Here is a 56,362-nt window from a genome sequence, read left to right as displayed (position 1 = left end):
GCCGTTTGCCTCGATGATGCGGATGGGCCGCAGACGAACCGCTGCACCGTTGCGACGCGCGATGGCCACGGCACGTTCCGCACCGAAATATGCCCAGGGCGATGAAATCCCGTAAAAAATCTGCAGTTCGGGTGCCGTTTCGGTCTCAGCCACGCAAAATGTCCTCATATGTATCGGCATCGGTCCATTCGTCGCCGAAAAGCTCCGGCGTCTCGAAGGTCATGAATCGGTCGAGATGCCAGGCGCGGTCCTCGACGAATAGCGAGCGGGCAAGACCCGTTGCCAGCCGCGCCGCGCCCTCGCTGATCGAGGGAATGCCGCTGGTGATCTTGCCGTGGGAGGGAACGGCCGGATAGGCAAAGCAGGAGATGCGCGAGATGGCCGCTGCCGTCTGCGGATCGAGCCCCGGCTTCGGCTGGAATTCGAAGGCCGGGCCGAGATAAGGCGTGGCGGCGATGCCGGCATGCTCCCATCCGGCCGGCGGCGTGTAGGCATCGCGCCAGAGCAGGATCTTGTCGTCCAGCGCAGAAAATTCCGGCCGCGCGGAAAAATCCACCGAGAAGCCGGTGGCGAAGATCACGAGGTCGGCGCCGTAGCGCCCCTTGGGTGTCACGACATCGACGGCACCGTCCCGCTCGACGAGATCCTCGACCGGGCTTGCCAGATGAAAATGCGCATTGGCATGCCGCGTGACCCTCAGCACGCTGTGCCGCGGCGGCGGGATCTGCGCGCGCTCGCCGGCAACCATATAGGTCCACTTGTCGGCGTCCGGCAGTCCCAGATAGCCATGCGTCATGCCCTGGCTGCCGATGCCTGTGAACTTGTCGATGCGCGGAATATCGGCGCGACGCACGAAGATATCGACGCGCGCTGCACCGGCCTCAAGTGCGGCTGCGGCATTGTCCATTGCCGAGGCCCCTGCCCCGACGACGGCCACGCGCTTGCCCTTCAGCAACGCCATGTCGATCAGATCCGCGCCATGGCAGACGAAGCGCGACGACACGCGGCTTGCGACCGCCGGCATGGTCGGCGCGCCGAGACCATCGAGACCGGTCGCAAGAACGACGCGGCGCGCGAGCACGGTCTCGACGCCGTCCGCGTTTTCAAGTTCAAGCGAAAGAAGACCATCCGGACGAATATCGAGGCGGGTCAGCGCCGTCTCGTTCACGACATCGAGCGCCAGCACGCGCCGATACCAGACGAGATAATCCATCCACATCGGCCGCGGGATGAGATCCATGGCCAGGTAGGCCTCCGCGCCGAATTGCGCCTCGAACCAGGCACGGAAGGTAAGCGAGGGAATGCCGAGCGCAGGCCCGACCGCTTCCTTGCGGGTCCGCAGCGTTTCCATGCGCGCATAGGTGATCCAGGGCCCCTCGCTGCCGGCGGGGCTGCGGTCATAGGCGCGTGCATTGAAAATGCCGATCTTGCGAAGCGCGGCCAGTGTCACAAGCCCGCAAAGGCCAGCGCCCACCACCGCGACATCGAGCACGTCGGCGCCCTCGGCCTCACTCGACGGCATCCAGGCCTTCGGCGGCTGGCCGAGCCACAGAAGATCTAGCTCCAGGCGCTTTTCGAGAGCCTCGAGCCCCACCGGACGTTGCAAATCAATCGCGCTCACTGTCGCCGTCTCATTATGTCATTAAAGCATTATCAAGAGGCTATAATTCATTTTTAAAAATGTAAATTGCGGAGTCTGCCGAAATTCGCGGCAAGCAAAAATAATATCCAGCCGTCAACGGTGCGGAATGTTTTCTCTATATCTGGTTTGAACAGGGGATTGTTCTGCCCCCACGCAGACCGGACCGCCCGCGTTGACGGGGACAATCGATGCGGGTCAGGCGTCAGCGATGATGTCTCGCGCCTTGCATGTCGCAGGCACGGTACATGTGGTCACGCCGGGTGCGCAAAGAACGAGCTGTTGTAAGCCCTTAACACACCTTGTCGATCATCTGCGCCAGTTGCTCCTGGGTATAGGGTTTGGCCAGGCGCGCCACGTCGATCTCGATGCCGGACGGCAGATCCGCGTAACCGGAGGCCATGAGGATGGAGAGAGACGGCAACTTTTCCCGCGCGGCTCTGGCGAGTTCCGCGCCTGTCATGCCGGGCATGGAATAGTCCGTGATCAGGAGGTCGAAGGGCGCGCTCGTCTCCAGAAGATCAAGCGCCTCCTTGCCGGAATGGGCTTCCACCACATCATGACCGAGATCGCTCAGCATGTCAGCCGAACTCATGGCGATCAACACATCGTCATCCACCAGCAGGATCCGCTTCGGGCCGGTTCTGTCGTGGGGCGAGGCCAAGGCGCCCGCTTGCTCCATTCGCTGGGGGGTCTCGGTGGAAACCGGGATCCACAGCTCGGCCGTCGTCCCCACGCCCGGCGTACTGTCGAGCTTCAACTGACCGTTCAATTGCAGTGCCAGACCGTGCACCATCGACAGGCCAAGGCCGGTGCCCTTGCCCAGTTCCTTGGTGGAAAAGAACGGTTCGATCGCCTTCTGCAGCGTATCGGCATCCATGCCCTGCCCCTCATCGATGACGGACAGCACCACATAGGCGCCGGGTGCCAGTATATCGGGCCCTGCCAGTTGATCCACCTGCCGCAACTGAATGCGCAACGCGCCGCCATCGGGCATCGCATCGCGCGCGTTGACGGCCAGATTGAGAAGCGCAAGCTCCACCTGGTTCGCATCTGCCAAGACCTGGGGAATGTGTTCGGGAACGCTCACGGAAATGGCGATGCGCGAGCCGACCGACCGTTGCAAGAGGTCTTCCATCTCCGTCACCAAGTTGACGAGATTGACCGGGCCGACCTGCAGGTCCTGGCGGCGCGCGAAGGCCAGCAGACGCTGCGTCAGGGAGGCGCCGCGCCGTGCGCCCTGCAAGGCACCGTCGATCAGACGGGTCGCCTTGACGTCACCGCTCACATGCTTGCGCAGCAGTTCGAGATTGCTGAGAACCGCCATCAGCAGATTGTTGAAATCATGCGCGACACCGCCGGTGAGCTGCCCGATCGCCTCCATCTTCTGGGCCTGGCGAAGCTGCTCCTCGGCCCTTTCGCGCTGGCTGACCTGCGCCAGCATCTCCTCATGCGCCTCGCGTAGCGCCCGGGTTCTCTCGGCAACCCTCTCCTCCAGCATTTCGTTGAGCTGCCGTTGCTGCTCCTCGGCCTGCAGGCGCTCGGTGATGTCGGCAGACACGCCGACGAGGCGGACAGGCCGGCCGGCACGGTCCCGCTGAAGCTGGGCGCGGATTTCGGCGCCGTGGATGGACCCGTCAGGCCAGACAGTGCGGTAGGCGATGGTGTAATCGGACCCTGCCTCCAGCGTCTCAGCCACCGCCTGGCACATCCGCTCGACGTCATCCGGATGGATGGCGGAGAGCAGATCCTCGTAGGTGAAGCCATCCTCCGGGTCGCGCCCGAAAATGCCCTTGAATGCAGCTGAAGCCATCAGCTCACCGCTTGCCAGATCCAGTTCCCAGGCGCCGAGGCGACCAGCCTCCAGCGCCGTCTGCAGGCGCCGTTCTCCCTCGTCGAGCGCCTCCATGCGCAGCCGCGCCTCATATTGCCGGCGCCGCCCGCGCAGGGCCGAGCGGATAACGCTGATGAAGGAGGTGGGGTGAAAGGGCCGTTCGATGAAGCTGACATTGCCGAGCACATCCGAAAGCCGCGCCGCCGCCGGATTGCGCTCCGGACCGCCACCGCGTGCTGTCAGGATGATGATGGGAAGATCGGACCAGCTTGGCTGCGTCTCGATCCACCTTGCGAGCGGACGCAGATCCGCCGAGCGCAGCGCCTCTTCCGTGATCACCACAAACGCCACATCGTCAGTCAGGCTCGCCACCAGCACGTCCATCGACGGAACCGGCCTGGAAACGACATCTGCTTCCTGCAGCAGGGAGGCAGCAATCTGCGCATCGCGGCCAAGCGGAGCATGGATCAGACCAAAAACGGCACGGTTAGGAATGGGAGCCGTCCTCCCGGAGCGTGGGCAAGAGAGGCTGGTCGCCGACAAATTCCGGAACGCCGCGCAAGACGCCCTGGAAGTCGGAGAGAGGATCGCCCAGCGTCAGACCGGTTTCGCCGATCTTGTATTCGCGGATCGTTTCCTCGTGCGGGCCTGTGCGCTTCTTGATCACCGAGATTGCCCGGCGCACGCGACCCTGCGCCTCGAAATAGCGCAGAAGGATGACGGTGTCGGCGAGATAGGTGACATCCACCGGCGATTTCATGTCGCCGACCAATCCATGCTGCGCCACCGTGATGAAGGTGTTGGCGCCCTGCCGGTTCAGGTATTGCAGCAACTCATGCATATGCAGCACCAGCGCATTTTCTTCGGGCATCGCCGCCTGATAGCCGTTGATGCTGTCAATGACGACCGTCTTTGCATCAAAGCTTGCGACGCGGTCGCGCACGCGCTGGGTAAATTCGCCCGGCGACAATTCCGCCGCGTCCAGCTGTTCGACATGGACGAGACCCTTGTCCCGCATACCTTCAAGGTCCAGCCCCATCGCCCGGGTCCTTGAGAACAGCAGCCCCAGTTCCTCGTCGAAGATGAAGATGGCGGCGCGCTCGCCACGCTCGACCGCGGCTTTGACAAATTGCAGCGAGAACAGGGTTTTGCCCGTGCCGGCCGGACCAAGCAGCAACGTGCTCGACCCGCGATCGACACCGCCGCCGAGAAGCTTGTCCAGCGCAGCAATGCCCGTCTGCAGAATTGTTCGCGCAAAGCCCGTCCGGTGTTCGACTGCGCGCAATCGCGGGAAGACCGCAAGGCCACCGGTGCGGATGACGACATCATGATAGCCGCCACGAAACGCCTGCCCGCGATATTTCAGCACCCGCAGCCGACGGCGCTCGGAGCCGTATTCCGGCGCCAGCTGTTCAAGATGGATGACGCCGTGGACGACGCTGTGCACGGTCTTGTCGGCTGCATCCGACGTCATGTCATCAAGCAGTAGGACCGTTGCATCCGAGCGCGAGAAGAAATGCTTCATGGCCAGAATCTGGCGGCGGTAGCGCAGCGACCCTTGCGCCAACAGGCGGATTTCCGACAGGCTGTCGATCACCACCCGATGCGGCCTCACTCGCTCGAAAGCCTGGAAGATCAGCTTGGTCGTTTCGCCAAGCTCGAGGTCGGCGGAGTAGAGAAGGCTCTGCTGCTGATCGGCATCCAGCAGGCTTTCGGGGGGAACAAGCTCGAAAATCTCGACGGCGCCGTCAATGTCCTTGCCGTGGGAACGGGCGCTGTCGCGCAGTTCCTCCTCCGTCTCCGACAGGGTGATGTAAAGGCACCGCTCGCCGTTTGCAGCACCTTCCAGAAGAAACTGGATGGCAACCGTCGTCTTGCCCGTTCCGGGAGCGCCTTCCAGCAGGAAGACGTGGCGGCGCGTGAGGCCACCCGCCAGAATGTCGTCCAGTCCCTCGACGCCGGTTTTGGCTTTCGTCGTTGAGATTTCCGTCATGCGCCCTCCTTGAAGATCCGGTTAGATAGGGCGGTCCTTCCTGTTTGGTAGACGACAAGATGCCATTTCGACACGTTTTGTTCCGCCCTGCGCAGGACACGCACGTGCCGCGTGCGGCTTTCAGGCAGCGAAAACGAGGAAAAGGAAACGACGCAGCCGCTTCCTGCAGAGCGACAAGTCGAAAGGCGACGCAGCCCTTCCCCACGCCCCTTTTCGGGGCATGGAGATGTTGAGGAGATGTCGGTGGTGACAAGACGCGGAGGCCGCGTTCAGCGAGCCGCCCACTGTGCGCCGCGACGAAAGATCGTGCGCATCTGCGGCACGTCGAATTCCTTGGCGACATGGCCAAGCGACGAATAGAACACGCGGCCCTTGCCGTAATTGCGCTTCCAGACGACCGGCATCACCACCCCGTCGATCCAGTAGGCATGATCACCGCGAAACGTCGTCGTCGCCAAAACCTCGTTGGAGGGATCGACATGCATGTAATACTGCTCGGACGTGTAGGGGAAATCGCCGATGCCTTCCATGACCGCATCGTCCGGCCGGGTAACGTTCACGGTGTAATCGATGATATTGCCCGGATGGGCGACCCACTGGCCGCCGATGATGAACTGATATTCGACACATTCGCGGAAGGCATCGCCGGCGCCGCCGTGATAGCCGGCAATGCCGACACCACCCTCGACAGCGGCGGCAAGGTTCTTTGCCTCCTCCTTCTCGATCTTCGACATGGTCATGATCGGCACGATCAGCGACAGGTCATGGATCGACGGATCGGCAAAGGCCTCGGTGGTGTTTTCCAGATAGACCTTGAAACCGTCCTCCTGGAGAATATCCCTTATGATATGGGCGCATTCCTGCGGTTCGTGGCCGCTCCAGCCACCCCATACGATCAAAGCTTCGCGCATCTTGGTCTCCTCCAAATCAGTGTCAGCGAGCAAGCTCGCCGTTCAGCAGTGATTGCTTGAGCGGCGCCGGCCGCTCCGGTCGTGTGGTGATAGTGACGGTCTCGCCCGTGTCCGAGGCGCGCCCGAAGGCTTCCATGACCTCCAGCACATGCAGCGCCAGATCGCCATTGGCACGGTGCGGGCGGCCGGACAGGATGGCATGCGCCATGTCGGCAACGCCAAGAGAGCGGAAATTGCCATCGGCATAGGGTTCGGTGGTGGCCTGCGGCTCGAAGGCGCCACCCTTCTTCAACAGCTCGATCTCGCCGCCGAACCGGTTGGGGTCCGGAACGATCAGCGTGCCTTCCGTACCGTAGACCTCGATCGGCACATGCTTGTGGCCTGCCACATCAAAGCTCATGCCGATCTGAACGATGGCGCCGCTTTCAAAGGCCATGACACCGCAGACATGCGTGGGAATATGGACCGGAATTTTCTGTCCGTTGCGCGGCTCGCTGGTGATGATGCGCTCGCTGCGCGGCGCAATCGCAAAGCCCGCCACCCGCGCGACCGGCCCCAGAAGGTTGACGAGATCGGTGATGTAATAGGGCCCCATGTCGAGCATCGGCCCGCCGCCGGCTTCGTAATAAAAGTCCGGGTTCGGATGCCAGCGCTCGTGACCGGGGCACATGAAGGTGGCCGTGCCGCCGACCGGCGTGCCGAGCACGCCCGTATCGATGATCGCCCTCGCCGTCTGGTGGGCGCCGCCGAGAAACGTATCGGGCGCCGCACCGATGCGAAGACCGCGGGCGGAGGCCGTCTCAGCCAGTTTCTGCCCTTCTGCGAAAGTAACACCGAGCGGCTTTTCGCTGTAGGTGTGCTTGCCATGCGCAAGGGCCTGAAGCCCCACCTCGACATGCGCCTTCGGCACCGTCAGGTTGACAATCAGCTGGATGGCAGGATCGGCCAACAGTTCATCGATGCCACGCGCGACAAGGTTGAACTCGGCGGCGCGCTGCTCGGCCAGTCCCCGGTTGAGATCGGCAATGCCCCGGATATCGAGGACCGGAAACGACGCCATGGCCGTGAGATAGGCCGAAGAGATATTGCCGCATCCGATGATGCCAATGCCGAGCTTTTCCATGGTTCTCCTCCCAATGCAGATGCTGGATCGACCGCGCCGTCAAAGGCTCAAGGCCGGGCCCGTGGTTCCCCAGGGCGATTCGTAAAGTTCGCGCAGGGCAACGACCGCTGCCCCTTGCGCCCAGGCCTCGTCGGGCGATTCATCGAACACCAGTTCGGCGACCTCCCGGATCGAGCGTGGAATGGCCTGCGCGTAAGACTGGCGCAGGCTGTCGGTGAACATCGCCCCGAGCGACAGCGTCTGGCCGACGATGATGACGCGCGGCGGTCCGAAGAGCGTGACGATATTGGCAATGGCAAGCCCGACGGCCTCTCCGGCCCGCAGCGCCGCCGCCGCCAGCGGATGATCCCTGGAGGCAATCAGCGCCTGCGCATGGGCCATGCCGCGCCCGAGCCGCACGGCTTCGGCAAAATGCCCGCTCGCCTGCTGCTCGCCAAGGATCGCTGTTTCCCCGGCAATGGCCGAGAGCCTCACCGTTTCGTCAAGCGTTGCACCAAGGACGAGGTCGCCGAGGTTATGGCTGAGACCGCCCGCGCCGCGAAACAGCTGGCCATTGTGCAGAAGCGCAAGTCCCAGCGTCTGCTCCAGCGACACGATGACGAAATCATCGAGGTCGCGCGCCTGGCCGAACCAGTGATGGGCAAGGGCGATCGCATGCGCATCGCTTTCCACGATGGTCGGACGGTTGAGCCGGCTGGTCATCTCCTCGGCAAAATTGACGTCGGTCTCGCGAAAGACCGGGCTGGAGCGGACCTTGCCGGTGCGGTGCTCAACGACGCCCGGAAGCCCCAGGCACACGGTGTCGATATCGCCGAGCGACAGGCCGGCATCGACGACGCAGCGACGCACGCCATCCTCGACGAGATCGCTGATCACGGCGATCGGAAGACGGTCCACCCGCACCGGGATGGTGAGCTTCGACAGCACCTCGCCGCAAAAATTCGTCAGCGCAAAGACGATGCGGTTGGTGGCGATCTTGGCGCCGACGACGCGGGCCGCATCCGGATTGAGTTCCAGCATCACGCGGGGGCGGCCGCGAGCCGCCGTATTGCGGATATCGCCCTCGTGTCTCGTGAGGATCAGCCCGTCATCGAGCAGCGAGGCCGTGATCGCAGACACCGTGGTGGTGGACAGCTGCGAGCGTTCGCTGATCTCGACCCGCGAGATCGGCCCTCGCCTGCGGATCTTGTCGAGCACCGTGAACCGGTTGATCGCGCGCATCAATTCTGGGTCTGCAGTCTTCATGGATCAGCGGATGCTCACGAAAGGAACCGAACCTGCAGAGGGATATTTTTGCAGGGATACGAACTAAATAGCGGCGAGGCAGTGCACGTTGTCAAGCCACGCCGCTCAAATTATCGGCGAATTCGATTGACAACGCGTCAGATGTCGTTTGAATTAATCCGCATAAGGGAAAAATTGAGGATGGTTATTTCCCTTGGGAGGAGACATCAATGACCGATCATCATCGGGCGCCTGTTGGCGCCTGGCTGAGCACGCTTGCCGCGGCCACAGCCCTTTCCGCAATTGTCTGCACACCGGCGATGTCGGCGCAGACCGTCGTCAAATGGATGCACGTGGAGACCGTCCCTGCCTATGTGCAGGCCTGGGAGGAGATTGCCCAGAAATACGAGGCGCAGCATCCGGATGTCGACATCCAGCTGCAGTTCCTCGAAAACGAAGCGTTCAAGGCCAAGTTGCCGACGCTGCTGCAATCGGACGCCGCCCCGGACTTCTTCTACAGCTGGGGTGGTGGCGTGCTGCGCCAGCAGGCCCAGACGGGCGCGCTGAAGGACCTGACCGAGGCGATGAATGCCAATGGCGGCGCCTGGGCGAAAACCTACAAGCCGGCCGCGGTGAACGGCTTCACCTTCGACGGCAAGATCCACGCGGTTCCCTATCGGATGGGCACCGTCAGCTTCTTCTACAACCGGGAGCTTTTTGCCAAGGCAGGCGTGAAGGCGGACAGCATCAAGACCTGGGACGATTTCCTCGGCGCCGTCAAGACGCTGAAGGCCGCCGGCATCACGCCGATTGCCGGCGGTGGCGGCGACAAGTGGCCGCTGCATTTCTACTGGAGCTATCTCGTCATGCGCAATGGCGGGCAGAAGGTGTTCGAGGCGGCGAAGAACAAGGAAGGCGAAGGCTTTCTGGACCCGGCCGTGATCAAGGCCGGCGAGCAGCTTGCCGCGCTTGGCAAACTGGAGCCGTTCCAGAACGGCTATCTCGGCGCCACCTGGCCGCAAACGCTGGGCGCCTTCGGCGATGGCCGCGCCGCCATGCTGCTCGGCTTTGAAAACACCGAGCCCAACCAGAGAAAGAATGCCGGCGACGGCAAGGGGCTCGCCTCCGACAATATCGGCCGTTTCGCCTTCCCGACCGTCGCGGGCGGCGCCGGCAAGGCAACCGATACGCTGGGCGGCCTCAACGGCTGGGGTGTCACCAAGCGTGCCTCCCCCGCCGCGATCGACTTCCTGCGCTTCCTCACCAGCCCGGAAACCGAGCGGGAGCTTGCTGCCAAGGGCATGATCATCCCGGCGGCCGTCAACGCTGAGGATGCGCTGAAGGATCGGCTCGTGCGCGAATCCGCCGATCAACTGGCGGCGTCCACCTGGCACCAGAACTTCTTCGACCAGGATCTCGGCCCTTCCGTCGGGCGCGTGGTCAACGATGTCTCCGTGGAAATCCTGTCTGGACAGATGACCGCGAAGGATGGTGCCCAGGCAATCCAGGACGCCATCGAGCTGGAGTGAGTGCACGGCCGGCAAGAGCGTTCAGGCGCTTTTGCCGGCCGCCCCGCCTCCCCATCGATCGACGAGGAAGAATGGGATGACCAATATGACCGCGAGCCTTGGCGAGGCGTCCGTTCCGGATGCCGCCGCACATGTGCGCTACAAGAGCCCGACCGCCCGCGGCAGGCTGCCGGCGCTCATCATTTTCCTGCCACCGGCGCTGCTTCTGTTTACGCTTTTCGTCATTCTGCCGATGGGGGAAGCAGCCTGGTACAGCCTCTATCGCTGGAACGGCTACGGCACACCGACGGAATTCGTCGGCACGCGCAATTTCCAGGTGCTGTTCAACAATGCGGCCTTTTCGCAGGCGCTGGTCAATAACGGCCTGATCATCCTTGTGTCGCTTCTTCTGCAGGTACCGCTCGCCATCTGGCTTGCGGTGATGCTCAGCCGAAAGATCGCCGGCGTCGTTGCCTTCCGGCTGGTGTTCTTCCTGCCCTATGTGCTGGCCGACGTTGCAGCCGGCCTCATCTGGCGCTTCGTCTATGACGGCGATTACGGCCTGTTTGCCGCCATTGCCGGCTTTTTCGGCGTCGCCACCCCTTATGTGCTCGCCGACAAGGATCTGGCCATCTACGCGGTCCTTGCGGTGGTCATCTGGAAATATTTCGGCTTCCACATGATGCTGTTCATCGCCGGCCTGCAGGCGCTCGACAAGAGCATCATGGAAGCGGCCGAGATCGACGGGGCGACGGGCTGGCAGAAGTTCCGCTTCATCACGCTGCCGCTGCTCGGCTCGACGGTCCGGCTCTCCGTCTTCTTTGCCATCATCGGCTCGCTGCAGCTGTTTGACCTCATCATGCCGCTCACCGGCGGCGGCCCGTCCAATTCGACGCAGACCATGGTCACCTTCCTCTACACCTACGGCGTCACCCGCATGCAGGTCGGTCTCGGCAGCGCCGTCGGTGTCGTCCTCTTCGTCATCTGCGTGACGATCGCCTTCGGCTACAAAAGGATCTTCATGCGCCATGACTGACACGACCTCCACCCGCCGCATGCCGATCGGCACCCGGATTTATCTTTACCTGTCGCTGTCGCTGGTGGCGGCCATCGTGCTGGTGCCGCTGGTGACGACGGCTCTTGGCGGTTTCAAGACGCTCGGCGACCTCAGGGTCAATCCGTTCGGCCTGCCCAGCGACTGGGTCTGGTCGAACTATGTCGATATCCTCTTCGGCGAGCGCTACTGGCGCCAGATGGTCAACTCGCTGATCATCGCCTGCACCACCGTGTTCCTGACGCTCGTCGTCTCGTCGATGGCGGCCTTCTGCTTTGCCCATATCCGGTTTTTCGGGGCAAACCAGCTGCTCAACTATTTTCTCATCGGCCTGATGTTTCCGGCAGCCACCGCCATCCTGCCGCTGTTCATCCGCATCCGCGATCTGGGCCTGCTCGACAGCTATTGGGGCGTGATCCTGCCGCAGGTGGCCTTCGGGCTCGGCATGAGCATCCTTCTCTTCCGCAACTATTTCCGCAACCTGCCGGAAGACCTGTTCCAGGCGGCCTTTGTCGACGGCTGCGGCTATATCCGCTTCTTCTGGTACATCTCGCTGCCGCTGTCGCGGCCGATCGTTGCGACCGTCGGCATCGTCACCTTTGTCAGCAGCTGGAACAGCTACATCCTGCCGCTGATCATGCTGAACACCGAGAGCAAATACCCCTGGCCGCTCGGCATCATGGTCTATCGCGGTGAATTCGGCACCGACTGGCAGCTTGTGCTGGCCTTCATCACGCTCACCATCCTGCCGACGATCATCGTCTTCTTCCTCGCGCAGAAACACATCATCGCAGGCCTGACGGCCGGCGCAGTCAAGTCTTGAGACAAAAGGATACGCATCATGGCATCGGTCGGTCTCCGTCACATCGCCAAGAGTTACGGCGCGCTGCAGGTCGTCCACGACGTGTCGCTTGCCGTCGAGGATGGTGAGTTCATCGCGCTGGTCGGCCCCTCCGGCTGCGGAAAGTCGACGCTTCTGCGCATGATCGCCGGGCTTGAGGACATCACTGGCGGCGAAGTCTTGATCGGCGGCACGGTCGTCAACGCCATGACGCCGCGCGAGCGCAATATCGCCATGGTGTTCCAGTCCTACGCGCTTTACCCGCATATGTCGGTCGCCGACAATATGGGCTTCAACCTGAAGCTTGCCGGCGTGACGAAGCCTGAGATTGCCCGGCGCGTGCAGGAAGCGGCCAGGATGCTTGCGCTCGAGGATCTGCTTCAGCGAAAGCCGAGCCAGCTGTCCGGCGGCCAGCGGCAGCGTGTCGCCATGGGGCGTGCCGTCGTGCGCGATCCGGCCGTGTTCCTCTTTGACGAACCGCTCTCCAACCTCGATGCCAAGCTGCGCGTGCAGATGCGCACCGAAATCAAGGCGCTTCACCAGAAGGTCGGCACGACCTCCATCTACGTCACGCACGACCAGATCGAGGCGATGACGCTTGCCGACCGCATCGTCGTTCTCAATGCCGGCCGCATCGAACAGGTCGGCACGCCGATGGAGCTTTACCGGACGCCCGCGAATCTCTTTGTCGCGGGCTTCATCGGCTCGCCCGCGATGAACCTGCTGGAGGGCACGATCGACGCGGACCAGGACCAGCCGGTGGTGCGGCTGAACGGTGGCTCGTCCATTCGCATCGCGCCGGAGCGGCGCGTGCGTCGCGGCCAGAGCGTCCGGATCGGGCTCAGACCGGAGCATCTGACGGCAACAGGTGACGAGAGCATCGGGGGCCAGACGCTGCTGGTCGAACCGACCGGTGCCCAGACGCATGTGCTGTTCGAGTTTGCCGGCCAGCAGATGACCGCGGTGGTCGATGGCGACCATCCGGCCCGCCATGGCACGCCGTTTCGCGCCGGCATCGACCGCAACCTCGTCTACGTGTTCGACGGCGAAAGCGGAAAGACCCTGTAGAACCCATCCCTATGGAAAACCCATCCGATGCCGGTCAAGGCCGGCATCGGATGCAAGACGTCAGTCCGTCTTGCCGGTCGGAGCGCCCGCCCGGCCCTTTTCGCCAAGCAGATCAACCTGATCGGAGAGGATCGCGGCCGCTTCGGTGCGCAGCACATCCTTTTCGTTCTTGCGGGCATTTTCGATCGCCACATCGGCCCTGAGGCTGCGCTCGTTCGACTGCAGCCCGTCATCCGACGTATCGCCGATATCTTCGCCCGCCTGGCGGGCTGCCTTCAGCCGCGCGGCCACGGCATCGACCTCCCGCTTGCGCTCGGCTTCGTTGAGCGAGACGGAGGGCTTTTCCCGTTGTGCCCTCATTTCGGCGGCAGTTTCGACGAAGCGCTGGAAATCGGCATTTCCTTTCACACGCGCATCGTGGCGCTCCTGCAACTGCGGCAGAACGGCCTTGATATCGGTCTTGGCCTTATAGGTGGCAGGCTTGATCTGCGCCCAGGGCAAGGCATTGTCAAAGCTCGATTCGCCGAGCGTCTTCGGATCGGACAGGCTCGGCAGGCTGATATCGGGCGTTACGCCGCGCAGCTGCGTGGTGCCGCCATCGACGCGGAAGAACTGCGCAATGGTCAGTTTCAGCTGACCGAAGATCGGCGTCGTATTGCGGGCAATCTGATCGAGGTCGATCACCGTCTGCACCGTGCCCTTGCCGAAACTCTGCTCGCCGACAATGACGCCACGTCCGTAATCCTGAATGGCGGCGGCAAAAATTTCAGACGCCGAGGCAGACCCGCGGTTGATCAGCACGGCGAGCGGCCCCGCCCAGGCCGGATGACGGCGGTCATCGTTTTCCACCTCGACCTTGCCCGTCGCATCGCGTTGCTGCACGACCGGCCCGCGCCCGACAAACAGGCCCGTCAGGTCGATCGCCTCCGTCAGCGAGCCGCCGCCATTGTTGCGCAGATCCATGAGAACGCCGTCGACATTCTCCTCCTTCAGCTCGCCAAGCAGCTTTTCGACGTCGCGGCTGGCGCTGCGATAATTCTTGTCACCCTTCCGGCGCGCGTCGAAATCCTCGTAGAACACCGGCAGCGTGATCACGCCGATCTTGCGGGTGACACCACCCTCCTGCACCGGGACGACCGTCTTCTGGGCCGCCTGCTTTTCGAGACTCACCTTTTCGCGCACAAGGCTGATGATCCGGTGGCTGCCGCTCTCGCCGGCATCGACCGGCAGGAGGTCGAGACGCACGATGGTGCCCTTGGTGCCGCGGATGAGCTGCACGACCTGATCGAGGCGCGTGCCGACGACTTCCGTGATGGGGCCTTCGGCACCCTGCCCGACGCCGACGATCCGGTCGCCGACGGCGAGTTTTCCCGACACCTGCGCCGGCCCGCCCGGAACCAGTTCGCGCACGGTGGTATAGCCGTCGCGGTCCTGCAGCACAGCCCCGATGCCGACGAGGGAGAGCTTCATCGAGATGTCGAAATCGGCGGAAGCGGAGGCGCCGAAATAATCCGTGTGGGGATCGACCGAGGTGGTGTAGGCCGCCATGAACGACTGGAAGACGTCTGCGCTATTATAAGTGTTCACGCGGTCAAGCAGGTTCTTGTAGCGCTTGTCGAGCGTCTCGCGGATCGCGTCATCCTTCTGGCCGGCAAGCTTCAGGCGCAGCCAGTCATTCTTAGCGCGCTTGCGCCAGAGGTCGTCGGCCTGCTCAGCCGTCTTCGGCCAGGGCGCCTTGTCGCGCGAGAGCGTCAGTTCTTCCTGCAGGCTGAAATCAAAACCCTTCTTCAACTGCCCCCGCGCAAAGCTGACGCGCTCAGCCATGCGCTCGAGATACACGTCGAAGATGGCGAACGGGATATCGAGCTTTTCGCTCTTGATGGCATCGTCAATGCGCGTGCGGTCGGCGGCGAAGGAATCGATGTCGGACTGCAGAAAGAAGCTGCGATCCGGATCCAGCGACTGCAGATAGCGATCGAGGATCTTGCCGGAGAGGGCGTCATCAAGCGGCACCGGCTTATAGGCATAGCGTGAGAGCAATTGCGCACTCAGATTGGCAGCCTTGCCCTGCCCTTCCAGCGGCACCAGATGCGGCGGCGCCGAATCGAGCGCATGCACCGGCACGGCCAAGATCAGGAAAAGGCCCAGTAAACTGTTTATGAGGCGCATGAGCACATTCCTTCCGCGTCCATCTTCGTCCTGATGGTGGTGAAACACCCGGAGCCATTTGGCAACCTGATAAATGCAAACTGCACCAAACGGTGAACATCCGTGTGCGTCAGGACGGGTACTCGCCCGGCGAGCAAGGGGCGCAGCCGACAGATCCGCCCGAGCCGCTGATTGCGTTGCACCTCTCCCGTTCCAGACGCGGGCGACACTCCGCCGGATGTGAACAGAGGGCCACGAAAATCCCAAGACAAAGCGCTCACTCTGTTTTACGGATGATTCAGGATTCTGATCAAGGAACATGTGCATGCCAGACACGCCCCTCGTCTTTCCGCTGCCCGCCCCGGTGCTCCTGCCGATCAAGGGATCGCAGGCTGCCTTTCCGGTACGCCGCGTTTACTGCGTCGGGCGAAACTATGCCGATCATGCCATTGAAATGGGCCACGACCCGTCGCGCGAGCCGCCCTTCTTCTTCCAGAAAAACCCGCAGAATCTGGTGACCGACGGCCGCTTCCCCTATCCGCCCTTGTCATCCAACGTGCATTTCGAGGTGGAACTGGTGATGGGGCTGAAGGCGGGCGGTCGCGATATCGCGCTTGATGCCGCCTTCGATTGCGTCTGGGGCTACGGCGTCGGCATCGATTTCACCCGCCGCGACCTGCAGGATCTCGCCAAGAAGGCCAGCCGGCCGTGGGAAGCGGCCAAAGCCTTCGAGGCCTCTGCCCCGGTATCCCCGCTTGTGGCAGCCGAGGCCATCGGCCACCCGCAGACGGGCGCGATCTGGCTCGACGTCAACGGCGCGCGCAAGCAGTCGGGCGATCTGGCGCAGATGATCTGGAAGCTGCCGGAAATCATCTGCGAGCTTTCGAAACTCTTTACGCTTGCCCCCGGCGATATCATCATGACGGGAACACCGGCAGGCGTCGGGCCGATCGTGGCCGGCGACCGTATCACCTGTGGCGTCGAAGGCGTGGCCGACCTCGCAATCGATGTGATCTGACAGGCAGCTTTGGCAGGGGAAAGCAGATGCCGCTTTATGCTCTAGGTGACCAGCAGCCGACGGTTCCCGACGGTGCCCGCTTCTGGGTAGCGCCGGGCGCCCATGTGATGGGCAAGGTCGCGATCGGTGAGGATGTCGGCATCTGGTTCGGCGCCGTGCTGCGCGGCGACAACGAGTGGATCACGCTCGGCACGGGCACCAATGTGCAGGAAAACACCGTCATTCACACCGACTGGGGCTTTCCCGCCACCATCGGCCAAGGCTGCACGATCGGCCACGGCGCCATCATCCATGGCTGCACGATCGGCGACAACAGTCTGATCGGCATGGGAGCCACCATTCTGAACGGCGCCCGGATCGGCAAAAATTGCCTTGTCGGCGCCAATGCGCTGGTGACCGAAGGCAAGGAGTTTGCGGACAACAGCCTGATCGTCGGGGCACCGGCCAAGGCCATCCGCACGCTGGACGACGAGGCGGTGGCAAAGCTCAAACTGTCGGCGCAGAATTATGCCGCCAACTGGAAACGGTTCGTCGCGGATCTTCGTCCTCTATGAGCATGTTTTTCTCCTCCGTCGACGAGGCCGATACCGAACTGCCGAACGACATCGACCTTGACCCGCTGATCGAAAAGAGCCTCGTTCAGCCGTGGTGGAAGCTGCGCTTCGAGGAACCCCTGGAGACGGTCTACCAGGCCCATATCGAACGAAACAAATGGCGCCAGACCACTATCGTCGGCGGTCTCTGCCTGCTGATCTTCAACAGCGGCGCCATCCTCGACTATGTCCTCAAGCCGGAAGACATCTGGATTTCGCTCTTTCTGCGCGTCGTTGTCGGCACGGTCCCCTGCGGGCTTCTGTTCTGGTGCACGCGCTATGTCCGCAACCACCGCAGGCGCGACGGCATGGTGGCCGCAGGCCTCCTCCTCATTGCGCTCGTCATCAATCTGCTGCTGGCGATCCGCGGCGGCGTGCCGATGCGGCAGGCGTTCAGCATGGGACTGCTGATCGTCGTGATCAACATCGTGATGCAGCTGCCGCTGATGTTCGCCTTTGTGTGCAACCTCGGCGTCTTTTTCCTCAACGTCGCGTTTGTCATGATCGTCTCCAGACCGAACAGCGGCGAACCGGCCATGGCGCTGGTGTTCATCGCGGTTGCGAGCGCCATCACGCTTCTGGCCTCGCTGCGGCTGGATACGGCGCTGAGACGGCTCTATCTGGTGCTGTTGCGCGAACGGGTGCGCCATGAGGCCGTGCGCCGGGAAAATCAGGCCCTGAACACCTATTCCTATACCGACACGCTGACCGGCATTGCCAACCGCCGCCGGCTGGACGAGGCGCTGCAAAACGCCTGGCAGACGGCGCGCGAAACGCAGAAGCCGCTGGCGCTGCTGATCATCGATATTGACCATTTCAAGCGCTATAACGACACCTATGGGCATCCGGCCGGCGATGCCTGCCTGGCATGGGTGGCGCGTGCGGTGGCAAGCACCACGCGGACAGGACTTGATCTTGCAGCCCGCATGGGTGGCGAGGAGTTTGCCGTTCTGCTGATCGATTGCGAGGCTGTGGGCGCCCGGCTGGTTGCCGAGCGGATCCATCAGGCTGTCTCCAGCTATGCCACGGCCTTATCCGCAAACCAGCTCCTGGAACCGGTCACCGTCAGCATCGGGATGAGTGTCAGCGTGCCGGTGGCCGGCGCATCCGTTGAGGATTTCATCCAGGCGGCGGACGATGCGCTCTACCGGGCCAAAGAGAACGGCCGCAACCAGACCTGCGGACAGGCTGAGGCCGCCTGAGGGAATCAGGCGGCGCAGGCGCTGCAGAGGCCGCGCAGCTCGATCGTGGTCTTTTCCGCCTTGAACCCCTTCTGCCGCGCCCAGCCCTCCAAGCGATCATCGATGGCGTGATCGTGAAATTCGCTCACCTGGCCGCAGCTTTCGCAGATGGCAAACGCCACCGTGCCATGGTGGCGGCAGCAGGACTGCTCCTTGTGGGAGCAGGCCACGAACGAGTTCAGGCTTTCCAGCCGGTGCACCAGTCCCAGTTCCAGAAGCTTGTCGAGCGCCCGGTACACCTGGAGCGGCGCGCGAAACCCGTTGTCGCGCAGCTTGTCGAGGATCGTATAGGCGCTCATCGGTGCATCGGCGCGGTTGAGGGCCTCGAAAACCAGGGACTGGTTTTTGGTCAGGTTCGGCGCGGTGTTCATCGGCGATCTCCCGTCATGGGCGTGGATGAGGCCAGGCCTTTGCCGGCAACGGGCAAAAGGCTGAGGATGAAAAGGACAAGGGCCGCCACCACGATCGAGGGACCGGAGGGCGTGTCGCCATAGAGGGAGCCGAAGAGGCCGCCGATCACCGCAATCGCGCCCAAGACGGATGACAGCACGGCCATGGCCTCGGGGCTTGCGGAATAGCGGCGCGCGGTGGCGGCCGGTATGATGAGGAGCGCGGTAATCAGCATGATGCCGACGATCTTCATGGCAATAGCAATGACGAGCGCCATCAGCAGCATGAACAGCAGGCGGGCCCGATCCGGATTCTGGCCCTCGGCCTCGGCCAGATCATGGCTGACGGTGGAGGCGATCAGCGGCTGCCACAAAAAGACGAGGCAGATGAGAACGAAGGCGCCACCCAGCCAGATCAAGAGGATATCGGCAGGCGTGACCGCCAGGATATCGCCGAACAGGAAGGCAATGAGATCGATGCGCACCGAGGTCATGAAGGCCACGAGCACAAGACCGATGGCGAGCGTCGAATGCGACAGGATGCCGAGAAGCGAATCCGCCGACAGCGCCTGCCGGCGCTGGAGAAGCAGCAGCAGCAGGGACACACCAACCGCCACGGCAAAGACGCTGAGCAGCAGGTTCACCTCGAAGAACAGCGACAGCGCCACGCCGAGCAGCGCCGAATGGGCCATGGTATCGCCAAAATAGGCCATGCGCCGCCACACGACCAGGCAACCGAGCGGACCGGTGGTCAGCGCAAGGCCGATGCCGGCCAGAAGCGCGCGCACGAAAAAATCGTCAAGCATGGCGATGCGCCTCCCCTGCCCGATGCGGATGAGCGTGGTGGTGATCGTGGTCATGCGCATGATCTTCATGCGCGTGGTCGTGACCATGGTCGTGGTCGTGGCCTTCCGCGTGATGATGACCGTCACCCGGATGGCAGTGATCCGTAATGCTACCATCGCCGTGCTGGACACGACCATCCGGCAGATGGGTATGATCGTGATTGTGGTTATAGACGGCAAGGCCGCGGCCGATATTGCCAAACAGCCGGCGGTAATCATCGCTCTGGCTGACAACCGCCGGCGTTCCCCGGCAGCAGACATGGCCATTGAGGCACACGACCGTATCGGTGCCGGCCATGACCATATGCAGATCATGCGAGATCATCAAAATGCCGCAGCCGGTTGTCTGGCGGATCGACCCGATCAGTTCGTAAAGCGCCGTCTCGCCGGCGAAATCGACGCCCTGCACCGGCTCATCGAGCACCAGCAGGTCCGGATCGCGGGCCATGGCGCGCGCCAGAAGCGCCCGCTGGAATTCGCCGCCGGAGAGATGCTGCACCTCCGCCTTCAACAGGTGGGGTATGCCGACGGCCTCCAGCGACGCCATGAGCTTACCGGCCTTCAGCCGGCCCGTGAGCTGCATCAGGCGTTCGACGGAAAGCGGCATCGTCCGGTCGATCGACAGTTTCTGCGGCACATACCCGACCGAAAGGCCGGCGGAGCGCACAACCGTGCCCTCATCGGGCTTCAGCACGCCGATCGCAAGCTTCGCCGTCGTCGATTTTCCCGCGCCGTTCGGCCCGATCAGGGTGACGATCTCGCCGCGTGCAATGGTGAGATCGACGCCGCGCACCAGCCATCGTCCCTGCCGGAGAATGCCGCCATTGGCAATCGAAACGAGCGTCCCCTCACGGGCTTGCGGTTGCATCAACATCAAATTTCCTGCCGTGGTGTTGCCCTCTGCTATTACACACGTTATAGCGTAACACAACCAATGTAATAACATTACAAAATACATTCAAGGAGCGCCCGCATGAAGTCCGTAACCGCAGCCCTGTTGGCGTCCGCCACTCTGTTTGCCGCGGCCGATGCCATGGCCGCACCTCAGGTGGTGGTGTCGATCAAGCCGATCCATTCGCTCGTCGCCGCCGTGATGGAGGGCGTGGGCGAGCCGAAACTGATCGTGGAAGGGGCAGCCTCGCCGCACACCTATACGATGAAGCCCTCCAACGCCCGCGCCATCCAGGATGCCGACCTCGTGTTCTGGATCGGACCCAACATGGAAGCTTTCCTCGACAAGCCACTGGACGCTCTGAGCAAATCGGCAACCGTCGTGGCGCTTGGAGATGCGCCGGGTCTCCAAAAGCTGCCGTTCCGCGAAGGCGGCGCCTTTGAAGCCCATGACGACGGCGATGAGCACGAGGCGCATGAAGCGGGCGATCATGGTGCAGAGCATGCCGAAGCGCATGACGATCACGCTGGCGAAGACGCCCATCAGCATGAGGCGCACGAAGCCCATGCCGAGCATGGCCACGCGCATTCCCACGAAGGCTTCGACACGCATATGTGGCTCGACCCGATGAATGCCAAGGCGATGGCAAAGGAGATCGAGGCAAAGCTCATTGCCGTCGACCCTGAAAACATTGCCGTCTACAACAAGAACACGCTGGCACTCCTGAAGAAGATCGATGCTCTGGATGCCGACCTGAAGGCGACCGTCGAGCCGGTGAAAGACAAGCCCTTCGTGGTGTTCCACGATGCATACCAGTATTTCGAGCACCGCTACGACATTCGCGTGGCGGGCTCAATCACGGTGAGCCCCGAAACGGCACCCGGCGCCGAACGCCTTTCCGACATTCACAAGAAGCTCGTCGAGCTTGGGGCGGCCTGCGTGTTTGCCGAACCCCAGTTCACGCCCAAGCTGATCAAGGTCGTGACCGAGGGCACCAAGGCGCGCGCTGGCGTTCTCGACCCCGAAGGGGCTTCGCTGAAGGAAGGGCCGGAGCTCTATTTCCAGCTGATGCACAACCTTGGCAACGCGCTCAACGAGTGCCTGTCTCGCGACAGCTGAGCCGCAAACGGCCGCGACTGAACAAAGGCGGGCTTTCCGCCTTTTTTCAGAACATAATATGTTACGTTATAACAATTGGAGCATTCAGATGGATCATCGTCCGACGGACAAACGACTGCCGGTGACCGTGCTCTCCGGCTTTCTGGGGGCGGGCAAAACAACGCTGCTCAATCATATCCTCACCAACCGCGATGGGCTTCGCGTGGCCGTCATCGTCAACGACATGAGCGAGGTCAATATCGATGCGGCGCTGGTGCGCGACGGTGGCGCCGGCCTCTCGCGCACGCAGGAACAGCTGGTGGAAATGACCAATGGCTGCATCTGTTGCACGCTGCGCGACGACCTGTTGAAGGAGGTTCGTCAGCTCGCCGAACAAAGACGCTTCGACTACCTGCTGATCGAATCGACCGGTATTGCAGAGCCGCTGCCGGTGGCGGCCACCTTCGAGTTTCGCGACGAGAGCGGCAAGAGCCTGTCGGATGTGGCGCGGCTCGATACGATGGTGACGGTGGTGGATGCCGCCAACCTGCTGAAGGATTATGGCTCTGCCGATTTCCTCTCAGACCGGGGTGAAATTGCAGGCGAAGGCGACACCCGCACGCTCGTCGATCTTCTGGTCGAGCAGATCGAGTTCGCCGATGTGGTCGTGCTGAACAAGGTGTCAGCGGCATCGCCCGAGGCGCTCTCGGCGGCCCGCGCGATCATTGCCGGTCTCAACCCCGATGCGCGCATTGTCGAGGCGGATTTCGGCGCGGTGTCATCCGGCTCCGTGCTGGGCACCGGCCTCTTCGATTTCGCCCGGGCAGAAACCCATCCGCTCTGGTTCAAGGAATTGCACGGCTTTAACGATCACGTTCCGGAGACGGAGGAATACGGCATTCGCTCCTTCGTCTACCGGGCGCGCCGGCCGTTCGATCCGGCCAAACTGCATGAGTTCATCAACCGGTCCTGGCCGGGTGTCATCCGCGCCAAGGGTTTTTTCTGGCTCGCCACCCGCCCCTATCACGTCGGGGAAATTTCCCAGGCAGGTGCGCTCATCCGCACGCAGAAACTCGGACTCTGGTGGGATGCCGTGCCGCGCAACCAGTGGCCGGACGATGCCGGCTTCAGGAGCGGCCTTGCCCGCTATCTCGATCCTATCTGGGGTGACCGGCGCCAGGAGATCGTCTTCATCGGTGCCGATCAAATGGACGAATGCTGGATCCGCAACCATCTCGACATATGCCTTCTGCCGGACAGCGAATTCAAGCCGGACCGCTGGCGCGATCTGCCGGACCCGTTTGCCAGCTGGAGCCGGGCGAGCTGACGCAGAGGCCTGATAAAACGTCACCTGCCGTTTGACACAGCGCGATGCAGTGACCACATGCGCCTCACCGCACGGCGCGCCTGGATGGCCCTAGCAATCCAGACGCGCCGGCTTTGCGTAGCAGGCAGCAGTTGTCATAGGCGTCATTCATGTTTCATCTTATTTTCGGTCTGCCCTGGCTGGTGGTCGTTCTGCGGTTCATCCAGCCCCTGCCCTGGCTTTTGTCGGTCAAGCTTGTCGTCGCTGCGGTTCTGCTCGTTGCTTCGCAATACCACTTCATCAGCCGGCTTTCCTCCGGATCGGTGTTTTCGCCGGAATTTCCGCGTCCGCTGATCATCGCCTTCAACATCATCTTCGGCGCGCTCGTTCTCCTCGCCGTCTTCCAGCTGGCACTCGATGCAATCTCGCTGGTACTTCTCGCCCTGAAGGGCCATTTCCCCGCCGTGCCGCCTGTTGCGCGCTATGTGATGGGGCTTGCAGCACTGGCGCTTTCAGCCTTCGGCGTGTCGCAGGCCGTACGGGTGCCGCCGGTGAAGACCATCGACATCGCGATTGCCGGCCTGCCCTCGGAATTTGACGGATACCGCCTTCTGCAGCTGACCGACCTGCATATCAGCCGCCTTTTCCCGGAACGATGGGCGAGAGACGTCGTCGCCCGCTCGAACGCCCTTGGCGCGGACCTGATCGTCGTCACCGGCGATTTCATCGACGGAAGTGTCGAGAGCCGAAGGCAGGACGTCGCACCGCTGGCAGGCCTTGCGGCCCGTGACGGCGTCTATGCCATTCCGGGCAATCACGAGTATTTCTTCGAGTATGAGCGCTGGATGCAGCATCTTACAGGCCTCGGCCTCTCCATGCTCTCCAACAACCATACCGTCATCCGGCGCGGCGAGGCAGCCCTGACTCTTGCCGGCGTCACCGACCTGTCGGCCGCGCGCAGTGCAGCGCCCCCGCACGATCTTGCCGCTGCCCTTCGCGGCGCGCCGCCGCAGGCGCCGGTCGTTCTGCTCGACCACCAGCCGATGCTGGCCGCCACCGCTGCCAAGGCGGGCGTCGCCCTGCAGCTTTCCGGCCACACGCATGGCGGCATGATGATTGGCCTCGACCGGGTGGTCGCCCGCGCCAACAATGGCTTCGTCTCGGGCCTTTACGAGGTCGATGGCATGCAGCTTTACGTCAACAATGGCACGGCGCTCTGGCCGGGCTTTGCGTTGAGGCTCGGCATTCCCTCGGAACTGACGGTCATCACCCTGCGCCGCAAGAACTGACGGGGCGCCAGGCGAAGCAAAGGCGAAAACACGAAAACCCGGCGCGAGGCCGGGTTTCCAGATCATGAGCCGCTTTATCGATTGGTTGGGGTTCAGCGACCCGCCACGACGCTCGCGATGATGCCGCTTGCCGCACCGATCAGCAGGAACTGGTTATCCACCCGCACCCACTGGTAACCGCGGGGCGGCGCCGACAGACGGTACTGGCGATAATCGCGGATGTTGGCGAGGCGTGCGCGTTCCGCCCGCGTCAGCTTGTGGCCCTTCGACCAGCGATGCTTCTGCACCACGACCTTCTTCTTCTCGATCACAACCGTGCGCTCGCTGGGGCGATGGCGGTCATGGCCATGGCCGCGATAATCCTGCGCCTGGGCAATCGGGGCGGCCAGAATGGTGGCGGCAGTCAGAAGGGAAATCAGGACTTTCATGGGGGTGTCTCCTCGTTTTCTGTATTAGACACCCTGAACCTAGCCCTGCGGGGATGAACGACAGATGAACCTCAACATTACAATTCCGCAATGATTAAAATGGCTTGGCTGAAGAATTTAAGGTTTCCATTGAGATATTCACCCGATTTATGGGACAAAAAACCCGGCACGAGGCCGGGTTCATGATACGTCGGTCAGGCCTTTGTCAGCGTGTCGGGCCTTCCCGTTCCGCCGATTTTGCCCAGAGATTGATATCGGCATCCTTGGCAAAGACTTCGATTTCCGCCAGTTCTTCGGCGGTGAAATCCGGGCGATCGAGCGCGACGACGCAATCCACCACCTGCTCCGCACGGCTCGCGCCGATCAGCGCCGAGGTGACGCGGCCACCGCGCAGAACCCAGGCGATAGCCATCTGCGCCAGTGTCTGGCCGCGCTTTTCGGCAATGGCATTGAGGCCGCGCAGATTGTTGACATTGCGCTCGTTGAGGAAGGCCGGACGCAGCGACTTGCCCTGTGCCGCACGGCTGTCCTCGGGAATGCCGCCGAGATATTTCGACGTCAGCATGCCCTGGGCGAGCGGCGAGAAGACGATCGAGCCCATGCCGACATCATCGAGCGTATCGAGGAGGCCATCCTCCTCCACCCAGCGATTGATGATCGAATAGCTCGGCTGGTGGATGATGCAGGGCGTGCCGAGATCCTTCAGGATCGCGGCCGCTTCCCGGGTGCGCTTGGAATTATAGGACGAGATGCCGACATAGAGCGCCCGGCCGGAGCGCACGATATGATCGAGCGCGCCGCAGGTTTCTTCAAGCGGCGTATCCGGATCGAAGCGGTGCGAATAGAAGATGTCGACATAGTCGAGGCCCATGCGCTTCAGGCTCTGGTCGCAGGAGGCGATCAGATACTTGCGGCTGCCCCATTCGCCATAAGGACCCGGCCACATGTTGTAGCCGGCCTTGGAGGAGATGATCATCTCGTCGCGGTAACCGGCAAAATCGGTCCTCAGGATTTCGCCGAAGGCGGTTTCGGCGCTGCCGGGTGGCGGGCCGTAATTATTGGCGAGATCGAAATGGGTGATGCCGAGATCGAAAGCCGTACGGCAGATGTCACGCTTGCGCTGGTGCTCGGTGTCTTCCCCGAAATTGTGCCAGAGGCCGAGCGAGATCGCCGGAAGCTTCAGCCCCGTGCGGCCGCAGCGGTTGTATTTCATCTTGGAATATCGGTCTTCAGAAGGCTGCCAGGCCATGTTCGGTCTCCTCCGGATTGATGGCAGGTCCGCCCAGCGCGAAAGGCGTGGACGGAAAAGCCGTGCGCAACGGTTTTGTTGCGCACGGCCGATGTGTCAGGATCAAAATCTCAGGCGTTGAGGCCGCTGCCCCAGGGCCCATGCGGCTTGTCGACGCCATCGACGCGCTCGAAACCATGGGCGCCGAAGAAATCGCGCTGCGCCTGGATGAGATTTGCCGTGCCGCGGCCGCGACGGTAGCTGTCGAAATACGACAGAGCCGACGACAGCGCCGGAACCGGCAGGCCCGACATGACGGCCGTCGAGACGACGCGACGCAGCGCGCTGTCGGTTTCCTTCACGAGCGCGGCAAAGGCGGGCGTCACGATGAGGTTTGCGATATCGGGATCCTTGGTGAAGGCAGAGGTGATCTCGTCCAGGAATTCCGAGCGGATGATGCAGCCCGCGCGCCAGATCTTGGCAATCGTCGGCATTGGCAGGTTCCAGCCATATTCCTTCGATGCGGCGGCCATCACGGCAAAACCTTGCGCATAAGCGCCGATCTTGGCGGCCAGCAGCGCGTTTTCCAGATCGTCGAGGAAGGCCATTCCGTCGATGCCCGGCATGGCAACCGTCTGCGGCAGGCCGAGGATCTGTTCGGCGGCCTCACGCTCTGCCTTCTGCGACGACAGGATACGGCCGGCAACGGCAGCTTCGATGCCGGTTGCGGCAACGCCGAGGTTCTGCGCCTCGATGACCGACCACTTGCCGGTGCCCTTCTGGCCGGCACGGTCGAGGATCACGTCGACCATCGGCTTGCCGGAAATCGGATCGGTGGCCGACAGCACCTTTTCGGTGATCTCGATCAGGTAGGAATTGAGGCGGCCCTTGTTCCAGCGGCCAAAGACCTGCGAAATCTCGTCTGCCGACAGTTTCAGGCCATCGCGCAGGATGCCGTAGATTTCGGCGATCATCTGCATGTCGGCATATTCGATGCCGTTATGGATGGTCTTCACGAAGTGACCGGCGCCGTCATTGCCGAGCCAGGCGACGCATGGCTCGCCATTGTACTTGGCGGAGATGGAGGTGAGGACGTTTTCGACGCGCTTCCAGCTGTCTTCCGTGCCGCCGACCATGATGGACGGACCATGGCGGGCACCTTCTTCGCCACCCGAAACGCCCATGCCGATAAAGGTCAGCGGGCTGTCCTTCAGATTGTCGAAGCGGCGCATCGTATCGCGGAAATTGGCATTGCCGGCATCGATCATGATGTCGCCGGCCGACAGATAAGGCTTCAGGAGCTCGATCTGCTGGTCCACCGGATCCCCGGCCTTGATCATGATGATGATCGGGCGCGGCGGGCGAATGGCGGCGACGAATTCCTCCATGGTTTCGCAGGGAATGATCTGACCCTGAAGACTGCCGGCTTCGGCATAGAATTTTCGCGTCGCCTCAACCGTGCGGTTGAAGACGGCAATTTTGTTGCCCTTTTCGGCGATATTCAAGGCGAGGTTGGACCCCATGACACCGAGACCGATTAGGCCGATTTCTGCCTGTTCCACGGACATATCTCCATTGCGATTGGGTGCCTGTTTTGGCACCACAGCTGATAAACGGCAAGGCCAAGGCTGCGCAAACCGATTAAATTCGTCGCGGCTCTTGGCATTCAGCCATTATTTTGAGCAGGGTTTTACAAGTCCGGCTTGAGAAGCGCCGGCCCCTGCACAGGACCTAACGCGCAAGACAGGACGGAGGATCCGGCACATGGAACCGATGCAAGCAAAAGCAGTCCATATCGGCATTCGGCGCGACTGGCGCGCGGTCTATGCCTTTGCCCAGCGCCCGGAAAACATCGGGCGCTGGGCGGCGGGCCTTGGCGCCGGCCTTACACGAGACGGCGCCGACTGGCTGGCCGATGGCGGCCCGCTCGGCACCGTGCGGATCAGCTTTGCGGGGGAAAATCCGTTTGGCGTCATCGATCACGTGGTCCACATGCCGTCGGGCCTCAAGGTCCACAATGCGTTTCGCATCGTGCCGAATGGCGATGGTGCAGAAGCGATATTCCTGCTGACCCGCCTGCCCGGCATGTCGTCGCTGCAGTTCGAGGAAGATGCGCGCCAGGTGGCAGCGGACCTGGCACGGCTGAAACAGATCCTCGAAGAGGAAAACCTTGCCGAAGACGCCTGAGGGTCAGGCCTTCAGCGTATGCTTGATATTCCAGCGGTCGTGATACCAGAGCCACTGCTCGGGATGTTCGCGCACCCAGCTTTCAACCTTGTCGTTGAGCAGCTGGCCAAGCGCCTGCACATCGACGGCGCCTTTGTCGTTGCGCGGCACGTCGATCTTCGGTTCGATTTCCAGCCGGTAGCGATTGTCAGGCAGGCGGATGCTGCGGGCGGGGTACACATCGCAATCGAACTGGCGCACGAGCTTGGCAAGGAGCGGATTGGTCTGCACCGGCTGGCCGAAAAATTGCGTGGACAGCCCCTTCTGGAACTTCTGGTCGACCAGAACGCCGATGGCCTTGCCCGCCTCCAACTGGCGCGCCAGCGCAAAGGAGGATCCGGCATGCGACGGCACGAGTTTTCCCATGCGCGCGGCACGGAACGAAAACACTTTTTCGGCAATGTAGGGATTGTTCGGCGGGCGGAACATCACCGTGACATTGAGCCCGAAGGCATTGCCGGCAACCGGCAGAAGCTCAAAATTGCCGGTATGGGCGGTAAAGACGATGAAAGGACGCGGGTTTTCGCGAAGCTCCAGAAAAATCGGTATGCCCGAGACCTCGATACGGCCGGGCGTCTCGCTCTCGGGATTGAAATCGAACAGGCGGTCGAGAAAGACATATTCGACCGCAAGCCGCCCCATATGCCCCCAGCTGGCAAGCGCGATCGCCTCACGCTCGCTCTCCGATTTTTCCGGATAGGCATTGGCAAGATTGGCGAGCATCAGCGTGTGACGCCCGGTGCGCGGTCCAATACACCGCACCAGCCAGTCGGCAAAGCGGATGGCAGGGTCGGCGGGCAGAAGCTTCAGCAGGTTGAGGAAGGAAAAGGCAAGTTGCGCCACCAGCCATTGCTGGAAATGGCGCGCCTTCAGCACAATCCTCGTCAGGAGCATTTTCAAAGGATCAATCCATCCTGAGGATGATCTTGCCAAAGATCTGACGGCTCTCCATGCGCTCCAGCGCCTTATCGATCTCGCCGAAGGTCACTTCCGTATCGATGACCGGATGCACGATGCCGCGCGCCATCTTCTGCATGGCGTTTGCCATGTTTTCCATGCGGCAGCCGAAGGAGCCAAGCAATTTCAACTGCTGCTGGAACAACATCATCAGGTTGACATCGGTCGACACACCCGAGGTGGAACCACAGGTGACGAGGCGGCCACCGCGCTTCAGGCTGAACATCGACGCGGCAAAGGTATCCTTGCCGACATGTTCGAAAACCACGTCGACGCCCTTCTTCTTCGTCAGCTTGCGCACGACGCCTTCGAACCGGTCATTGCGGTAGTTGATGACGTGATCGGCGCCGAGCGCCTTCGCCTTCTCGATCTTGTCGTCGGAGCCGACGGTGGTGATGACGGTGCAGCCGATCTTCTTGGCGAGCTGAATGGCGGCCGAACCGATGCCGGAACCGCCGGCATGGATCAGAATGGTTTCGCCGGGCTCGAGCTTCGCATTGTCGAACAGCATATGCTCGACGGTGCCGAAGGTCACCGGTGCGAGCGCTGCGGCCACCGCATCGACGCCGGGCGGGGCCGGAACGAGCTGGCGGGCGGGAATGTTGATCTTTTCCTGCGCAAAGCCATCGAGGTGGAAACCATGCACGCCGGCGACGTGTTCGCAGAGATTGTCGCGGCCTTCACGGCAGGGCTTGCACAGACCGCAGGTGCGCGCGCCATAGATCGATACCAGCTGACCGGGCAGCACGCTCGACACGCCGGGGCCGATCGCTTCCACGACGCCGGAGGCTTCCGCGCCGATGGTGAGCGGCATCTTGCGCTTGGCAAACGCCATGCCGCGCCAGCCCCAGACGTCGATATGGTTCAGCGCAACGGCCTTCACGCGCAGCGTCACCTCGCCCGGCGCCGGAGCGTCCGGTTCCGGAATGTCGGTCGCTTCAAGACGGCGGTCGTCGATCAGTTGCAAAGCGCGCATGCGTTCTTATCCTTCGCCCGGAGGCGTGCGTTGAGGTCTTCGTGGGCGCCGGAACCGGAGCCGGGTGCTGAACCGGTGTTTAGGCCGGCTCCACCGTCATGACAAGGCTGGCGTTCTGGCCACCGAAGCCGAACGAGTTGGACAGCACCGCCGTCACCTGCTGGTCGCGCTTCACATTCGGCACGACATCCAGAACGATGGTCGGATCCGGATTGGTGTAGTTGATCGTCGGCGGCAGCGTTCCGGTCAGCATGGTCTGGATCGAAAAGACCGCTTCGACCGCACCGGCCGCCGTCAGCGTGTGGCCGATCATCGACTTGTTGGAGGAAGACGGAATGCCATCCTTCAGCCGCTCGCCAAAGACGGACAGCATGGCGCCATATTCCATCTTGTCGTTTTCCGGCGTCGAGGTGCCGTGGGCGTTGATGTAGCCAATGCGGCTTTCATCGAGGCCTGCATCGTCAAGCGCTGCGCGAATGGTGGCAATCGCCGGGCCGCCGTCCGGAGACGAGCGCGTGCGGTGGAAATGATCGGCCTTTTCACCGCAGCCCTTGAGGATACCCAAAACTTTGGCGCCGCGGGCGACGGCTGATTCGAGCGATTCCAGCACCAGTGTCGCTGCCCCTTCGGCAATCACGAAACCGTCGCGATCCTTGCTGAAGGGTTTGGATGCCTTTTCCGGCGGATCGTTCTGGGTGGACAGCGCAGACAGAAGCGAGAAGCGGATGAGCGCTTCGGCAGACACCGAGCCATCGGTTGCAACCGTCAGCGCGCGGTCCGTCCGGCCCTGGCGAATGGCTTCGACGCCGAGCTGGATGGCAGTGGCACCGGAAGCACAGGCCGTCGACAGCGTGACGGGCAGGCCGCGTGTGCCAAACACGTCGGACAGCCGCTCGGAGATCGAGCCGAACTGCGCGGCTTCCAGAAACACCGGATCGGGCCGCTCGCGCATGGCAGCCAGGAACCGCTCATACGCATCGCCTTCCGTCTTGGCCGACGGCGCGCGGTCGGCAAGCTCGAAGCGGGCACTCCATTCCGGTTCGACCGGGGGAGCGGCAAGAAACAGCGGACCTGCGAAATCACCGGAGAGACCCGCCTGCGCCAGGGCCTCGCGCGTCGTTTCGCGGGCAAAGGCGAACGAGCGCTCGACGGAATTGGGGTGCGGAACCTCGATGAAATCCACCGTGCCGCAAATGCGGGTGGAAAGCCCGTCGGTCGGGAAGCGCGTGATCTTGTGGATGCCGGAGGTACCGGAGGTGAGCGCTGCCCAGTTATCGGTGAGCCCCTGCCCCAGCGACGTGATGACGCCCATGCCGGTCACGGCGACAATCGGCCGGCCGAGATGATCCTTGAAAGCTGTGCTTGTCATGATGAAAATCCTCAGCCGTTTGCCGACAGGACGGCAAGGCCTTCGCCGCGCATATAGCCGACCGTGGTGACGACGGCATGGCTTGCACCACCGCTCATCGGGCGCTCATGATCGGTATCGAAAGCCGGTACGTGGGCATGGTTATCAAGGGCAAGGGCCGCCAGCGCAAGGCCGAGCGGGAACTGCGCTTCCATGGCATGGCCGGTCACCCCGCCATAGCCGCGAATGGCGGCACCCGGAAATTCCGCTTCAAGCGCTGCCCGCTCACGCGCGGCAAGATCCACCACGCCACTTGAGCCGGAAAACACCACGAGATCACCGGGCGTCACATCCGAGGCAAGGTTCGATAGGCGGCCAAGCCGGGTCTCCAGCCCACGGTCCTCGCGGCTGCCGCGATCGCCTTCGATCGCATCGACCACCGCGTAAATGTGGGCGCCGCGCGTTTCCGCATGGGTGCGCGATTCCATGACGAGGAAGGCGCCGACGGAGCCCATCATCATGCCGCCACCGTTTTCGATGGCGCGCGACCAGAGCGGATGCCAGTCGCCGGTTGCATGGGCACGGATGCCCTCGACCAGAAGGATGATATCGGCACGTTCGGCGACAAAGGCGCCGCCGACGAGCGAATGGGTCGACTGGCCGGCCTTAATGCGGTGGTACGCGGTCTCAACGGCCGAAATGCCGGCGGCCTCTTCGCCCATGAAGGTGCGCGAGGAACCGGTGACCTTGTGGACGATGGAGATATTGCCGGCCATCAGGTTCGACAGCTGCGCGAGAAACAGCGTCGGGCGCAGCTCCGTCGTCAGCTTCTCGTTGAGCAGCTGTTCGCGGTCGTTGCGCTTCAACGCCTCGTCGACGATCAGCGAATCGACCTTGATGTCGCGCTCGCCGCCGCCGGCTGCCACGATCATGTCCATCGAGCCGCAGGCTTCTGCATTGTCCTTCAGCCCTGCGTCATCCAGCGCAAGACCGGCTGCGAACACGCCGAGGCGCTGCCAGTTTTCCATCTGGCGCTGGTCACCGCGCTTGGCGATCTGGGCGGACCAGTCGATTTCCGGCATCGGATGGACGGGATAGGGCTTGAAGCGTTCCGTTTCGATCGGCGGACGTGCTACGGTCGCACCGGTCAGAAGCGCCACATGCGGCTCCTTGCCGACGCCCTGACAGGTGACGATGCCGACACCGGTGATCACGACATCCTTGTCTGAACTGCTCATCTTGAGGTCGATCCTTTTTATGCCGGCCCTTATCGCTGGCCCAGCGCATCCATGAGGCCGACTTCGCCGGCGCGCTTGCGCACGATATCGGCCAGCGGCACCTCGTCGAACGGCATGGTGCGCAATTTCAGCTGCGCGTCGCAGACCTTCTTGCCCGCAGAGGTGATCTTCGCCTTGGTGACCGCGTAGCCGGATCCCTCATGCTCCAGAAACACCTCGATGTCGAGAACGGCATCGGGTTCAACGAAAGCGCGCATCTTGGCGCCATCGACGGACATCAGAAACGGCATGGCGGCAAAATTGCTCGACGCCAGCACCATGAACCCGCTTGCCTGCGCCATCGTCTCGATGAGGAGAACACCCGGCACCAGAGGCATGCCGGGAAAATGGCCTTCGAAGACAGGGCTTTGCGAGGGCACGACGGAGCGCGCCTTCAGCGTTTTTGCCTCAAGATCGACCGCTTCGACGCGATCGATCATCTGGAAATATTCAAGAAGCATCAGGCTTGGCCGGCAAGGCGTTTCAGCCCTTGGCCGCCTTCAACTCGTCGATCTTGGCGCAGAGGTTCTTCAGCACGAAGTATTCCTCGGTGGAAACCTTGCCTTCGTTGACTTCCTGTGTCCACTGCTCGAGCGGGATCTTGATGCCGAATTCCTTGTCGATCGCAAAGACGATGTCGAGGAAGTCGAGGCTGTCGATGCCAAGATCGTCGATCGTGTGGCTTTCCGGCGTAATGGTTTCGCGGTCGATCTCGCTGGTTTCTGCGATGATATCGGCGACTTTATCGAAGGTAGCGGTCACGCTCATGTCCTCTGAGTTCTGATTGTTAGGGTTCCACATAGGGAAAAGACGCTTCGATGCCAATGGGCTGCGACGCGCAAGTTCAAATTTTGCACCTGAACTGTTGCCGAAACAGCATCCGGCGCTATGGCGGCGTGGTCGATCGGGACCAAAGGCGGGCCGAAGCCCTTGCGTCAGGCGGCGCGAGCGTCGACCAGGGCTGCCCGGATAACCTCGAGCACGCCCTCAGGACGCACGCCGACGGTCACCTTCTGGCTTGGAAAACCATCCCAGGCACCCGGCGGAAAGCCGCGGCCATCCGGCTTCTGGATCGTCTGGCCATCGGCAATGCCGCCGCAGACGACGCGGATGGCACCGCTTCTGGTGTCGAACAGGTCCGGACGCACGAGGTAGACGCAGGCGCAGCTGTCATGCACCACCATGCCGTCGGCGACACGGGTCTTGTAGAAATCGATGTAGAGCTGGGAAATATCCGAGAGCAGCCGGATTTCAGGCGCGCCCGAGGCGACCATCTCGGCTAGGAACCCGCTCGTCATCACCGTCTGCAGCGTCACGTCGAGACCGACAACCACGACCGGCCAGGCGGCGGTGAACACGATATCGGCGGCTTCCGGATCGCCATGGATATTGGCCTCGGCGGCCGGCGAGACATTGCCGTTCACATTGAACGCGCCGCCCATGATGACGACCTGCTTGACGAGACCGGCAATCTCCGGATCCGCCTTCAGCGCCAGCGCAAGGTTCGTCATGCGGCCAACGGCAATCAGCGTGATCTCGCCCGGATGGGCACGCACGGTGTCGATGATGAACTGGAATGCCGGACGCGGATCTTTTTCGCGCGACAGAGCGTCCGGGACCGGCACGTCGCCGATGCCGTTATGGCCGTGGATGGCGGTCGGCCAGTAGGCGCCGCCGCGGGCCGGATCGAATGTCTGGCCTGCCCCTTTGGCAACCGGCGCCGGGATATCCCAGGCTTCGCCCAGATAAAGCGCATTGCGGGTGGTGATCTCGATCGGTGCATTGCCGAAGACGGTCGTCACACCCACAAGGTCGATCTCAGGGTGCTTGTGAAGGAAGAGAAGCGCCATCGCATCATCGATGCCCGGATCCGTATCGAAAATCACCTTGTGCATGCTGAACTGTCCTGCCGGTTTTGAAGTGCGGCACAATAGCGCCGAACGCCGCCGACGCAAGCCCGGCGGGCGGTCGCCCGCACCGGATCACAGAAAGGAGGGCAAAGGCCGCGCCATACGCTTGCGACAGATGCGCCGAAGTGCCAGAAGGCGGCGTCCGCCCCTGCCGATCCTGCCCCCCCCACGCCCGCCCTGCCCCCGAAAGTTCATCCGTGCACGACCTTGCCCCCCAGATCCTCGCGCTGCTCTTCCTGGCGGCGATCCTTGCCGGCTTCATCGATTCGATTGCAGGCGGCGGCGGCCTGATCACGGTGCCCTGCCTGCTGCTCGCTGGCGTGCCGCCGCTCGAGGCGATCGCCACCAACAAGGTGCAGGGACCGTTCGGCACGGCGTCCGCCACTCTTGCCTATGCAAGGCGCGACCATGTGAAGCTGAAGGAACAGCTGCCAATGGCGCTCATCGCGATGCTCGCCGGCGGCATGGGAGCGCTGATTGCATCCCACGTGCCGGGGCGCCTTCTGGGGGCCGCCATTCCGTTTCTTCTGGTTGCCATCGCGCTGTTCTTTGCCCTGAAACCCAATCTCTCCGACAAGGACAGCACGCGCCGCATCTCGCCCGCCGTCTTTGCCGTGACGGCAGTTCCTTTCGTCGCCCTTTATGACGGGATTTTCGGCCCGGGCGCCGGCTCGTTCTACATGCTGGGCTTCGTGCTGCTGGCAGGCTTTGGCATGCTGAAGGCGACCGCCCACACGAAGCTTCTCAACCTCGGCTCCAATCTCGGTTCACTCGCCGTCTTTGCGGTGAATGGCGCAATCCTCTGGAAGGTCGGGGTGATCATGGGCGTGGGGCAACTGATCGGCGCCCAGATCGGCTCGCGCCTTGCCATGCGCGGCGGCGCCCGTCTCATCAAGCCGCTGCTGGTCATCTCCTGCCTCGCCATGGCCACGAAACTCGTCGCCGATCCAGCGCATCCGATCCGCCTCTGGCTGGGTCTCTGAGGCTACCCCTTCATCTTCAGCGGCAAGCCGGCAGCGATGAAGAAGACCGTATCGGATACCGCCGCGAGCTGCTGGTGCAGACGCCCGGCATAATCCCGAAACTGCCGTGCCATCCGGTTTTCCGGCACGATGCCAAGGCCGACCTCGTTGGACACGAAGACGACGGGACCAGACAGCCGGTCGAGCGACGCGACCATCTGCCGTGCCTCCTCCTCCACCGGGCGCTCGGCCATCATCAGATTGGTAAGCCAGAGCGTCAGGCAATCGACAAGCACGATCCGATCCGGGGACGCAATCTGCGTAAGGGCAGCGGCAAGATCTATGGGTACGTCGTGGGTCACCCAGCCATCGCCACGATCGGCACGGTGCTGCGCGATGCGATGCCGCATCTCGTCGTCCCAGGCCTGCCCCGTCGCCACGTAATGTTTCTGGAGGCCGCTTTCCGTGGCGAGGCCTTCGGCAAATCGGGATTTTCCCGATCGGGCGCCGCCCAGCACGAAGGTGATCTTGCCGGAATGCTCAATTGCCATGCTCTGCGCCATGAAATGTCGGGTAAGAATGGGACGGACCAGGCTTGCCGCATCGCCCGCGTGAAGGAGTGGCAAATTCGTAGGAAAAGAGGTCGCCACCCCGGCTGATCACGTGCACAATCCGAAAGCCATCGGCTGGAAGCCTGCAGAGAGAGCGGCACCTGCACGCCCACAACCCTGCCCGCCATGATCCTGTTCTCCACCGGAGAACGCCGATTGGTCCGTCCAGCCCTGCTGCGACGTCCCGGACACAGCAAAACCTCAACGACACTGAGGCAGGACAGGCACACTGTCAACCGTCACCGGCGCGCATGTTCATGAGGAAGGTTAAGAGGGGGCCACCCATCACGTCGCCCGAAATGCTGAAAGGGCGCAAAAAGGAGAGCGATCTGGCTCCGGGACGCAACACCTATCCGGAGCCATGGGCTTGACGCCTCGACAGACTGAATAGCCGTCCATTCGTTACCGACCGGTTATTAAGCCGGCGATTTTTTCGATTTTCTGGCGCCGGCTTCGATATTTTTTTGACGGGCGAGAAAGGGCGCTAATCAGATAGCATGTGTCAAACTTCAGGCGTGACTTTTGGACGATTTTGAAAGCCTTGCCGGCTGCATGACAAGCGCCGCCGACAATAGCGGCAGCCTGCACCGCAAGTGGCGTCTTTTGATGCAGAATACCCGGTTTGCGAGCGCCCTCACCCCTTGCTAGCGGCGGCACGTCCTCCCGGGCAAGGTTGATTTTCAACACGAAACGCTTAGGCTCACATCCCTGTCACATGCACGGGTCAAAATCCGCAGCAAGCGGAAACCCGAAGCAACGGCGCCCGCATCAGCAGACATGACATAAGGTCCGCCACCGAAGCGGACCCGCTTTTTAAGTACCTGCAAGACAACAGATCGTTCGTTCCGCGACGCAAGCTCCATTTCGACAACCATCAAAGACTGGGAGGTCTTAGACGATGAAAACACTTCTCGCTTCCACCGCACTCGCGGCTGGTCTCTATGCCATGGCAGGCAACGCCCAGGCGGCCGGTTGCGGCGACGTCTCCATCGCCGAGATGAACTGGGCGTCCGCCGGCGTGGCAGCCCAGGTCGACAAGATCATCCTTGAAAAAGGCTATGGCTGCACCGTGACGCTGGTCACCGGCGATACGATGCCGACCTTCACCTCGATGAACGAAAAGGGCCAGCCGGACGTGGCGCCGGAACTCTGGGTCAATGCGGTGCGCACGCCGCTCGATGCCGCCGTGAGCGAAGGCCGGCTGATCATTGCCGCGGAGATTTTGGCCGATGGCGCGGTCGAAGGCTGGTGGATCCCGAAATTCCTCGCCGACGCTCATCCGGACATCAAGACCGTCCAGGACGCGCTGAAACATCCCGAACTGTTCCCGGCGCCGGAAGACGCCTCCAGGGGCGCCGTGTCCAACTGCCCGTCGGGCTGGAACTGCCAGGTCTCGACGGCCAATCTCTACCGGGCGCTCGGCGCCAAGGACAAGGGCTTCGACCTGGTGGATACGGGCTCGGCGGCCGGTCTTGACGGCTCCATCGCCGGCGCCTTTGCCAAGAAGACCGGCTGGCTCGGCTATTACTGGGCGCCGACCGCCATCCTCGGCAAATACGAAATGGCCAAGCTCTCCTTCGGCGTCCCGCATGACAAGGCGGACTGGGATGCCTGCACGGCCGTGCCGGATTGTCCCAACCCGAAGGTCAATTCCTACCCCACCTCGCAGGCCTATACCGTCATCACCAAGCAGTTCTCCGAAAAGGCAGGCGTCGCGCTGGATTACGTCAAGACGCGCAAATGGGGCAATGCCATGGTGAACTCCATCCTCGCCTGGCAGGACGCCAACCAGGGCACCAACGAGGACGCCGCAAAATACTTCCTGAAGAACAACCCGGATGTCTGGACGACCTGGGTGAGCCCCGAGGCCGCAACCAAGGTGAAGGCCGCCCTTTGAGGCAGCGCCCTGCGCATGATTGATCTTTTGTCCGCCGGCCTTCCCTTAAGGGAGGCCGGCTGCAATCGGCTGGCGGAGGGGGATCCGCATCACGCTCACGCTCAACTGCCAGCCCAAAAAGTCTTGAAATAACGAGGGGATGAAATGGCGACCTGCACCGTGCTGCCGGACATAGCCTGCAACTTTCCGGCCATCAGCGACCAGACGATCCGGATGGCCCGCAAGACGATCGACGACGGGTTCAAGGGCCTCGTGCGCCAATATGCCGAGGTGATCGATGCGGTGGTTCAGCCTCTACAATGGTTCCTGAACTATCTGGAACGGCTGTTTACCAGCTCTGCCTGGATTGTCGTGCTCGTCGTAATGCTGGCCATCGTTTACCTCGCCAGCCGCAGCAAGACGATCACGCTCGGAACTGCGCTTGGCATGGCCGCCATCGGGCTGGTCGGGCTCTGGCAGGATACGATGGTCACACTTGCCATCGTCACCGTCTCCACCCTGATCGCCATTCTGATCGGCCTGCCGATCGGTATCGTCATGGCACGCTCCAACCGCGTGCAGGCTGTGGTGAACCCGGTGCTCGACGTGATGCAGACCATGCCGAGCTTCGTCTATCTGATCCCTGTGGTGGTGATCTTCGGCATCGGCAAGGTGCCGGGACTGATTGCCGTCGTCATCTATGCCGTGCCGCCGATGATCCGGCTGACCAATCTTGGCATCCGACTGGTCGATCGCGACGTGCTGGAAGCGGCCGATGCTTTCGGCTCCTCGCCCGCGCAAAAGCTCTGGAACGTGCAGATCCCGCTTGCCCTTCCCACCATCATGGCCGGCATCAACCAGACCATCATGATGTCGCTCGCCATGGTCGTCGTCGCCTCCATGGTCGGCGTCGGCGGGCTCGGCAAGAATACGCTGCAGGCGATCAACAACCAGTTCTTCACCTTCGGTTTCCTCAACGGCTTTGCCTTGGTTGCGATTGCCATCATTTTCGATCGCGCCAGCCAGGCGTTCGGCAAGCGGCTGCAGAAACATTCCGAGGTGGTGCATGGCTAGTCACGGCATCGAGATCCGCGGTCTCTACAAGATTTTCGGCAGCAGGGGCGCAAGCTATATCGACGCCGTCAAGGCGGGGATCAGCAAGGCGGAGCTGAACGAGACCCATGGCCATGTGCTGGGGCTGAAGGACATCAACATCTCCATGCCGGGCGGTGCGATCACCGTCGTGATGGGCCTGTCCGGCTCCGGAAAATCCACCCTCATCCGCCACATCAACCGCCTGATCGAGCCGACGGCCGGCGAAGTGGTCTATGACGGCGCCGATATCTGCCGGATGAACCAGAGCCAGCTCCGCGAGTTCCGCCGCCACAAGACGGCGATGGTGTTTCAGAAATTTGCGCTCCTGCCGCATCGGACGGTTCTGGAAAACACTGTCTATGGGCTGGATATACAGGGTGTTGCGCGAGCAGACAGCCTGAAGACGGGGCGCCACTGGATCGATCGCGTCGGTCTTTCCGGCTTCGAGAACCATTATCCGAACCAGCTTTCCGGCGGCATGCAGCAAAGAGTGGGGCTTGCGCGGGCGCTTGCCACCGACGCCGACATCCTGTTGATGGACGAGGCCTATTCGGCGCTTGATCCGCTCATTCGCGTCGACATGCAGGCCGTGCTTCTCGATCTGCAGGCGGAGTTGAAGAAGACCGTCGTCTTCATTACCCACGACCTTGACGAGGCGCTCAGGCTTGGGGACCGCATTGCCATTCTGCGCGATGGACAGGTGGTGCAGCAGGGCAGCGGCCAAGAGATCGTGCTCAAGCCCGCCGACGCCTACATCGCGTCCTTCGTGCGAGAGGTCAATCGGGGCCGAATCATTCAGGCAAGGACGGTCATGACGCCTTTGGAGAGCATCGAAGGCCCCGCCCCGGGCTTTATGGTAGACGCGGCAATGACGCTTGAAACGGCCGCACGACAGATGACGCTTGCCAATGTCACGGCAGCCCTTGTCGTCGATAAGGCAGGCCAGCCGCTTGGCCGGCTGGATTTTGCGACATTGATCTCCGCAATGGTGACGCCCACGGCCTGCTAGCACAGGGGAGTGCTGCGCCAGCTTGCCACAAGGTTCCTGCGCTTTCGTGCCTGTCCAAAGACCATTAGACCGTCTGCATATGCGTCATCGGACGCTGTTCAGACCACCAACAGGACAGGCCGATGCCCGAGATTGCTTCCCTTGCCAACCGAGAAACCGTAGCCGACGCGCTTGCGGCTCTGCTGCCGGAAAACCAGTCCTTCCTGCAGCTGATGATGGAAAATCCGAAATCCGACGAGGCGCTTCTCGACGGCTTGCATCTCTATCTCAATCGCGCGGCAGGCTCGACGTTTCTGCATTCGCTGAAACTGCAGAAATGCGGCGAATGGATCGGCAAGACGGCACCGGCGCGCCTGCAGGTGCGCCTTTCGGAAGCCTCCAAGTCCAGCCAGCATCCGGCTTTTGCCGCCTTCAAGGACGGTCTGCAACGATCCGGCGGGCTGGCGCGCGCCTATCCGAAGGCGCCCGTGTAAGGTTCAAGGGGACATGTCGCAGACGAGGCCGGCAAGGCGAGCTTGCCGGTTGCCTCTCCGCGGCTCAGGCAAAGCATTCCTCGGCAAGCGCATGGACGCGCCGGAAGGCGGCCTCGGCACCGGCGATGGCACGCTGTTCGGCTTCGCCCGACAGGTCAATGCCATCGAGAGCAGCCGTAAACGTGCGCCAGTGAAGGCCGCGCCCGGTCGGTGAGCCGGCCAGATGGCGGGCTCCGAAATTTTCGTCCAGGCCGAGTTTGGCTGCATATTTCAGCAGGAAGGCCGCACCGAGGTTGGACCCCTCGATGACGTAGAGCCAGCCGAGCGCTTCGGCGAGATCGATGGACTGCCCGGCGGCAAAGATCGGCGGCTCCGACGCGTCCGGAACCGCAAGGCCGAGATCCGCCAGATCCTGGCCCACGAAAGCCAGGCGATTGCGTCCGGCCAGGTCCGGCAGAAGCGCATCCAGATCGGCATTGGAAAACAGCGCGTCGAGATCCCGATGGAAGCGGTATTGCAGGATGAGGAACCGCCCGTAGCTTTCCCGGTCGGCGAATGGATTCGCGCGCATGATCCTCTGGTCAAGACGCTCATGCGCCGAATGCGTTGCCGCCTTCAACCGCTTCGTGCGGCTTTCCTCGGCCAGGTGGGGTCTGTCCAGAACTTCTGCTGCGCTCATCTTGATCGCGATCCCTTCAATACGACGGCCCGGGCTTTTCGGGATAAAGACGCATGGTCGATCGTCCCGCCCTGTCGGCTGATATCAGCTTGTCCGGGGTGCGGCAACAAACATGACAAAATTTATCACCAATAAAATCCGACGCCCGAACCAGACGCAAAAAGGCCGGTCGAGCGGACCGGCCTTGTCGCAGAACCCGTACTTTGCCTTAGCGCGCGGCGCGCTCGACGCGATGGCCGGCATCCTGCGTGGCGTTGACGGTGTTTGCAGTATCCTGACCCATGCCACGGATCGTGTTGCCGCAGGACGAGAGGGACAGTGTCGCGGTGAAGACTGCGGCGAGTACGGTGAGGGTCTTGGCCGTCATTGGGAAATTCTCCGGGGGTGATGGACAGGATTGTGTCGGGAAAGTGTGTTTCCGCCTCTGGAACGTATGAGGCGGCAAAAAGTTCACGGCCCTCATCATCTCTTTTTCGGCCGGACCCGGCTTTCTCGCCGACAAGCCCAAAAATGTAGATGTCCAGACTTTGTCTTAACCTTTTTTTCTGCGCATGCGCGCATAAATTCCCACGGGGACGAGGCCGCAGGGAACAGGGTGGGGATGCAGCACAGACGCGAGGCAAAAGTAGTGGTGTTGACGTCCGGCGGGCTCAATCCACAGGTGATGATCAACGCGCTGGCCAAGTGCTTTCCAAAGCTACAGGTCCTTCAGGAGGACGCTGAGCCCAAGCGGGCGATTTACCGGCGACGCGCCAAGCGCCTCGGCAGGCTGACGGCCCTCGGCCAATTGGCGACCATGGCCCTGTCGCGGTTAGCCAAGCAGATGACGCTGACCCGGACGGAAGAGATTCTCGAGGAATACCGGCTCTGGGCCGGCGCCGATGCCTCGATCAGAACCACGCGCGTCTCCTCGCTCAACAGCCGTGAGGCGCAGGCGGAAATCCTGCGCCTGAAGCCGGACGTCGTCTTCCTCATCTCCTGCCGCGCCCTCTCCCGCGGCACGCTCGCCGCGATTTCCTGCCCCATCCTCAATTTCCATGCGGGCATCAACCCGATATACAGGGGACAGATGGGCGGATACTGGGCGCTGGCGGAGCGCGACGCAGCCAATTTCGGCGCCACGGTGCACCTCGTCGATGCGGGGCTCGATACGGGCGACACGCTGTACGAAGTGCGGCCATCGCCCTCGCGGCGCGATTCGATTGCCACCTATCCGCTGCTGCTGACCGCTGCCGGCACGCAGATTTCCATCCGCGCCATCGACGATGCACTGCTTGGCCAGTTGCAGCCTTACCGGCCGCCCGGCCGCTCCGTGCTGCGCTATCCTCCCCCCATCTGGACCTATCTCCTCAACGGCCTGACCCGCGGCATCTGGTAACTCAGAGACAGCCGCCAGCCCCGCCCCCGGTCCTTGCAGGCCCGCAGCCGGCCGGACATCGAAGCCCGCGCGTGCGCACAAAACTTGGGCAGGTTCGCACAGGATTTAATCGCTAATAAAGCGATACGTGGAATGCCGATCCGCGACACAGTCCCGCCTGGTCATGACGATCCCGCGGCGGGGGCAGAAAGGCAGCATGATGCAATATGATTGGACTGGCGTGGAGCATCGCCGGCGCATGGTCATGCGTTCCAGTTTCGCCATCGCGACCGTCCTGGTGGTGGCGACGCTGACGGTGCTGGGTGTGATATGAAGACTGGCCGGTGCTCGTGACACTCCGCCCGTTCGCCGGGCAGACAAGGAACGGGCCGTTCAACCAGAGGCGCCCCTGGGGTGCCGAGGCGTCCGAACGGCCCTCCCCGGCGCGTGCGCGAGGGTCATGGCGGGAGACTATAGGCCGAAGGTGTGAGGGAAATCGTCAGGCGGCCGCACGCTGCATCTCGCCATAGGCTTCCCGAATGCTTTCGGCGACCGCCTTGCCCGGCACCGACAGGTTCGGTGCCGTGACAAGCCGGATGTCGAAAGCGATCAGTTCCGGCAATCCCTCCTTCGGGCCCAGCACCACCATGTCTTCGCCGAGATAGGAGCGCGGGAACGGGGCGATGGCGAGATCGGACACCACCGCGGCCCGCTGCGCCATGGTATTGGCGCTCAGATAGGCAATCCTGTAGGGACGCTTCACCGCCTCCAGGCGCGTGACCGCCTCATGCCGCCAGATGCAGCCATCCTCCCAGATCGAAATGGGCAGCGGATCGCGCAGATGCGCCGTGCCGCATTTTGCGCCCGCCCAGACAAGATTTTCCCGAAACACCACTTCGCCCTCGGTCGGCGATGGCCGCATGGCGCAGTTGATAAGGGCAAGATCCAGCCGCTGCTCTTCCATCCGGCGGCGCAGATTGGAACTCATGTCCACGGTCACATCGACCATGATCCCCGGAAAAGTGGCGCCGAAATCTCTCAGAATCGTCGGCAAAAGCCGTTCTGCAATGTCGTCTGCAGCACCCAGCCGCACCACGCCCGACAGTTCCGGCATGACAAACCGCGACACCGCTTCATTGGACAGGGCAATCATGCGTCGCGCGTAGGACAGCAGCATTTCGCCATGCTGGGTGAGGCTCACGGAGCGTGCATCGCGCAGGAAAAGCGTGGTGCGCAATTGCTCCTCCAGTTTCTTGATCTGCATGGAGACGGCAGACGGCGTGCGCAGCACGGCTTCGGCAGCCGTCGAAAAATTCCCGGTTTCGGCAATGGCCACGAAGGTGCGCAGGACGTCGTTATCCAGAAGCGGCAGGCTGTGGCGGAAGGGTGCGTTCATCGGTCTATCTTTCAATTTAACTGAACATAAGCACCATATCATTTCGTTTGATTGATCGTCAATCCGGACGCATGGTCGCCACCAGACGAATGAATCACAAAATTCGATGCGTGGCATAAAATTCATTCGTTTGATTGATTGAAAATGCTGGCGCATTTCTACCGCCGCGACCAGGCGGTCGCCCCCTCAAGGAGAACGACAATGACCATGATTCTGGACCACCGCATCGAGAGCGGGCAAAGGCGGTGGCAACTGCCTTCCCTGCCGCTCTTGCACAAGGCTTTTGCAATGGCAGCGCTTTGGCGTGCCGCCTATCGCCGGCGCCAGACCGAACGGCTGCTCGAAGCGCTGCCGTTCGACGCGCGCAAGGATATCGGCTGGCCCGCGGGCGACGCGGCCGAGACGAGGCGTCGTTGAATGCTGAAATGCGACATGACCTGAACCCGCGTCCTTCAGGCCCAAGACGCGGGTTTCTTCACACCTCTCATGTTTGCACTTTAATTACGCCGCCTTAGCCTAAAACTTGCGCCAGTTGACCCCGGATCGGGCATGTGGCCGCAGATGTCGCAAAAACGAAACGACCGCGAGATCTGCTTTCGCCAAAACGGCGCTAATACAGCTATAGATGTCGCCAATGGGACATTGATGCACCATATTTTCACGCGAGGAATGAGCATCCGCCACGGAGCCCCCTCTGCGATGAACAAGCCTCAGGTCACGAAGCGCACGCTTGTCTTTTTTCTCGTCCCCCACTTCACCATGCTGCCGTTTGCCGCGGCGGTGGAAACCCTGCGCATTGCCAACCGCATGCTCGGTTACCCCGCCTATGAATGGCGCCTCGCCTCCACCGATGGCGAGAAAGTGTTTTCCTCAAGCGGCATCGCCATCGAGGTGACCAGTTCGCTGGCCGATGAACGCCGGCATCTGGGCGGCGAGCACCGGCCGAACATGGTGCTGATCTGTTCGGGCGTCTACGTGGAGGAATTCAACAACAAGTCGGTCAACGCCTTCCTGCGTGAGACCTACAATCGCGGCGTCGCCGTCGGCAGTCTCTGTACGGGCGCCCATGTGCTGGCGCAGGCGGGATTGCTCAACGGCAAGCGCTGCGCTATCCACTGGGAGAACCTGCCGGGCTTTGCCGAGGCCTTTCCGCAGGCCGAAGTCTATGCCGATCTTTATGAGGTGGACGGCAACCTCTACACCTGTGCCGGCGGCACCGCTTCGCTCGACATGATGCTGAACCTCATCGGCCAGGATTTTGGCGAAACGCTGGTGAACCGGGTCTGCGAGCAGCAGCTGACGGATCGGGTGCGCAACCCGCATGACCGCCAGCGCCTGCCGCTGCGGGCACGGCTGGGCGTGCAGAACGCCAAGGTGCTGCAGATCATCGAGCTTATGGAAAGCAGCCTGGCCGAACCCTTGTCGCTGATCGAGATTGCCGACGATGTCGGCCTGTCGCGCCGGCAGATCGAGCGGCTGTTCCGCCAGGAGATGGGCCGGTCGCCGGCCCGCTACTATCTGGAAATCCGCCTCGATCGTGCCCGCCATCTGCTGGTGCAATCCTCGATGCCGGTGGTGGAAGTGGCGGTCGCCTGCGGTTTTGTCTCCGCCTCGCATTTCTCCAAGTGTTATCGCGAGGTCTACAACCGCTCGCCGCAACAGGAACGGGCCGAACGCAAGCTGACGATGAACACCGTTCGGACCGGGGTGGTGGTCTAGCCATTGGAGGCTGGGCCACGGCCGCGCGTCACGGCGGGTCGTTCGCGTCCTCGGCCGACGCGCGCTCGAGCGTATCCAGAACCTCTTCCGGCGTGACATCCTTCTGCAGGTCCCGGATTTCGGCGCTTTGCTCGACGGGTACGCCGAGCTTTTCGGCGATCGCGGCAACGATGGAGAGGATCTGCGTCGCCTCGTGTTCCGCCAGCAGCGAAATCTGCAGGTTGAGATCCGCCCGCTTGTCGTCGGCCTTGGCCATCCGGTTCTGGCTGATCATGACGAAGGTGGAGATGAAGATGGCCTCCACCGATGCCACCATGGCCAGAATGACAAGAGACGGGTCAAAGGCGGGGATCAACGACAGAAGGCCGACATTGACGAGGATCCACATCCCGAACACGAAGGCATGGAGATAGACGAAGGTCATCGATCCGGCAAAACGGGTAAGGGCGCCCGCGGCCTTGTCCTGCCGCGAGGAGCGCGCCTCTTCCTGCGTGCGCCGCTCCAGAAGCGCGGCAATGTTCCGGTCAAGCCGGCTGGAAAGGGTCATGGGTTGCTGATGGGGCTGTGACATCCGGGTTCTCCGTCTCTGACGTCAAACATCTCCGGTGTGCGCAAGTTGCGCGCATTACGGCGCGGCCGCATGAAAAAGCAGGCGTGTTGCTGCAAGGTTCTGGCCGGTCGAGCACCCGTCAGCTGCGAGACTTGCGGCAAGAACCTGAAACGCCGCGTCCCTTTCGGGACGCGGCGCAGGCAGACCAGCCACGGCGGTGGAGATCAGGCCGGAACGGCAGCCTTGGCGGAGGCTTCACGCCGCTGATAAGCCTGCATGGACTTGATCTGCAAGAGCGTATCGAGGTTCTGGTTAACGCGGCAGTAAAACTCCTCGTCGATGAAGGGGCGCAGCATGAAATCATTGCCGCCGGCCTTCAGGAAGCGCGCCGACAGCAGCCGGTCGGTCGAGGAGGAAACGCCGATAACGCGCAGTTCGTGCGAGCCGCGCACGGAGCGGATGCGGCGCGTCAGTTCGAAGCCGTCGATATCGGGCATATTGTAGTCGGTGACGACAAGGCCGATATCGGCGTTCTTCTTCAGGAGATCGATGGCCTTTGCACCGCTTTCGGCAACGCTGACCCTGAAATTGTAGCGCTTGAGGCGGGTGGACAGGAGCGCCCGGGCCGTCGGGCTGTCATCGACGATCAGCACGTGATGGCGGTGGTTGGTGAGGAAGCGGCAGACCGATTCGACCAGCATTTCCACGGCAAAGACATTGTCCTTGAGGATATAGTCGACGATATCCTTGGCCAGCAGCTTTTCACGCGTCTGTTCCTGGAACGTGCCGGTAAAGACGATGGTCGGAATGTTGAGATCGAGCAGATATTCGAGCGCCTCGCCGTTTTCAGCCCCTGGCAGGTTGATGTTGGAGATCGCCAGCGTCACCGGCTCCTCCGACAGCTCGTTTGCCATCATCAGGTCTTCGTGGGTGCGGCAGATGTCCACGTCGACGCCAACGATTTCCTTGAGGCGCTGGCGGATCATGGAGGTGAAGACGTTCGAGTCTTCCGCCACGATGATGCGTGCATCCGGAAACTGTTCACCAGAGTATTGCATTCCGGAAATTCCGAGGTACGTCATGATCCGCCTTCTTTATATTCGAGATGCATTGAATATAAAAAGCCAGACTTGCCGAACCCTTAAACGCGGCGGGCACAAGTTACACAATCAAGCGAAAAAGGCGGCCCTTGCGAGCCGCCTTTGATTTATGGTCAATCAATTCTTGATCGTGCGGATCAAGCGGCGCGGATCGCCGCATTGTCCGGGTCGAACGGGCTCTCAGCCACCACGACCGCGTCAAACAGCTTGCCGAGGATCTTGATCTTCAGCTTCGTGCCCTCGCCCGCATGGTCCGGCCGCACCATGGCGAGCGCCACGGACTTGCCGATACGCCAGCCAAAACCGCCGCTCGTCGCACGGCCGACCAGTTCGCCTGCCTCGTTGTAGATCGCTTCGGAGCCGCGGGCATCGACATCCTCATTGCCGGAGACGATCAGCGTGACGAACGTATTGCGCAGTCCCTTGTCGCGCGCCGCCAGCATGGCATCGCGGCCGATGAACTGCTTTTCGGGACGGATGAACCGATCGAGGCCGGATTCGAAGGCGTTGTACTCGATGGAGAGTTCGCGACCCATATTGCGATAGGACTTTTCGACCGCCATGGAGACCATCGCCCGGATGCCAAAGGGCTTGATGCCGAACTCGGCGCCGGCTTCCATCAGCCTGTCGAAGAGATAGGCCTGCATCTCGATCGGGTGATGCAGTTCCCAACCCAGTTCGCCGATGAAGTTGACGCGTAGGGCATGCGCCGTTGCAACGCCAACCGAGATCTTCTTGCCTGTGAGCCAGGGGAAATCCTTGTTGTCGAGGCTGGTGCGGGTGAGCTTCTTCAGGAGCTCGCGCGATTTCGGCCCGGCCAGCACCAAAACCCCGTATTTCTGCGTGATCGGCTGCAGGATGACGGAGCCGTCCTTCGGCGCGAGGCGCTGCAGCAGGTCGTGGTCATGGGCTTCGAGGAAGCCGGCCGACACCATGTAGAAGCGATCCGGCGCCCATTCGTAGACGGTAAATTCCGCCTTCACGCCGCCGGCCGGCGTCGGCAGATGGCAAAGCGCGATGCGGCCGCGCTTCTTCGGGATGGCATTGGCCAGGATCGATTCGAGCCAGGCGCGGGCGCCGGGACCGGAAACTTCCATCTTGGCAAAGGCCGACATGTCGAGCACGCCGACATTCTCGTGGACGTTCTTCACCTCGTTGCCGACATGCTCGAAATAGTTCGAGCGGCGGAACGACCATTTTTCGACGATGCGGCCATCTTCCGTCGGTGGCGCATGGTTGTGGCTGGTGATGACATCGGCGCCGACGCCGAGCTGGTCGGCGGGCACTTCATAGCCTTCCGGCGCAAACCAGTTGGCGCGCTCCCAGCCGTAGACGGAGCCGAACACGGCGCCCAGCTTCTTCAGGCGGTCATAGACCGGCGTGACCTTCAGCGGGCGGGCGGCAGAGCGCTCCTCGTCCGGGTAATGCATGGTGAAGACGTTGGCATAGGCTTCCTCGTTCTTGGCAATGAGATAGCCTTCCGTCGCGTAGGGGCCGAAGCGGCGGGGATCGACGCCCATCATGTCGACGGTCGGTTCGCCATCGACGATCCATTCGGCAAGCTGCCAGCCGGCGCCGCCGGCGGCCGTGATGCCGAAGGAATGGCCCTCGTTCAGCCAGAAATTCTTCAAGCCCGGCGCCGGGCCGACAATCGGGTTGCCATCCGGCGTATAGGCGATGGCGCCGTTATAGACCTTCTTGATGCCCACCTCGCCGAAGGCCGGCACGCGGGCAATCGCGGTCTCGATATGCGGCATCAGGCGGTCCAGCTCTTCCTGGAACAGCTCGTACTCGCTTTCGGCCGAGGGACCATCGACATAACAGACCGGTGCGCCGACCTCGTAGGGCCCGAGGATGAGGCCGCCGGCTTCCTCGCGCATGTACCAGGCGCTGTCGGATTCGCGCAGCACCCCCATTTCCGGCAGGCCCTGGCGGCGGCGCTCAAGGATCGCCGGATGCGGCTCGGTGACGATATACTGATGCTCGACCGGGATGACCGGCACGTCGAGGCCGACCATTTCGCCGGTCTTGCGGGCAAAGTTGCCGGTGCAGGAAATGATGTGCTCGGCGGTCACCTCGCCCTTGTCGGTCGTCACCTTCCAGAGCCCGTCCGGCTGCTGCTCGATGGCGGTAACGGTGGTGTTGCGGTAAATGGTGGCACCGAAATCGCGCGCGCCCTTGGCCAGCGCCTGCGTCAGATCCGCCGGCTGGATATAGCCGTCATCGGGATGCTGGATGGCGCCGAGAATGCCATCGGTTTCGCAGAGCGGCCAGATCTCCTTGACCTCTTCCGGCGTCAGCATGTTGACCTTGACGCCGATCGTTTCGGCAATGCCGGCATAATACATGTACTCGTCCCAGCGGTCCTTGGTGCGGGCGAGACGGATGTTGGAGACTTTCGAGAAGCCGACATTCATGCCGGTTTCCGCCTGAAGCTCCTCGTAGAAGCGGACCGAATATTTGTGCAGCTGGCCCACCGAATAGGAGAGGTTGAACAGCGGCAGAAGGCCCGCCGCATGCCAGGTGGACCCCGACGTCAGTTCCTTGCGCTCAATGAGAATGGCATCGTTCCAGCCCTTCTTGGCCAGGTGATAGAGTGTCGAAACACCCACGACCCCGCCACCGATCACGACCGCCCGTGCATGTGTCTTCATCTGAGCAACCCCTCTCAACAAACAAGCGCCCGATGACGGCGCCCGCGCATGATTTTCTGCGCCGACTATGCAACCGCGGCCCGCCGGCCAAACGCCTGTTTACGACATGCGACAAGCTTGCCGCGACGGGCACCAATTTGACAGGTGCCAATTGCAGGGCAGCTCTGGTCGCGGTTCACGCCGGCTTGGGAGACGCATCCTCGCCCTCGTCATGCTTGTCTGTCTGCGACGCCTTTTCCGGGCTTCTGGAAGCCGAAGGCTCAAGCCGCGTCAGCACCGTTCCGCGGATATTCACGTCCTGATGCGGATACGGCATCTCGATGCCTTCGGCGCGGAACCGTTTCAGGATCTCGGCGCGCAGATTGTTGCGCACGGTCAGGCCATCATTCATGTCGGCGAGGTGAAAGCGCAGCTCGAAATCGAGCGAGGACGCGCCGAACCGCAAAAACTCCACATGCGGTTCGGGATTGCGCAGGATCTCCGGCACCGCAGCCGTCAGTTCCAGGAGAAGCGCGATCACGCGTTTCGGGTCGGCGTCATAGCTGACGCTCACCGGCACTTCCGAGCGCTGGATGCGGTTCCGGTGCGTCCAGTTGCCGACGGCGGCATTGATGAGATCGGAATTCGGCACGATGATCGACTGCTTGCGGAACGTCTCGATCTCGGTCGCGCGCACCGAAATGCGCTTGACGATGCCTTCGGTCGTCCCCGTCACCACATGGTCGCCCACCTTGAACGGACGTTCCACCAGAAGGATCAGGCCGGAGACGAAGTTCGACACGATGTTCTGCAGGCCAAAGCCGATGCCGACCGACAGAGCGGACGCGACCAGCGCAAGGCTCGACAGATCGATGCCGGCGGCGGAGACGCCGACCACCACCGCAAGGCCGATGCCGAGATAGCCGATACCGGTCTTGACCGAATTGCGCACGCCCGCATCGACCTGGCTGCGCGCCATGACATTGCGGTCGATCCAGCGCTGCGCCCAGTTGGTGCCGATATAGCCGAGGAGGAACAGCAAGATACCGCCGAGGATGCCGACAAGCGAGATGTTGATGCTGCCGATAGAGATCTGCGTGAACAGACGATAGGCCGCGCTCTGGATATCCTGGATCTGGAAGCCCCAGGTGAGGAGGATCATCGGCACGCCGAACAGAAGCGCCACCGCATAGATGCCAAGGCCGGCAGCAAGGCCGATCTGATCGAGCGCCACCTCCCCCAGATTGAACCGCTTGGCAAAATGCTGCCCGACCACCGTATTGGCAAAACTGCCCTGCTTGCCGACGGCCTTGCCGGAGAGAATACCGATATACATGGTGACAACCATGGCGCCGGTGAGCACGAACTGGGTCGAGGCAAAGCGCGCCAGACCGACATAGCCGGTGAGCACCGCAAAGATCAGACTGAGCCCCATGGTGCGCATCAAGAGCGGGATACCACGTGCCCAGGGACGCCCGGCCTCGTCCGGATCCTTGCTTTCGGCCAGATTGGGACGCAGGAAGGACATGCCGATGAGGATCAGCCCGACGAGCACCGAGGCAATCAGGCTCTTGACGATGGTGAGCACCACCGGCGAGTTGAGCGCCTCGCTGATGGCACTCAGCATGTAATCGAGGCCGTTGATGACGGCCATGCCCAGCACCAGCCAGTAGAGCCATCGCCCGCCGCGGTTCGACACATGGGCCAGCCGCCAGTTCGGATGCTGGGGCGCAAACAGCAGTCCGCTCAGACGCGCGACGAAGAACACCACCCAGACGAAGCCGAAGAAGGCGACAATGATGGGGGCGACATCCGGGCGCAGCACGTTGAAGCTGACGAGGAAGAAGAAGGTGGCGATCAGAAATGCCGTCAGCGACGCCGTCTGGACGATGAGAGACCAGAAGGCGAAAGAGAGCCGCGTGATATAGGGCGGATTTTCCACCGAAAGGTCACGATTGATCATCCGGCCGAACAGCCGGTAGCCGCCGGCGAGAAACAGCAAAGCTGCGCAGATCGACAGGAAGATGGCCGAGAGCAGCTGCAGTTTCTTGAACTTCCAGGCAAAGCCGATCCAGCCGCTCACCGCGGCGTTGAAGGCATGCACTTCAGCGGTAAAAGCCTGCCCCGCATCGACAAAGACGGCCGCCGACAGGTCGGTGTATTTGAGAAGCGTTTCGCTGAACAGCCGGCGGCGTTGCTCGGTTATCTTGCCCGACAGGGCCTTGGCCGCCCCGACCACCTGGGCCGCCTCGGCCGTTACCGCGTTCAACTCGTTGCGCTCCGCCAGCAGGCGGTTCCGCTCTTCCGTCACCACGGCGGCTTCCGGCGGCTGCCCGTCCTTCGGCGGTTCGCCCAGCTGGGCAAAGCGGCCCTTGATCTGCTCAAGCCGCTGGCGGGTCTTGGCGGTCGCCTGCTCGACGCGGGTGACCAGATCGTCGGCCTGCACCTTGAACTCGGCGAGGCGAAAATCTTCCACATCCTTGTCCGCTGCCTGGGCAGTCAGCGAATCCACTATCTTGCGGGACTCGACAAGCAAGGCTTGGGTATCGACGGCGGCAGTATCGGGGGCGGCATCCGCGGGCGCCTCAGACGGCTTCTGTTCCACCGGGGTTCCGCTGGCCGCCTTGGTCGTTGCGGCGGCAATCGCTGCGGCAGCATCCTGTGCCGACAGGGGGCCAGCGGCCATCGCGGCCGCCGCAAAGCAGATCACGCAGAGCAGCAGGCGCAAGGAAGGCAAGAACCGGTCTAAGGCGAATGTCGTCAAGGCAGGAACCCCATGCAGCGAATGTATCTGTCCATAAATTCACTTCGCGTCGAAGGGAAGCAGAATGGCCGGACTGTTGCGCTTCCACACGCGCGAGGGGGCGGAACTAAGGCAAGCGCGTCACGTGCAGACAGGCGTGGCCGGCTTTGCCCGGTTTCCCCTGCGCAAAAGCCAGCGGTGGAACAATCGCCTGCGACCGGCGTTGACGGGCCGACATCTATGAAAACGAGAGGGTAAGGTCATGGAAAACGCAGGTATCGGCTGGATCGCAGCCATCATCATCGGCGGCATTGCCGGCTGGCTGGCAGAACAGTTCATGAAGAGCAACATGGGCGTTCTGATGAACATCATCCTGGGCATCGTCGGCGCCATCGTCGCCAACGCACTCCTCAGCGTCTTCGGCATCGTGCTGGGTGGCTGGATCGGCTATCTGATCGCCGGCTTCATCGGCGCCTGCATCCTGATCGCCATCGCCCGAATGTTCCGACGTTAAATCGGCCTACCTTCGGTACTTTTCCGGAAACCGGGTGCGCAAGCATCCGGTTTCTTTTTGGATGCGCTCACAGACGGCAAGGCCGCGTCAGTAAAGCCGCAGAGCCGCCTCGTCCAGCCTCAGATGGAATGCCAGCGCCTCCACCACCAGATTATGATCGTCGCGCTGCGGCAGGCCGGACACTGTCACCGCTCCGATACAGCCCACGCCCCGCACGATGATCGGGAAGCCACCGCCATGGGCGGCGTAATCGGCGCTGTTAAGCCCGAATTTCTCTTCCATCGTGGTATTCTGCACCTTCAACTCCAGCCCAAAGCCGTAGCTTGCGCGCAGAAAGCGAAGCACGAGATTGCGCTTGCGGCGGATCCAGTGTTCGAAATCCGGTCTCGCCTGCGGCAAGGCGACAAAGAACGCCTGCATGCCATTGATGCAGATATCGATCGAGACCGCATGCCCGCGCTCCACCGCAAGCTGGCGCAGATGCACGCCGAGCGAAAACGCGTCCCCCAGATCGAAGCGATCGAAGTGCAGCAGCCGCTCCTGCTCTGCCACCTTTGCAATATCGTCCTCAATGGTCACTGGTGCCCTCCTCCATGCCGCGCAATCGTTGCTATGCGTCGACATCCTAGCGCAGACTGCGCATGAACGGCCAGTTCCTCGCCTGAAGTTTCAACCGCCCAGCCCACCGGATTGCCACTCCAGCACCGCCGGCCGCGGAAGCCGGTAGAGCACGATTTTTTTCGTGAAGACCAAAAGCCCGGCATTGCAGGCATTTCGCGACAAAAGTCGGCGCTTGATGGAAGGCCTGTTGAAAAGAAACGAAAGTTTTTTTGAAAGGGCGCTAGACAAGCTGAAACAACCCCTTTATACGCCCTCTCACACCAGCGGCGCCGCTGAAACGCAGGGCCGCACGGATGGGTGATTAGCTCAGTTGGTAGAGCAGCTGACTCTTAATCAGCGGGTCGTAGGTTCGAGCCCTACATCACCCACCATTCTTCTCTTTCCGGAAGAATGCAATACGCTGAAGCGCAGATGTGATGAATAAATCGACGCATCGCTTATTTTAACTTCCCTTTATGTTTTGCTCCTTTAAACAATCGCGACCATAGCGCTCGCTTGAGCATGGATCTCGTTGCAATACGCGATGCACGTCCTGACCGGCTAAATGATTCGAAGGATACGCAACGGCCGCTTCACGTCCGCGGCAAGGGTGCCTGTGGCTCATCACGAAAAATTCGCCGGACGCAGCAGATCCGCGTCCGGGGTCGAGTAGGGGCAAGGCCTGCGCCGCTTCGCAGATCAGGCGCGGGCGTCGAGGGCCCGCTCTTCTTCCTCGGCAAACAGATTTTGCAATTCCATCTGCACGGCATTCATGAACAGGCCCGCCTGATGCGAAACCTCTTCGCCGGAAGCACCCTGGCGCATCAGGCCCTTTGCAAGCTGCGCCATCTCGGCGCGCCAGAACCGGTTGGCCTCCTCGCCCTGAAGATCGAGCAGTGCCTGCGCACAACGCTTGATGTCTGCCCTACGTCGATCGGCGGGGAAATGTGCAAGCGCCATGGTGTCTCCTAATACGCACACAATCGAATCAAATCACTAGGGTGAACAATCGCTGGAAGTGGTTCCCAAATTCTAAACAGCAGGGTTCCAAGGTCGATCTATTCTCGTTCCGGCGCAAAAAGCTCAGCGCCTCTAGCACCAGGGGCGCGGCGCGCCGGCCACGCCCTGAACCAGGCCCTCGCGCACCAATTGCTGCCCGAGCGACTGGCCACTGCGCAGCACCACCCGAAGCTTGCGACCATGAGCGTCGCCATCGGCATTCGGCCAGTCGACGAGATCGAAGCTGCCCTGGTTGAGCAGATCGCGCAGGCGCACCTTGGCGGCAAATCCCTTCTGCCGCTCCAGATCGCATCGGGCATTTTCCGTCTTCGGCGCCACCACATCGGCGAGACGGATTTCCTGCTTGTGGAACCAGAAAACACCGCCGCTTGCCACGCAGTTGTCGAGACCGGACGTGCCGCAGAAGTAGAAGGTATTGCGATAGCCCTGCCCTACGAGCCCGTCATCTGCGGGTTTGGCGGCGGCCACTTTTTCCGGCGGCAGATTCGCCTGCCTCGCCAGCACCTCTTCCACGGTTGTGGCTTCCGGCCCCTGGCCAATGCCACGCGGCGGCACTGGCGCCTTCACTTGGGTACGTGTCGGCGATGCCTCCGGAGCAGCACGCGTGGCGGACGCCTGCCTGGATGCCGGTTGCGTACCGGTCCCGCCCGAAAAATTGCGCGCCATAAACCGGCTGACCGTGGCGAAATTGTCGTGAACGACGATCCCGCCCAGAACCACGACGAGCGCTGCGCTCCAGAACGACAGGCGCGCGCCTGTCTTCTTGCTTGTCCTGCGCCGGCCCCGTCGCCCACTGGATGCTGCTTTTGCCATATCTGTCCCATCCTGATGCGGCCATCATCATCATGGGTGGTTTCCAAAGAGTTTTCATGACGGCGTTAAGATGAAATTTACGGCACGGCCGCCTGCCGCACGCATCGTCGGGCAAGAGGCCGCGCCTGTCCATGGAACCGCAGCCGGTGCTGCATGGTTGGAGGGGCATGTGAACGAGCCCCATGGGAGGAAGACATGGCACGCACACACTGGCAGCAACCCGTCACCATCGGCCGCGACGTGATCGCCGGGCCGCATGAGGCGATCCGGTTCATGGATCGGCACTGGCCGCCGATCAAGGGCATGTGCTTTGCACGCGCCCATCTCTCCTGCCTTGCCGCCCTCGACGGCCGTGAGACGGCCGAGGATGCGCGGCTGCGCTTTGAAGCTGCCGTGAGCGAGGCAAAGCTGCACTGAAGAATGCCTCGCCGATGCATGCTGCACTCCGGTTGCGGCATGTATCGCTGTGGAACAAGCCCGCCATGCCTGCGTTAGGCCCTGCGAAACCTTACGTCAGGCGGCCCCATGTCATCGGTTCCATCCTCCCTCACCCAGCCTATCCCTGTCAAAAATGCGCCCCGCATCTATTATGTGCATCCCCTTGAACTGAAGGGGTTCGAGGCCTGGCAGGCACTCTTCGCCCACGCCCGCAGCCTCGGCTTCGACACGGTGCTGAGTGCGCCGCTGTTTCGCCGGGCAGAGGCTGCAAGCCTCTTCGTCTCCGCCGATTTTGAGCGCCTGGACCCGGATCTCGGGTTGGGCGATGATGTGGCGGAAGGCCTTGCACGTCTGGTGGAAAGCGCGCGCAGCGAAGGCCTTTCCCTGATGTTCGATCTGGTGATCGATCG

56 protein-coding genes and 1 tRNA gene (2 of these 57 only partly in view) are annotated in these 56,362 nt (G+C 62.2%); 24 read left to right on the top strand and 33 right to left on the bottom strand.

The genetic code is table 11. The features are described from left to right. The 7 genes from J2858_RS10825 to J2858_RS10795 form a co-directional block, all read right to left on the bottom strand. Positions 1–153: the 5' portion of a 2-hydroxychromene-2-carboxylate isomerase gene (locus J2858_RS10825; RefSeq protein ID WP_348635473.1), read on the bottom strand. It extends 489 nt beyond the left edge of the window; 153 of the gene's 642 nt are visible here — the first part of the coding sequence; the start codon lies at positions 151–153; the stop codon falls past the left edge of the window. Further along, the gene (locus J2858_RS10820; protein ID WP_348635472.1) at positions 146–1,621 is read right to left on the bottom strand and encodes an NAD(P)/FAD-dependent oxidoreductase; all 1,476 of its coding nucleotides are present in this window, start codon (positions 1,619–1,621) and stop codon (positions 146–148) included. Before J2858_RS10820 ends, J2858_RS10825 begins: the two co-directional genes overlap by 8 nt. A 310-nt stretch (positions 1,622–1,931) precedes the next feature. Beyond that, a complete protein-coding gene (locus J2858_RS10815; protein WP_210104826.1) occupies positions 1,932–3,857 on the bottom strand; it encodes a hybrid sensor histidine kinase/response regulator in 1,926 nt (641 codons plus the stop codon). A 103-nt stretch (positions 3,858–3,960) separates the two neighbouring features. Continuing rightward, on the bottom strand, positions 3,961–5,466 hold the full coding sequence (locus J2858_RS10810) for an ATPase domain-containing protein (protein ID WP_210104825.1): 1,506 nt from the start codon (positions 5,464–5,466) through the stop codon (positions 3,961–3,963). A 269-nt stretch (positions 5,467–5,735) separates the two neighbouring features. Further along, entirely contained in the window at positions 5,736–6,377 is a 642-nt protein-coding gene (locus J2858_RS10805) for a ThuA domain-containing protein (protein WP_210104824.1), read from the bottom strand. A 22-nt stretch (positions 6,378–6,399) separates the two neighbouring features. Continuing rightward, positions 6,400–7,500 carry a Gfo/Idh/MocA family protein gene (locus J2858_RS10800; protein WP_210104823.1) on the bottom strand — a complete coding sequence of 367 codons (1,101 nt, stop codon included), beginning with the start codon at positions 7,498–7,500 and terminating at the stop codon, positions 6,400–6,402. 39 nt (positions 7,501–7,539) lie between these two features. Continuing rightward, complete coding sequence (locus tag J2858_RS10795) at positions 7,540–8,745, bottom strand: ROK family transcriptional regulator (RefSeq protein WP_210104822.1); 1,206 nt, start codon at positions 8,743–8,745, stop codon at positions 7,540–7,542. Between the two features lie 209 nt (positions 8,746–8,954). On the opposite strand from J2858_RS10795, the gene J2858_RS10790 reads away from it, so the two are divergent. The 4 genes from J2858_RS10790 to J2858_RS10775 all read left to right on the top strand — a co-directional run bounded on the left by J2858_RS10790 (position 8,955) and on the right by J2858_RS10775 (position 13,195). Next, positions 8,955–10,253, top strand: a complete 1,299-nt coding sequence (locus J2858_RS10790; protein WP_210104821.1) for an extracellular solute-binding protein — start codon at positions 8,955–8,957, stop codon at positions 10,251–10,253. 85 nt (positions 10,254–10,338) lie between these two features. After that, complete coding sequence (locus J2858_RS10785; protein WP_377297996.1) at positions 10,339–11,268, top strand: carbohydrate ABC transporter permease; 930 nt, start codon at positions 10,339–10,341, stop codon at positions 11,266–11,268. Next, a complete protein-coding gene (locus tag J2858_RS10780; RefSeq protein ID WP_210104819.1) occupies positions 11,261–12,109 on the top strand; it encodes a carbohydrate ABC transporter permease in 849 nt (282 codons plus the stop codon). Before J2858_RS10785 ends, J2858_RS10780 begins: the two co-directional genes overlap by 8 nt. A gap of 18 nt (positions 12,110–12,127) precedes the next feature. Then, a complete protein-coding gene (locus J2858_RS10775; protein WP_210104818.1) occupies positions 12,128–13,195 on the top strand; it encodes an ABC transporter ATP-binding protein in 1,068 nt (355 codons plus the stop codon). A gap of 60 nt (positions 13,196–13,255) precedes the next feature. Here J2858_RS10775 and J2858_RS10770 read toward each other — a convergent pair whose 3' ends face one another. Continuing rightward, positions 13,256–15,364, bottom strand: coding sequence for a carboxy terminal-processing peptidase (locus J2858_RS10770; protein WP_210104817.1), 2,109 nt, complete (start codon positions 15,362–15,364; stop codon positions 13,256–13,258). 298 nt (positions 15,365–15,662) lie between these two features. On the opposite strand from J2858_RS10770, the gene J2858_RS10765 reads away from it, so the two are divergent. Genes J2858_RS10765 through J2858_RS10755 form a run of 3 tightly spaced genes read left to right on the top strand, consistent with a single transcriptional unit; the run spans position 15,663 to position 18,156 of the window. Then, positions 15,663–16,361 (top strand): fumarylacetoacetate hydrolase family protein, encoded by a 699-nt coding sequence (locus tag J2858_RS10765; protein WP_210104816.1) that lies wholly within the window; start codon positions 15,663–15,665, stop codon positions 16,359–16,361. 26 nt (positions 16,362–16,387) lie between these two features. Continuing rightward, positions 16,388–16,915 (top strand): gamma carbonic anhydrase family protein, encoded by a 528-nt coding sequence (locus J2858_RS10760; RefSeq protein WP_210104815.1) that lies wholly within the window; start codon positions 16,388–16,390, stop codon positions 16,913–16,915. Next, positions 16,912–18,156, top strand: a complete 1,245-nt coding sequence (locus J2858_RS10755) for a GGDEF domain-containing protein (protein ID WP_210104814.1) — start codon at positions 16,912–16,914, stop codon at positions 18,154–18,156. The genes J2858_RS10760 and J2858_RS10755 overlap by 4 nt, the downstream gene beginning before the upstream one ends. 5 nt (positions 18,157–18,161) lie before the next feature. Here J2858_RS10755 and J2858_RS10750 read toward each other — a convergent pair whose 3' ends face one another. Genes J2858_RS10750 through J2858_RS10740 form a run of 3 tightly spaced genes read right to left on the bottom strand, consistent with a single transcriptional unit; the run spans position 18,162 to position 20,303 of the window. Continuing rightward, the gene (locus J2858_RS10750) at positions 18,162–18,566 is read right to left on the bottom strand and encodes a Fur family transcriptional regulator (protein ID WP_210104813.1); all 405 of its coding nucleotides are present in this window, start codon (positions 18,564–18,566) and stop codon (positions 18,162–18,164) included. Further along, a complete protein-coding gene (locus J2858_RS10745; protein ID WP_210105217.1) occupies positions 18,563–19,390 on the bottom strand; it encodes an iron chelate uptake ABC transporter family permease subunit in 828 nt (275 codons plus the stop codon). The genes J2858_RS10750 and J2858_RS10745 overlap by 4 nt, the downstream gene beginning before the upstream one ends. Then, positions 19,383–20,303, bottom strand: coding sequence for an ATP-binding cassette domain-containing protein (locus J2858_RS10740; RefSeq protein WP_245365725.1), 921 nt, complete (start codon positions 20,301–20,303; stop codon positions 19,383–19,385). Before J2858_RS10740 ends, J2858_RS10745 begins: the two co-directional genes overlap by 8 nt. Before the next feature lie 99 nt (positions 20,304–20,402). On the opposite strand from J2858_RS10740, the gene znuA reads away from it, so the two are divergent. The 3 genes from znuA (at position 20,403) to J2858_RS10725 (ending at position 24,014) form a co-directional block, all read left to right on the top strand. After that, entirely contained in the window at positions 20,403–21,440 is a 1,038-nt protein-coding gene (gene znuA / locus J2858_RS10735; RefSeq protein ID WP_210104811.1) for a zinc ABC transporter substrate-binding protein ZnuA, read from the top strand. Positions 21,441–21,528: 88 nt separating this feature from the next. Further along, positions 21,529–22,746: a GTP-binding protein gene (locus J2858_RS10730; protein ID WP_210104810.1), complete on the top strand. Its 1,218-nt coding sequence runs from the start codon at positions 21,529–21,531 to the stop codon at positions 22,744–22,746. Between the two features lie 149 nt (positions 22,747–22,895). Then, positions 22,896–24,014 carry a metallophosphoesterase gene (locus tag J2858_RS10725; protein ID WP_210104809.1) on the top strand — a complete coding sequence of 373 codons (1,119 nt, stop codon included), beginning with the start codon at positions 22,896–22,898 and terminating at the stop codon, positions 24,012–24,014. A 92-nt stretch (positions 24,015–24,106) separates the two neighbouring features. Here the strand turns inward: J2858_RS10725 and J2858_RS10720 are convergent, their stop codons facing one another. From J2858_RS10720 to gndA, 3 genes are all read right to left on the bottom strand, one after another. Next, positions 24,107–24,442 carry an RcnB family protein gene (locus tag J2858_RS10720; protein WP_210104808.1) on the bottom strand — a complete coding sequence of 112 codons (336 nt, stop codon included), beginning with the start codon at positions 24,440–24,442 and terminating at the stop codon, positions 24,107–24,109. Positions 24,443–24,647: 205 nt separating this feature from the next. Further along, complete coding sequence (gene mgrA, locus J2858_RS10715; protein ID WP_210104807.1) at positions 24,648–25,691, bottom strand: L-glyceraldehyde 3-phosphate reductase; 1,044 nt, start codon at positions 25,689–25,691, stop codon at positions 24,648–24,650. Between the two features lie 110 nt (positions 25,692–25,801). Next, positions 25,802–27,232, bottom strand: coding sequence for an NADP-dependent phosphogluconate dehydrogenase (gndA, locus tag J2858_RS10710; RefSeq protein WP_210104806.1), 1,431 nt, complete (start codon positions 27,230–27,232; stop codon positions 25,802–25,804). A 202-nt stretch (positions 27,233–27,434) separates the two neighbouring features. Here gndA and J2858_RS10705 point away from each other — a divergent pair, with 202 nt between their 5' ends. Continuing rightward, a complete protein-coding gene (locus J2858_RS10705; RefSeq protein WP_210104805.1) occupies positions 27,435–27,857 on the top strand; it encodes an SRPBCC family protein in 423 nt (140 codons plus the stop codon). 3 nt (positions 27,858–27,860) lie between these two features. On the opposite strand, the gene J2858_RS10700 is transcribed toward J2858_RS10705, so the two are convergent. From J2858_RS10700 to J2858_RS10670, 7 genes are all read right to left on the bottom strand, one after another. Continuing rightward, positions 27,861–28,796 carry a lipid A biosynthesis lauroyl acyltransferase gene (locus J2858_RS10700; protein WP_210104804.1) on the bottom strand — a complete coding sequence of 312 codons (936 nt, stop codon included), beginning with the start codon at positions 28,794–28,796 and terminating at the stop codon, positions 27,861–27,863. A 4-nt stretch (positions 28,797–28,800) separates the two neighbouring features. Further along, entirely contained in the window at positions 28,801–29,829 is a 1,029-nt protein-coding gene (locus J2858_RS10695; protein WP_210104803.1) for a zinc-binding dehydrogenase, read from the bottom strand. A 79-nt stretch (positions 29,830–29,908) separates the two neighbouring features. Continuing rightward, complete coding sequence (locus J2858_RS10690; RefSeq protein ID WP_210104802.1) at positions 29,909–31,198, bottom strand: beta-ketoacyl-ACP synthase; 1,290 nt, start codon at positions 31,196–31,198, stop codon at positions 29,909–29,911. Between the two features lie 11 nt (positions 31,199–31,209). Next, the gene (locus tag J2858_RS10685) at positions 31,210–32,415 is read right to left on the bottom strand and encodes a beta-ketoacyl-ACP synthase (RefSeq protein ID WP_210104801.1); all 1,206 of its coding nucleotides are present in this window, start codon (positions 32,413–32,415) and stop codon (positions 31,210–31,212) included. A 29-nt stretch (positions 32,416–32,444) separates the two neighbouring features. After that, complete coding sequence (locus J2858_RS10680; RefSeq protein WP_210104800.1) at positions 32,445–32,915, bottom strand: 3-hydroxyacyl-ACP dehydratase FabZ family protein; 471 nt, start codon at positions 32,913–32,915, stop codon at positions 32,445–32,447. A gap of 22 nt (positions 32,916–32,937) precedes the next feature. Further along, positions 32,938–33,222, bottom strand: a complete 285-nt coding sequence (locus J2858_RS10675; RefSeq protein ID WP_210104799.1) for an acyl carrier protein — start codon at positions 33,220–33,222, stop codon at positions 32,938–32,940. 167 nt (positions 33,223–33,389) lie between these two features. Continuing rightward, on the bottom strand, positions 33,390–34,349 hold the full coding sequence (locus J2858_RS10670) for a nucleoside hydrolase (protein ID WP_210104798.1): 960 nt from the start codon (positions 34,347–34,349) through the stop codon (positions 33,390–33,392). A 212-nt stretch (positions 34,350–34,561) separates the two neighbouring features. Between J2858_RS10670 and J2858_RS10665 the strand changes: the two genes are divergently transcribed. Next, positions 34,562–35,347, top strand: a complete 786-nt coding sequence (locus J2858_RS10665; RefSeq protein ID WP_210104797.1) for a TSUP family transporter — start codon at positions 34,562–34,564, stop codon at positions 35,345–35,347. A 2-nt stretch (positions 35,348–35,349) separates the two neighbouring features. Here the strand turns inward: J2858_RS10665 and cobU are convergent, their stop codons facing one another. Further along, entirely contained in the window at positions 35,350–35,877 is a 528-nt protein-coding gene (cobU, locus tag J2858_RS10660) for a bifunctional adenosylcobinamide kinase/adenosylcobinamide-phosphate guanylyltransferase (protein ID WP_210104796.1), read from the bottom strand. A gap of 462 nt (positions 35,878–36,339) precedes the next feature. Beyond that, entirely contained in the window at positions 36,340–36,621 is a 282-nt protein-coding gene (locus J2858_RS10655) for a hypothetical protein (protein WP_210104795.1), read from the bottom strand. A 214-nt stretch (positions 36,622–36,835) separates the two neighbouring features. Between J2858_RS10655 and J2858_RS10650 the strand changes: the two genes are divergently transcribed. The 4 genes from J2858_RS10650 to J2858_RS10635 all read left to right on the top strand — a co-directional run bounded on the left by J2858_RS10650 (position 36,836) and on the right by J2858_RS10635 (position 40,390). Next, positions 36,836–37,834, top strand: coding sequence for an ABC transporter substrate-binding protein (locus J2858_RS10650; protein WP_210104794.1), 999 nt, complete (start codon positions 36,836–36,838; stop codon positions 37,832–37,834). A gap of 144 nt (positions 37,835–37,978) precedes the next feature. Then, positions 37,979–38,887 carry an ABC transporter permease gene (locus tag J2858_RS10645; RefSeq protein WP_210104793.1) on the top strand — a complete coding sequence of 303 codons (909 nt, stop codon included), beginning with the start codon at positions 37,979–37,981 and terminating at the stop codon, positions 38,885–38,887. Next, positions 38,880–39,917: a quaternary amine ABC transporter ATP-binding protein gene (locus J2858_RS10640; protein WP_210104792.1), complete on the top strand. Its 1,038-nt coding sequence runs from the start codon at positions 38,880–38,882 to the stop codon at positions 39,915–39,917. The genes J2858_RS10645 and J2858_RS10640 overlap by 8 nt, the downstream gene beginning before the upstream one ends. A 122-nt stretch (positions 39,918–40,039) precedes the next feature. Beyond that, on the top strand, positions 40,040–40,390 hold the full coding sequence (locus tag J2858_RS10635) for a hypothetical protein (RefSeq protein ID WP_210104791.1): 351 nt from the start codon (positions 40,040–40,042) through the stop codon (positions 40,388–40,390). A 64-nt stretch (positions 40,391–40,454) separates the two neighbouring features. On the opposite strand, the gene J2858_RS10630 is transcribed toward J2858_RS10635, so the two are convergent. Beyond that, positions 40,455–41,069, bottom strand: coding sequence for a biliverdin-producing heme oxygenase (locus J2858_RS10630; protein WP_210104790.1), 615 nt, complete (start codon positions 41,067–41,069; stop codon positions 40,455–40,457). Between the two features lie 208 nt (positions 41,070–41,277). Further along, entirely contained in the window at positions 41,278–41,436 is a 159-nt protein-coding gene (locus J2858_RS10625; protein ID WP_210104789.1) for an entericidin, read from the bottom strand. A 234-nt stretch (positions 41,437–41,670) separates the two neighbouring features. Here J2858_RS10625 and J2858_RS10620 point away from each other — a divergent pair, with 234 nt between their 5' ends. After that, positions 41,671–42,447 (top strand): formyl transferase, encoded by a 777-nt coding sequence (locus tag J2858_RS10620; protein ID WP_210104788.1) that lies wholly within the window; start codon positions 41,671–41,673, stop codon positions 42,445–42,447. Between the two features lie 478 nt (positions 42,448–42,925). Here the strand turns inward: J2858_RS10620 and J2858_RS10615 are convergent, their stop codons facing one another. Then, the gene (locus J2858_RS10615) at positions 42,926–43,864 is read right to left on the bottom strand and encodes a LysR family transcriptional regulator (protein WP_210104787.1); all 939 of its coding nucleotides are present in this window, start codon (positions 43,862–43,864) and stop codon (positions 42,926–42,928) included. Positions 43,865–44,023: 159 nt separating this feature from the next. Between J2858_RS10615 and J2858_RS10610 the strand changes: the two genes are divergently transcribed. Both J2858_RS10610 and J2858_RS10605 read left to right on the top strand, forming a co-directional pair. After that, on the top strand, positions 44,024–44,239 hold the full coding sequence (locus J2858_RS10610) for a hypothetical protein (protein ID WP_210104786.1): 216 nt from the start codon (positions 44,024–44,026) through the stop codon (positions 44,237–44,239). Between the two features lie 282 nt (positions 44,240–44,521). Beyond that, positions 44,522–45,541 carry a GlxA family transcriptional regulator gene (locus J2858_RS10605; RefSeq protein ID WP_210104785.1) on the top strand — a complete coding sequence of 340 codons (1,020 nt, stop codon included), beginning with the start codon at positions 44,522–44,524 and terminating at the stop codon, positions 45,539–45,541. 28 nt (positions 45,542–45,569) lie between these two features. Here the strand turns inward: J2858_RS10605 and J2858_RS10600 are convergent, their stop codons facing one another. The 4 genes from J2858_RS10600 to J2858_RS10585 form a co-directional block, all read right to left on the bottom strand. After that, a complete protein-coding gene (locus J2858_RS10600) occupies positions 45,570–46,112 on the bottom strand; it encodes a DUF1003 domain-containing protein (RefSeq protein ID WP_210104784.1) in 543 nt (180 codons plus the stop codon). A gap of 203 nt (positions 46,113–46,315) precedes the next feature. Continuing rightward, complete coding sequence (locus J2858_RS10595) at positions 46,316–47,173, bottom strand: response regulator (protein WP_210104783.1); 858 nt, start codon at positions 47,171–47,173, stop codon at positions 46,316–46,318. Positions 47,174–47,328: 155 nt separating this feature from the next. Further along, the gene (locus J2858_RS10590) at positions 47,329–49,845 is read right to left on the bottom strand and encodes a GcvT family protein (RefSeq protein ID WP_210104782.1); all 2,517 of its coding nucleotides are present in this window, start codon (positions 49,843–49,845) and stop codon (positions 47,329–47,331) included. A gap of 175 nt (positions 49,846–50,020) precedes the next feature. Continuing rightward, positions 50,021–52,510 (bottom strand): mechanosensitive ion channel family protein, encoded by a 2,490-nt coding sequence (locus J2858_RS10585; RefSeq protein WP_210104781.1) that lies wholly within the window; start codon positions 52,508–52,510, stop codon positions 50,021–50,023. 319 nt (positions 52,511–52,829) lie between these two features. On the opposite strand from J2858_RS10585, the gene J2858_RS10580 reads away from it, so the two are divergent. Further along, complete coding sequence (locus J2858_RS10580) at positions 52,830–53,081, top strand: GlsB/YeaQ/YmgE family stress response membrane protein (RefSeq protein ID WP_210104780.1); 252 nt, start codon at positions 52,830–52,832, stop codon at positions 53,079–53,081. A gap of 87 nt (positions 53,082–53,168) precedes the next feature. On the opposite strand, the gene J2858_RS10575 is transcribed toward J2858_RS10580, so the two are convergent. Further along, the gene (locus tag J2858_RS10575) at positions 53,169–53,660 is read right to left on the bottom strand and encodes a heme-degrading domain-containing protein (RefSeq protein WP_210104779.1); all 492 of its coding nucleotides are present in this window, start codon (positions 53,658–53,660) and stop codon (positions 53,169–53,171) included. A 163-nt stretch (positions 53,661–53,823) separates the two neighbouring features. Between J2858_RS10575 and J2858_RS10570 the strand changes: the two genes are divergently transcribed. Both J2858_RS10570 and J2858_RS10565 read left to right on the top strand, forming a co-directional pair. Beyond that, positions 53,824–54,003: a hypothetical protein gene (locus J2858_RS10570; protein ID WP_210104778.1), complete on the top strand. Its 180-nt coding sequence runs from the start codon at positions 53,824–53,826 to the stop codon at positions 54,001–54,003. After that, a tRNA-Lys gene (locus tag J2858_RS10565) sits at positions 53,998–54,073 on the top strand. Before J2858_RS10570 ends, J2858_RS10565 begins: the two co-directional genes overlap by 6 nt. Positions 54,074–54,380: 307 nt before the next feature. Here J2858_RS10565 and J2858_RS10560 read toward each other — a convergent pair. Continuing rightward, a complete protein-coding gene (locus J2858_RS10560) occupies positions 54,381–54,641 on the bottom strand; it encodes a DUF6074 family protein (protein WP_210104777.1) in 261 nt (86 codons plus the stop codon). 132 nt (positions 54,642–54,773) lie between these two features. Next, entirely contained in the window at positions 54,774–55,514 is a 741-nt protein-coding gene (locus J2858_RS10555) for a nuclease (protein ID WP_210104776.1), read from the bottom strand. 195 nt (positions 55,515–55,709) lie between these two features. On the opposite strand from J2858_RS10555, the gene J2858_RS10550 reads away from it, so the two are divergent. Together J2858_RS10550 and J2858_RS10545 are read left to right on the top strand one after the other, a co-directional pair. Beyond that, positions 55,710–55,931, top strand: coding sequence for a DUF982 domain-containing protein (locus tag J2858_RS10550; RefSeq protein ID WP_210104775.1), 222 nt, complete (start codon positions 55,710–55,712; stop codon positions 55,929–55,931). A gap of 108 nt (positions 55,932–56,039) precedes the next feature. After that, on the top strand, positions 56,040–56,362 hold the start of the coding sequence (locus J2858_RS10545; RefSeq protein WP_210104774.1) for a maltotransferase domain-containing protein. Its footprint extends 2,950 nt past the window's final position; only the first 323 of its 3,273 coding nucleotides appear in the window; the start codon lies at positions 56,040–56,042; its stop codon lies off the right edge, out of view.

The sequence above is a fragment of the Neorhizobium galegae genome (assembly GCF_017877135.1).
In the GTDB taxonomy this organism is placed as follows: Bacteria; Pseudomonadota; Alphaproteobacteria; order Rhizobiales; family Rhizobiaceae; genus Neorhizobium; species Neorhizobium galegae_A.
Note: the sequence above shows the minus strand (reverse complement) of the source record. Positions and strands in the feature narration are given on the sequence as shown.

Coding starts and splice junctions, on each gene's coding strand:
- J2858_RS10815 (WP_210104826.1), bottom strand. CDS start 3,857: ATGGACGTGCTGGTGGCGAGCCTGACTGACGATGTGGCGTTTGTGGTG.
- J2858_RS10810 (WP_210104825.1), bottom strand. CDS start 5,466: ATGACGGAAATCTCAACGACGAAAGCCAAAACCGGCGTCGAGGGACTG.
- J2858_RS10805 (WP_210104824.1), bottom strand. CDS start 6,377: ATGCGCGAAGCTTTGATCGTATGGGGTGGCTGGAGCGGCCACGAACCG.
- J2858_RS10800 (WP_210104823.1), bottom strand. CDS start 7,500: ATGGAAAAGCTCGGCATTGGCATCATCGGATGCGGCAATATCTCTTCG.
- J2858_RS10795 (WP_210104822.1), bottom strand. CDS start 8,745: ATGAAGACTGCAGACCCAGAATTGATGCGCGCGATCAACCGGTTCACG.
- J2858_RS10790 (WP_210104821.1), top strand. CDS start 8,955: ATGACCGATCATCATCGGGCGCCTGTTGGCGCCTGGCTGAGCACGCTT.
- J2858_RS10785 (WP_377297996.1), top strand. CDS start 10,339: ATGACCGCGAGCCTTGGCGAGGCGTCCGTTCCGGATGCCGCCGCACAT.
- J2858_RS10780 (WP_210104819.1), top strand. CDS start 11,261: ATGACTGACACGACCTCCACCCGCCGCATGCCGATCGGCACCCGGATT.
- J2858_RS10775 (WP_210104818.1), top strand. CDS start 12,128: ATGGCATCGGTCGGTCTCCGTCACATCGCCAAGAGTTACGGCGCGCTG.
- J2858_RS10770 (WP_210104817.1), bottom strand. CDS start 15,364: ATGCGCCTCATAAACAGTTTACTGGGCCTTTTCCTGATCTTGGCCGTG.
- J2858_RS10765 (WP_210104816.1), top strand. CDS start 15,663: ATGTGCATGCCAGACACGCCCCTCGTCTTTCCGCTGCCCGCCCCGGTG.
- J2858_RS10760 (WP_210104815.1), top strand. CDS start 16,388: ATGCCGCTTTATGCTCTAGGTGACCAGCAGCCGACGGTTCCCGACGGT.
- J2858_RS10755 (WP_210104814.1), top strand. CDS start 16,912: ATGAGCATGTTTTTCTCCTCCGTCGACGAGGCCGATACCGAACTGCCG.
- J2858_RS10750 (WP_210104813.1), bottom strand. CDS start 18,566: ATGAACACCGCGCCGAACCTGACCAAAAACCAGTCCCTGGTTTTCGAG.
- J2858_RS10745 (WP_210105217.1), bottom strand. CDS start 19,390: ATGCTTGACGATTTTTTCGTGCGCGCGCTTCTGGCCGGCATCGGCCTT.
- J2858_RS10740 (WP_245365725.1), bottom strand. CDS start 20,303: ATGTTGATGCAACCGCAAGCCCGTGAGGGGACGCTCGTTTCGATTGCC.
- znuA (WP_210104811.1), top strand. CDS start 20,403: ATGAAGTCCGTAACCGCAGCCCTGTTGGCGTCCGCCACTCTGTTTGCC.
- J2858_RS10730 (WP_210104810.1), top strand. CDS start 21,529: ATGGATCATCGTCCGACGGACAAACGACTGCCGGTGACCGTGCTCTCC.
- J2858_RS10725 (WP_210104809.1), top strand. CDS start 22,896: ATGTTTCATCTTATTTTCGGTCTGCCCTGGCTGGTGGTCGTTCTGCGG.
- J2858_RS10720 (WP_210104808.1), bottom strand. CDS start 24,442: ATGAAAGTCCTGATTTCCCTTCTGACTGCCGCCACCATTCTGGCCGCC.
- mgrA (WP_210104807.1), bottom strand. CDS start 25,691: ATGGCCTGGCAGCCTTCTGAAGACCGATATTCCAAGATGAAATACAAC.
- J2858_RS10705 (WP_210104805.1), top strand. CDS start 27,435: ATGGAACCGATGCAAGCAAAAGCAGTCCATATCGGCATTCGGCGCGAC.
- J2858_RS10695 (WP_210104803.1), bottom strand. CDS start 29,829: ATGCGCGCTTTGCAACTGATCGACGACCGCCGTCTTGAAGCGACCGAC.
- J2858_RS10690 (WP_210104802.1), bottom strand. CDS start 31,198: ATGACAAGCACAGCTTTCAAGGATCATCTCGGCCGGCCGATTGTCGCC.
- J2858_RS10685 (WP_210104801.1), bottom strand. CDS start 32,415: ATGAGCAGTTCAGACAAGGATGTCGTGATCACCGGTGTCGGCATCGTC.
- J2858_RS10680 (WP_210104800.1), bottom strand. CDS start 32,915: ATGCTTCTTGAATATTTCCAGATGATCGATCGCGTCGAAGCGGTCGAT.
- J2858_RS10675 (WP_210104799.1), bottom strand. CDS start 33,222: ATGAGCGTGACCGCTACCTTCGATAAAGTCGCCGATATCATCGCAGAA.
- J2858_RS10670 (WP_210104798.1), bottom strand. CDS start 34,349: ATGCACAAGGTGATTTTCGATACGGATCCGGGCATCGATGATGCGATG.
- cobU (WP_210104796.1), bottom strand. CDS start 35,877: ATGGCAATTGAGCATTCCGGCAAGATCACCTTCGTGCTGGGCGGCGCC.
- J2858_RS10650 (WP_210104794.1), top strand. CDS start 36,836: ATGAAAACACTTCTCGCTTCCACCGCACTCGCGGCTGGTCTCTATGCC.
- J2858_RS10645 (WP_210104793.1), top strand. CDS start 37,979: ATGGCGACCTGCACCGTGCTGCCGGACATAGCCTGCAACTTTCCGGCC.
- J2858_RS10640 (WP_210104792.1), top strand. CDS start 38,880: ATGGCTAGTCACGGCATCGAGATCCGCGGTCTCTACAAGATTTTCGGC.
- J2858_RS10635 (WP_210104791.1), top strand. CDS start 40,040: ATGCCCGAGATTGCTTCCCTTGCCAACCGAGAAACCGTAGCCGACGCG.
- J2858_RS10630 (WP_210104790.1), bottom strand. CDS start 41,069: ATGAGCGCAGCAGAAGTTCTGGACAGACCCCACCTGGCCGAGGAAAGC.
- J2858_RS10625 (WP_210104789.1), bottom strand. CDS start 41,436: ATGACGGCCAAGACCCTCACCGTACTCGCCGCAGTCTTCACCGCGACA.
- J2858_RS10620 (WP_210104788.1), top strand. CDS start 41,671: ATGCAGCACAGACGCGAGGCAAAAGTAGTGGTGTTGACGTCCGGCGGG.
- J2858_RS10615 (WP_210104787.1), bottom strand. CDS start 43,864: ATGATATGGTGCTTATGTTCAGTTAAATTGAAAGATAGACCGATGAAC.
- J2858_RS10610 (WP_210104786.1), top strand. CDS start 44,024: ATGACCATGATTCTGGACCACCGCATCGAGAGCGGGCAAAGGCGGTGG.
- J2858_RS10605 (WP_210104785.1), top strand. CDS start 44,522: ATGAACAAGCCTCAGGTCACGAAGCGCACGCTTGTCTTTTTTCTCGTC.
- J2858_RS10600 (WP_210104784.1), bottom strand. CDS start 46,112: ATGTCACAGCCCCATCAGCAACCCATGACCCTTTCCAGCCGGCTTGAC.
- J2858_RS10595 (WP_210104783.1), bottom strand. CDS start 47,173: ATGACGTACCTCGGAATTTCCGGAATGCAATACTCTGGTGAACAGTTT.
- J2858_RS10590 (WP_210104782.1), bottom strand. CDS start 49,845: ATGAAGACACATGCACGGGCGGTCGTGATCGGTGGCGGGGTCGTGGGT.
- J2858_RS10585 (WP_210104781.1), bottom strand. CDS start 52,510: ATGGCCGCTGGCCCCCTGTCGGCACAGGATGCTGCCGCAGCGATTGCC.
- J2858_RS10580 (WP_210104780.1), top strand. CDS start 52,830: ATGGAAAACGCAGGTATCGGCTGGATCGCAGCCATCATCATCGGCGGC.
- J2858_RS10560 (WP_210104777.1), bottom strand. CDS start 54,641: ATGGCGCTTGCACATTTCCCCGCCGATCGACGTAGGGCAGACATCAAG.
- J2858_RS10555 (WP_210104776.1), bottom strand. CDS start 55,514: ATGGCAAAAGCAGCATCCAGTGGGCGACGGGGCCGGCGCAGGACAAGC.
- J2858_RS10550 (WP_210104775.1), top strand. CDS start 55,710: ATGGCACGCACACACTGGCAGCAACCCGTCACCATCGGCCGCGACGTG.